The sequence below is a fragment of the Butyrivibrio sp. XBB1001 genome (assembly GCF_000424505.1).
In the GTDB taxonomy this organism is placed as follows: domain Bacteria; phylum Bacillota; class Clostridia; order Lachnospirales; family Lachnospiraceae; genus Butyrivibrio.
Window position 1 is genome coordinate 57,672 of the sequence record NZ_AUKA01000013.1, and the last position, 47,490, is coordinate 105,161.

At 42.1% G+C, this 47,490-nt stretch carries 40 protein-coding genes (1 of these 40 cut by a window edge); 5 read left to right on the forward strand and 35 right to left on the reverse strand.

Annotated features, from left to right (window positions below):
• The 7 genes from G631_RS0111650 to G631_RS0111680 all read right to left on the reverse strand — a co-directional run.
• Positions 1-971, reverse strand: partial view of an EAL domain-containing protein gene (locus G631_RS0111650; protein ID WP_026489599.1) — the start only. 982 nt of this gene lie to the left of the window's left edge; 971 of the gene's 1,953 nt are visible here — the first part of the coding sequence; its start codon is at positions 969-971; its stop codon lies beyond the left edge, outside the window.
• A 23-nt stretch (positions 972-994) separates the two neighbouring features.
• Positions 995-1,252 carry a hypothetical protein gene (locus tag G631_RS0111655; protein WP_051197182.1) on the reverse strand — a complete coding sequence of 86 codons (258 nt, stop codon included), beginning with the start codon at positions 1,250-1,252 and terminating at the stop codon, positions 995-997.
• Between the two features lie 60 nt (positions 1,253-1,312).
• Entirely contained in the window at positions 1,313-3,550 is a 2,238-nt protein-coding gene (locus G631_RS0111660; RefSeq protein WP_035789755.1) for a beta-galactosidase, read from the reverse strand.
• A 66-nt stretch (positions 3,551-3,616) separates the two neighbouring features.
• Entirely contained in the window at positions 3,617-4,615 is a 999-nt protein-coding gene (locus tag G631_RS0111665; protein ID WP_026489602.1) for a LacI family DNA-binding transcriptional regulator, read from the reverse strand.
• 20 nt (positions 4,616-4,635) lie between these two features.
• On the reverse strand, positions 4,636-5,517 hold the full coding sequence (locus tag G631_RS0111670; RefSeq protein ID WP_026489603.1) for a sugar ABC transporter permease: 882 nt from the start codon (positions 5,515-5,517) through the stop codon (positions 4,636-4,638).
• Positions 5,517-6,917, reverse strand: coding sequence for a carbohydrate ABC transporter permease (locus G631_RS19010; protein WP_035789756.1), 1,401 nt, complete (start codon positions 6,915-6,917; stop codon positions 5,517-5,519). The genes G631_RS0111670 and G631_RS19010 overlap by 1 nt, the downstream gene beginning before the upstream one ends.
• 103 nt (positions 6,918-7,020) lie before the next feature.
• On the reverse strand, positions 7,021-8,355 hold the full coding sequence (locus tag G631_RS0111680) for an extracellular solute-binding protein (protein WP_026489604.1): 1,335 nt from the start codon (positions 8,353-8,355) through the stop codon (positions 7,021-7,023).
• A gap of 454 nt (positions 8,356-8,809) precedes the next feature.
• Here G631_RS0111680 and G631_RS0111685 point away from each other — a divergent pair, with 454 nt between their 5' ends.
• Positions 8,810-10,378: a YifB family Mg chelatase-like AAA ATPase gene (locus G631_RS0111685; protein ID WP_026489605.1), complete on the forward strand. Its 1,569-nt coding sequence runs from the start codon at positions 8,810-8,812 to the stop codon at positions 10,376-10,378.
• A gap of 21 nt (positions 10,379-10,399) precedes the next feature.
• Entirely contained in the window at positions 10,400-11,554 is a 1,155-nt protein-coding gene (dprA, locus tag G631_RS19015) for a DNA-processing protein DprA (protein ID WP_051197186.1), read from the forward strand.
• Between the two features lie 57 nt (positions 11,555-11,611).
• Here dprA and G631_RS0111695 read toward each other — a convergent pair whose 3' ends face one another.
• From G631_RS0111695 to lepA, 4 genes are all read right to left on the reverse strand, one after another.
• Positions 11,612-12,673, reverse strand: a complete 1,062-nt coding sequence (locus G631_RS0111695; protein ID WP_026489606.1) for a type IV pilus twitching motility protein PilT — start codon at positions 12,671-12,673, stop codon at positions 11,612-11,614.
• A gap of 150 nt (positions 12,674-12,823) precedes the next feature.
• Positions 12,824-13,417 (reverse strand): 5'-deoxynucleotidase, encoded by a 594-nt coding sequence (yfbR, locus tag G631_RS0111700; protein WP_026489607.1) that lies wholly within the window; start codon positions 13,415-13,417, stop codon positions 12,824-12,826.
• A 29-nt stretch (positions 13,418-13,446) separates the two neighbouring features.
• Positions 13,447-14,697 carry a radical SAM family heme chaperone HemW gene (hemW, locus tag G631_RS0111705; protein ID WP_035789758.1) on the reverse strand — a complete coding sequence of 417 codons (1,251 nt, stop codon included), beginning with the start codon at positions 14,695-14,697 and terminating at the stop codon, positions 13,447-13,449.
• A gap of 26 nt (positions 14,698-14,723) precedes the next feature.
• Complete coding sequence (gene lepA / locus G631_RS0111710) at positions 14,724-16,559, reverse strand: translation elongation factor 4 (RefSeq protein ID WP_035789768.1); 1,836 nt, start codon at positions 16,557-16,559, stop codon at positions 14,724-14,726.
• A gap of 193 nt (positions 16,560-16,752) precedes the next feature.
• On the opposite strand from lepA, the gene rpsT reads away from it, so the two are divergent.
• Complete coding sequence (gene rpsT / locus G631_RS0111715) at positions 16,753-17,016, forward strand: 30S ribosomal protein S20 (RefSeq protein ID WP_026489610.1); 264 nt, start codon at positions 16,753-16,755, stop codon at positions 17,014-17,016.
• A 76-nt stretch (positions 17,017-17,092) separates the two neighbouring features.
• On the opposite strand, the gene G631_RS0111720 is transcribed toward rpsT, so the two are convergent.
• From G631_RS0111720 to rsxC, 12 genes are all read right to left on the reverse strand, one after another.
• On the reverse strand, positions 17,093-18,097 hold the full coding sequence (locus G631_RS0111720; protein WP_242829098.1) for a putative ABC transporter permease: 1,005 nt from the start codon (positions 18,095-18,097) through the stop codon (positions 17,093-17,095).
• A 98-nt stretch (positions 18,098-18,195) separates the two neighbouring features.
• Positions 18,196-19,155 carry a TIGR03943 family putative permease subunit gene (locus tag G631_RS0111725; RefSeq protein WP_026489612.1) on the reverse strand — a complete coding sequence of 320 codons (960 nt, stop codon included), beginning with the start codon at positions 19,153-19,155 and terminating at the stop codon, positions 18,196-18,198.
• Positions 19,152-20,486 (reverse strand): CobW family GTP-binding protein, encoded by a 1,335-nt coding sequence (locus G631_RS0111730; RefSeq protein ID WP_026489613.1) that lies wholly within the window; start codon positions 20,484-20,486, stop codon positions 19,152-19,154. The genes G631_RS0111725 and G631_RS0111730 overlap by 4 nt, the downstream gene beginning before the upstream one ends.
• Positions 20,487-20,614: 128 nt before the next feature.
• A complete protein-coding gene (locus tag G631_RS0111735) occupies positions 20,615-22,651 on the reverse strand; it encodes a hypothetical protein (protein ID WP_026489614.1) in 2,037 nt (678 codons plus the stop codon).
• Between the two features lie 234 nt (positions 22,652-22,885).
• Positions 22,886-23,386: a Gx transporter family protein gene (locus G631_RS0111740; protein ID WP_026489615.1), complete on the reverse strand. Its 501-nt coding sequence runs from the start codon at positions 23,384-23,386 to the stop codon at positions 22,886-22,888.
• A 94-nt stretch (positions 23,387-23,480) separates the two neighbouring features.
• Positions 23,481-23,864, reverse strand: a complete 384-nt coding sequence (locus G631_RS0111745; protein ID WP_196803859.1) for a NusG domain II-containing protein — start codon at positions 23,862-23,864, stop codon at positions 23,481-23,483.
• Between the two features lie 126 nt (positions 23,865-23,990).
• Positions 23,991-24,788, reverse strand: coding sequence for an RnfABCDGE type electron transport complex subunit B (locus G631_RS0111750; protein ID WP_026489617.1), 798 nt, complete (start codon positions 24,786-24,788; stop codon positions 23,991-23,993).
• A 196-nt stretch (positions 24,789-24,984) separates the two neighbouring features.
• A complete protein-coding gene (gene rsxA, locus G631_RS0111755; RefSeq protein ID WP_026489618.1) occupies positions 24,985-25,569 on the reverse strand; it encodes an electron transport complex subunit RsxA in 585 nt (194 codons plus the stop codon).
• Positions 25,570-25,571: 2 nt separating this feature from the next.
• Positions 25,572-26,348, reverse strand: coding sequence for an electron transport complex subunit RsxE (gene rsxE / locus G631_RS0111760; protein ID WP_035789759.1), 777 nt, complete (start codon positions 26,346-26,348; stop codon positions 25,572-25,574).
• Positions 26,348-26,956, reverse strand: a complete 609-nt coding sequence (locus G631_RS0111765) for an RnfABCDGE type electron transport complex subunit G (RefSeq protein WP_026489620.1) — start codon at positions 26,954-26,956, stop codon at positions 26,348-26,350. The genes rsxE and G631_RS0111765 overlap by 1 nt, the downstream gene beginning before the upstream one ends.
• The gene (locus tag G631_RS0111770; RefSeq protein WP_026489621.1) at positions 26,953-27,903 is read right to left on the reverse strand and encodes an RnfABCDGE type electron transport complex subunit D; all 951 of its coding nucleotides are present in this window, start codon (positions 27,901-27,903) and stop codon (positions 26,953-26,955) included. The genes G631_RS0111765 and G631_RS0111770 overlap by 4 nt, the downstream gene beginning before the upstream one ends.
• Before the next feature lie 17 nt (positions 27,904-27,920).
• Positions 27,921-29,237: an electron transport complex subunit RsxC gene (rsxC, locus tag G631_RS0111775; protein ID WP_026489622.1), complete on the reverse strand. Its 1,317-nt coding sequence runs from the start codon at positions 29,235-29,237 to the stop codon at positions 27,921-27,923.
• Positions 29,238-29,470: 233 nt separating this feature from the next.
• Here rsxC and G631_RS0111780 point away from each other — a divergent pair, with 233 nt between their 5' ends.
• Positions 29,471-30,658 carry a ribonuclease H-like domain-containing protein gene (locus G631_RS0111780; protein ID WP_026489623.1) on the forward strand — a complete coding sequence of 396 codons (1,188 nt, stop codon included), beginning with the start codon at positions 29,471-29,473 and terminating at the stop codon, positions 30,656-30,658.
• A 42-nt stretch (positions 30,659-30,700) separates the two neighbouring features.
• Here G631_RS0111780 and G631_RS0111785 read toward each other — a convergent pair whose 3' ends face one another.
• From G631_RS0111785 to G631_RS0111840, 11 genes are all read right to left on the reverse strand, one after another.
• Positions 30,701-31,843 (reverse strand): ATP-binding protein, encoded by a 1,143-nt coding sequence (locus G631_RS0111785; protein WP_026489624.1) that lies wholly within the window; start codon positions 31,841-31,843, stop codon positions 30,701-30,703.
• A gap of 749 nt (positions 31,844-32,592) precedes the next feature.
• Entirely contained in the window at positions 32,593-32,982 is a 390-nt protein-coding gene (locus G631_RS19020) for a DUF4342 domain-containing protein (RefSeq protein WP_051197187.1), read from the reverse strand.
• A 28-nt stretch (positions 32,983-33,010) separates the two neighbouring features.
• On the reverse strand, positions 33,011-33,223 hold the full coding sequence (locus G631_RS0111800) for a hypothetical protein (RefSeq protein WP_026489626.1): 213 nt from the start codon (positions 33,221-33,223) through the stop codon (positions 33,011-33,013).
• Positions 33,224-33,418: 195 nt separating this feature from the next.
• The gene (locus tag G631_RS0111805) at positions 33,419-34,204 is read right to left on the reverse strand and encodes a CheR family methyltransferase (RefSeq protein WP_026489627.1); all 786 of its coding nucleotides are present in this window, start codon (positions 34,202-34,204) and stop codon (positions 33,419-33,421) included.
• A gap of 183 nt (positions 34,205-34,387) precedes the next feature.
• A complete protein-coding gene (gene rpsA / locus G631_RS0111810) occupies positions 34,388-35,530 on the reverse strand; it encodes a 30S ribosomal protein S1 (protein ID WP_026489628.1) in 1,143 nt (380 codons plus the stop codon).
• Positions 35,511-36,428 carry a 4-hydroxy-3-methylbut-2-enyl diphosphate reductase gene (ispH, locus tag G631_RS0111815; protein WP_026489629.1) on the reverse strand — a complete coding sequence of 306 codons (918 nt, stop codon included), beginning with the start codon at positions 36,426-36,428 and terminating at the stop codon, positions 35,511-35,513. Before ispH ends, rpsA begins: the two co-directional genes overlap by 20 nt.
• Positions 36,429-36,457: 29 nt before the next feature.
• Positions 36,458-37,120 (reverse strand): (d)CMP kinase, encoded by a 663-nt coding sequence (gene cmk / locus G631_RS0111820; protein WP_035789760.1) that lies wholly within the window; start codon positions 37,118-37,120, stop codon positions 36,458-36,460.
• 107 nt (positions 37,121-37,227) lie between these two features.
• The gene (locus G631_RS0111825; RefSeq protein ID WP_026489631.1) at positions 37,228-38,472 is read right to left on the reverse strand and encodes an NAD(P)/FAD-dependent oxidoreductase; all 1,245 of its coding nucleotides are present in this window, start codon (positions 38,470-38,472) and stop codon (positions 37,228-37,230) included.
• On the reverse strand, positions 38,472-39,407 hold the full coding sequence (locus G631_RS0111830; protein ID WP_026489632.1) for a MurR/RpiR family transcriptional regulator: 936 nt from the start codon (positions 39,405-39,407) through the stop codon (positions 38,472-38,474). The genes G631_RS0111825 and G631_RS0111830 overlap by 1 nt, the downstream gene beginning before the upstream one ends.
• Before the next feature lie 14 nt (positions 39,408-39,421).
• Entirely contained in the window at positions 39,422-39,976 is a 555-nt protein-coding gene (locus G631_RS0111835) for a TetR/AcrR family transcriptional regulator (protein ID WP_026489633.1), read from the reverse strand.
• Between the two features lie 152 nt (positions 39,977-40,128).
• Positions 40,129-43,185, reverse strand: a complete 3,057-nt coding sequence (locus G631_RS0111840) for a glycosyl hydrolase 53 family protein (protein WP_026489634.1) — start codon at positions 43,183-43,185, stop codon at positions 40,129-40,131.
• A gap of 253 nt (positions 43,186-43,438) precedes the next feature.
• Between G631_RS0111840 and G631_RS19025 the strand changes: the two genes are divergently transcribed.
• Positions 43,439-46,564: a DEAD/DEAH box helicase gene (locus G631_RS19025; RefSeq protein ID WP_051197189.1), complete on the forward strand. Its 3,126-nt coding sequence runs from the start codon at positions 43,439-43,441 to the stop codon at positions 46,562-46,564.
• A gap of 119 nt (positions 46,565-46,683) precedes the next feature.
• Here the strand turns inward: G631_RS19025 and G631_RS0111850 are convergent.
• A partial coding sequence (locus G631_RS0111850) for an MgtC/SapB family protein (protein ID WP_330365704.1) occupies positions 46,684-47,490 on the reverse strand: 807 nt, incomplete at its 5' end.

Below are 47,490 nucleotides of genomic sequence, written 5' to 3' on the forward strand. Positions count from 1 at the left end.
ATGACTGCTAATAGATGCCTTGCTTTTTCTTCAGAATTTGCCTGAACAGTTATAGCAAAAGTGTTTTCATCATACCTGTAGGCATAACTCTGAAGCTTCATTGCCTTGTAGCCAATAGACTTAAGGTACTTGGCGATCATCTTGATGACCATGTGTGACTGGTTATATCCAATTTCCGAACTCAGCGCCCTGATATTATCAATAGTCACGAATATAATGGCGTGGCGGCTTTTTCTCCTTATCTTTAGCTCAAGACCCTCTAAAAAAGCCTTTCTATTAAGCATATTAAGGTTGTCATCAACCATTTCACTTGGATTCTGGAGAGTAATATAAACTAAAGTTGCACTGATCGTATTGCAGAAATTCTCAATAAGAAGCGTTGGGTAGAAATACTGAAGGGCAATTCCAATAAAGACAAAAACTACGTAGGAAGCAATAACAACCCTTGTCTTTAGCCTCATGAGGTTGTTATACCTGAGCATCAGAAATACACCGCCTAAGACATAGTAAAATGCCAGCAGATAGCAAACCCAGATAAACTTCCCTCTGTGATAGATACCATCCTCTGAATAATAGAAAAGGATCGGGTAAAAGAAATTTATTAAAACCAGCAGTGCACCTGTTGTAATGCCCAGGCCGCATATAGCAAAGCTCTTTAGATCCCTGAAATTTATGTATATATCAAGGACTGCCAGAATATAGTAAAAATATGTAGTTGCAGAAAACAGGTGAAATAAAAAGTAGACAGAACCTGCAGCCATTTCAGCGTAAGGGTACCACCACGCAGCTACAGGGTGCATCTGAAGAATCGTTTCAAGTCTCTCAGCTACAGCAGCTATAAAAACCGCACTAATAAGAAGGCCATAAGCTCTTTGTCTGTACGCAGGAACAGACCTTCTGGACAAAGAAGTCACGGCTATAGTCACAATTATACAAATAGCGCAAATATCAAAGTAGTAGTTATACTGCATGCGCTAGCCTCCAGCTAGAAAGGTTAAAGCCATTTTAGCGGGTTACTGATCACCTTGGCTTTACTCATAATTTCATCAAGATTCCCCCGCAAATACTCCTCCAATCCTGCAAGCTCCTGTGCAGAATAGCCATTGTGGCTGACAATCCTGCAATCTGGCAAAAGCCCTTCCGCTACCTCAGGCCCCTGCGTCCCATTTCTCTCAAATTTGACACGGACAATTTTTCTGTTGTCCTTATCCCGAACTATCGCAGAATAAGTCATAGTCATATCGTCAGCCATTTTCATACCTCAAAAGTGGTATCGGAAAACATAATTCCGATACCACTATTATAAGTCAATTTATGAAATTTTGATAGTATATTGTGTAGTTAATCGTATCTGATTTAATCTTAATGCCTTGCCATCTTCCATAGTAGGCCAGTTCTGAAGATACATTTTTTCTTTGTCACTCTCATACAGTGGAGTCATGACTATCTCGCCTCTAAACTCTGTATCTGCATACCTTTTAAGGCCTATCTCCCACTCCTGTCCAGTATAGAAGCTGTCTGTAGCAATTTCTCCACCTACAAACAAAGCAGCAGTGTCGCCTTCGTAAGCAATATGCATGTAGACTTCGTTTGAAGCCTCTGGAATATTCTTTACATCAACTTCAAAGAAGGCTCTGTCATTTTTGCCATATCTGTCAGGTGCTTCAAGGTAGGATGCAGGCTCTTTTATCTGAGTTACTTCTACACTTGCATCATTTGTATACTCATTTTTGCTCTCATATATAGCAAAAACCTCTGACGAAGTGTAGCCTTCAGCTATATCTGATTTCTTTTTGCAGTCAAAAGATATATCTGCATTTGAAAGATCAGGGAAAGCCCTGAATTCCAACTTGGAAGTTTCAGAAGCCTCGTACAAAAGATTTACACTACCATCAGGACATGTTATTGCATCAGCCTTTGAAATAATAAGGTGTTCTCTAGAGCCGATAACAACCTTGCTGCCATGGAGAGCTTCCTCTCTGCTTAATACAATTATCTGATCACCACCAAGATCACCTGATACGTCCATGGTCACTTCCCTGTCAGTATCAGTGTAGAATACGTAAGCATTGTGGTGGTCAGCGTCTATATCATGGATCACGCACATAGGAGTTGCATCTATAGTAAGAAGGGCTTTTTTTCCAACTTCCATGTTAAATGGGTAAAAGAAAAAGTTTCCATCTTCTACATCACGGCCAGCAAAGCTTGCAAGTACTGTCTTGCCATCCTCAGCATAGGCCTTTAATTCTTTTTCCTTGTGAAGCGCCATCTCGTACCTTCTCTGGTAGTTATTGACAAACAGATAACCAGAATTGTACTCCCTGCCATCTTCGTTTTTCTTTTTCTTGTATCTCACAGAAGTCCTGAGGTCTGTAAGATTATCTGGCTTAAGAGGGTTTCCAGGCTGCTCGCAAAGAGGCATGTCGCAAAGATCATTTCCAAAATCGTGAACAAAAGTAGCAAGAAGTCTTACCTCTCTGTAGGTATCCTCCATCTGTCCATACTCGCGAAGAGGAGCATTAAAATCATAGGAATACTCAGGAAGATCATTAGGATAGCCTGTTTCTCTGCATTCCTGAAGAGTTGTAATTTTTCCCTTAGGATTAGTTCCGCCATGGTACATGTAATATCCCAAAAGATTTGCTCCGCTTGCCATTTTTACCATGGACATAGCAGCTGTATCAAGGCCCGAAGCAATTGGTCTTCTGTGGTGAGTTACCTGAAGGCCTCCACCAAGCTCAGCTGTAAGGAATGGGAATTTATCCATATCAAAAGTGATGCCGGCTCCCAAGCCATGGTCAGAGCCGATGTTGTGGTCATTTCTCTCTCTTGTGAAGATATAATTGCCACTAGGCTCGATCTCGCCAAGTCTCTGGTCCCATGGCGCCTCGCAGTAGCCGCCCATTACAGGAAGCATGCCGCCAGTCACAGCTCCGCCCCAGCCTGTTGCTGTATAAATTGGTGTATCAAAACCAATTTCCTGGGCCATCTTCTTGAGGGTGCGCATGTGTTCTTCGCCTTTTTCTCCTGAGAAGCCTCCGCAATGGCCATACTCGTTCTCAATCTGGATTCCGATAATAGGACCATCGTCTTTGATGAAAAAGCCCTTAGCCTGCTCATAGGTCTTTTCGTAGAATTTCTTTACATGTGAAAGATATAAAGGATCATTGGATCTTACTTCGTAGTTCTTGTCCTTGGCATCCTCAAGTACCCAGTCTGGGAAGCCTCCGTTTCTGGCCTCGCCGTGAGCCCAGGGACCAATTCTAAGAATGCTGTACATGCCAACTCTTTTTACTGTTTCAAGGAAATCCCTAAGGCATCTGTCGCCTGTAAAATCGAACTGGCCCTGTATCTCCTCATGATGGATCCAAATGACATAGAGTGAAACTATATCTATTCCTCCAGCCTTCATCTTGCATAGTTCCTCTTCCCAGTTCTTTTTGGGATATCTGCTAAAGTGCATCTCTCCCATCATAGGGAACCATCTTTTGCCATCCACAAGAAGACTTACATTGTCGTATCCGAGCTGAGTTTTGCTACTTATTTTCATAATATTGTCCTCATTACATGAATTCAGGGCGGTGATAAATTCTATTACTATCATCGCCCTGTTTGATTACTTGGTGCTTTCTTTTAATATAACCTCATAATTTCTAAGCATCTTGTTCTGTACATTTTCACCGTCAATTATTGCAAGTAGAGTTCTGGCCGCCTCGGCTCCAAGATTCTTGTCATTAAAATTAAGTGATGTTACAGAAGGAATTGTACTGTCAAGAAGCGAACTGTTGTAAAAAGATGCAACCCGAAGATCCTCAGGGATCTTTATATGTTCATCCCTGCATCTTGCTATAACTTCTCCTGCAATGCTGTCATCCATACAGATAACACCATCAATGTTCTTCTTAAGAAGGCTCTTGATTATTCCAGCAACTCTTAAGTTGTTATCAACATCAAGATAGATAAGATTCTGATCTATATCCAGCTTGGCATCCTCAAATGCCGCTGCAAAGCCTTCATATCTGGTTCTTGTAATATAGTGGTTAGTAGAACCGCCTATAAGCGCAAGTTTGCGAAGCCCCTTTGCAAGAAGAATCGACGTAAGTTCCTTACAGGCATCATAATTGTCATTGTCAACAGAGATAATATCCGGGTCTGTAGTCTTGCCTATGGCTACAAACGGAATTCCTGCCTCCTTCAGATATTCAGCCGGCGCATCGTTTACCATTGTCCTTGTAAGGATAACACCGTCAACCTTATGGTTTTCTATGATTCTCCTAAGTCCGGAAATATCGCCGCCTGCTATCAGGGAAACAACTATATCGTAGCCAAAACTCGATGTTATCTCGCTCATGCCTATCATGCATCTCTGAAAAAAAGGAAGATCCACAGCATTGTAGTCATCTGGCCACACCACTCCAATATTGAAAGTTCTCTGCTGAGCAAGTGCTCTTGCCATGACATTTGGCCTGTAATTATGTTTTTCTATATACTCCATGACCTTGGCCTTGGTATCAACTCCAACCCTGCCCTTACCAGAAATTGCCCTGGATACGGTAGTCTTGGATATGCCAAGCGCCCTGGCCACATCGTCTATTGTAATTTTATCGTCTGGCATAAATATTATACCTTTCGTTCTCAGCCCTTTACTGCACCACCAGTTACGCCCTCAACGTAGTATTTCTGAAGGAACATGAAGAGGATAGTTACAGGAACAGCTACCACAATACCGCCTGCGCAGAATCTTGTGAAGTATCCCTGATAGTCGCCAACAACCATCCATCTCTGCATGGCAACAGCAACGTTGTAGCTCTTATCATGACCAAAAGCGATATATGAAGCAAATACATAATCGCACCATGGGCCCATAAATGCCACAAGAGCTGTGTAGATAATGATAGGCTTAGCCATAGGAATTATCATTGTAAAGAAAATCCTTGCGCGGGAAGCACCATCAATTCTGGCAGCCTCATCAAGAGCCTTAGGAATTGTATCAAAATAGCCCTTACATACATAGTAGCCCATACCTGAGCTTGCTATAGATACGAGGATAAGACCTGGCACAGCGCCTGCCTGAGTAAGTCCCATCTGCTTTAACAGGAAGTACAGACAGATCATTGTAAGGAATCCAGGGAACATTCCAAGGATGAGCCAAAATCTCATAAGGAAAGTCCTGCCCTTAAAACGCATACGTGAAAGTGCATAGCTTACGCACAAAACAATAATTGTATTAAAGAGTGAAACGAATATAGAAATAACCAGTGTATTCATATACCATCTCACATAGTTTGTTTCCCCATTAAAGAGGAATCTGTAGTTGTCCAAAGAGAATGTGTGAGGAATAATATAATCTACCATTCCGCCATACTCTACTTCTGGAACATATGACCTGAAGCTGGCCATAAGCAAGCCAAAATATGGAAAGAGCCATATAAGGCTTATGAGTATAAGTAAAATGTAACCAAAGAAGTTACCTAAAGCTCTTTTTCTTTTCATAGAACCTGTTGTATTCTTAGCCATTATTGGAATCCCTCCTCATCTTTAACTGATGGTAATAAGTTATAAACAACAAGGCTTATACCCGCTGTAACAACAAATACCATGATACCGATAACAGCAGCCATACGATAGTTGGTGTCGTTGATGGTCATCTTATAAAGCCAGGTGATAAGAAGGTCTGTACGGCCTGCTCCGCCAACAAGGTTTCCAGTCTTGGGCTGGCCCTGTGTCAGAAGGAATATAACGTTAAAGTTATTAAGGTTTCCTGTGTACTGTGTAAGAAGGAAAGGTCCTGTTACAAACAGCATGTAAGGCATTGTAATATTAACGAACATCTGCCATGGAGTTGCACCGTCTATCCTTGCACTCTCATAGAGATCTTCAGGAATATTCATAAGAAGTCCAGTTGCAATAAGCATCATGTAAGGAATACCGATCCAGATGTTTACCACAATGATTGTGATCTTTGCAAGTGTTGGGTTTACCCAGAACTGAATTGCCTGATCTATTACACCCCACTTCAGGAGATATCCATTGATAAGTCCGTCGTTTGCAAAGAGCTTTGAAACATAAAGAAGTGAAACAAACTGAGGAACAGCAATTGTCATAACAAGAATTGTTCTCCAGAGTTTCTTAAAACGGATACCTTTCTTGTTGATCAGCATCGCTACTGCTATTCCAAGGAAATAATCAATAAATGTAGCAAAGAATGCCCAAACCAAAGTCCAGACAAGTACTACTATGAAAGTTCCACCAAATCCTGCTGTTCCGAAAGAGAACAGATTTTTAAAGTTCTCAAGTCCAACCCAGGAAAAGAGATTTGAAGGTGGCTGATGGTTAGCATCGTAATTAGTAAATGCTATACAGATCATGAAAATAATAGGTAAAACGGTAAATACAAAAATTCCTGTTACAGGAAGAGCAAGAAGTGTCTTGTCGAAGTTTGAATCAAAAAGTGACTTGAAATCATCTCCATTTGTAGGAAGCGTTCTGCCGTTCTTTAAAATAAGCTGTTCATTGCGATTTACCCTGACATTGATTCTCCAGATCGCAATAAAGGCAATAACCGCAAATATAGTCAGAAGACCAAACAACAAGATCAAAAAGCTGTTGTCTCCATAAACAGTTTTTCTACCCTGCTTGGTTGTAGCAACTGTTCCAAGAGTTGTGATCTTGGACATATATTGCCATCCAAATGTAATAATGAAATATAAAAGACCTGCCTCTGCAGCCAGAAGAGCAAGGCCGCGCAGCCATAATCCCCTAAGAAGAGATCCAAATCCAAAGATCAGAAATGATAATCTTGTCTTAAAATCCCCCTCCTTAAATGTTACGCCAATATCCTTAATATCGTTTCCAAGAACCCCAAGGAAATTAGCTACTGCATTTTTCTTTTTCTGGCCATCTTTTGTTTTAGCCATACCAGCTTCCTCCAAATGTTTTTATATACAGTAATTCTTCCGGCGAAAAAGTTTTTCCGCCGGAAGAACATTGATCAGTCAAACAATCGCTTTTTAAAGCAAATTATTTAGCATAAGACTCAAGGTCAGCCTGATATGCTTCAAGAGCCTTTGTAAGGTCTTCGTCAGAAGCCTTCTGGAATGAATCCTTAACATCGCCTGCAAGGGACTCAGCACGTGTCCAGTAATCTCCAGGATAGTTGCCCTGAGGAATTGTGTATGCGAACTGCTCTGCAAGAGCTGAAAGAGCTTCGTTAGCCTTAACTGCGTCTGAAGCCTGTGCATTTAAGTTTGAAGGGCCCCAGCCAACTGCGTTGAATCTTGCAAGCTGAACTTCCTCACTTGTAAGGTAGTAAGCAAGGTCATCACAGATCTGAAGCTTATCTTCGTCTTCCTGTGGCTTAACACCAAGAAGCTTGCATCCGTTGAATCCGCTGAGCTGGTATGTGTTTCCATCAGAACCTGTGAATGTAGGAAGCTTAGCACAAGCATAGTTGTCGCCAAGAACGCTCTTTACTGTATCTGCATCCCATGTTCCATCGATGATTGCTGCATAGTTAACAGCATCGCCTGCTGAAGAACCAGCCTGGTAAGCTGATGAAGAAGCAACCTCGATCATCTTCTTAAGAGCTACAAGACCCTTATCTGAAGCATAGTCAACATTGCATCCTGTGAAGTTACCCTGATCGTCTGTATCATATGTAAGCTGGCATCCTGTACCAAAGAAGAATGCTACCTGATACCATCCTGTCATATCCATGTAGAAGTTCTTGCCTGCAGCTTCGCACTGCTCGATGATTCCCTCAAGAGTTGAAGGATCTGTTACAACGCTCTTATCGTAGTAAAGGAAATATCCGTTATCTGCTGTCATAGGATAAGCATAAAGTGTTCCGCCTACCTTACCAGCCTCAACAACACCTGCTGAGTTAGCTGACTCTACAGCTGAAAGGTAATCTGGGTTAACCTCTTCAAGAGCATTAGCTGTTACAAGTCTTGTAAGCTGATCCTGTGCGAATCCGAATACATCTGCACCAGCTGTAACGTCTGTGATCATGTTACCAGCTGCATCACCTTCACCAACTGCCTCAACTGTGAAGTTAACACCTGCATACTGAGGATAAGCTGTCTTGAAAGCTTCGATCTGCTCGTTTGTGAAGTCTACTACGTTCTCAGCAACCCAAACCTTAACTTCCTTGCCATCATAAGCTGCTGGATCAACTTCTGCAGAAGCTTCTGGAGCTGCCTCAGTTGTCTCAGTAGCAGGAGCTGTCTCAGTTGTTTCAGTTGTCTGAGCTGGCTCACTTGTCTGTGTTGTGTCTGCTGCCTGCTGGCCACATCCTGCTAAAAGAGAAGCGCCCATAGCAGCTGTTAATAAAACAGATACCAATTTCTTTTTCATTTTATTCCCTCCATAAATTATAAATATGCCAATCAACGGTATGTTGATAGCATTTTGCCGGTTGCGCAAAGCGCAATCGGTTGCTCTATAAAAAAGTGTATTCTTTGTGCACTTTTTTGTCAATAAAGCATTTTGTATGATAAACTGTTTACCTTTTTATACAATGTGCACATTGACTTTTGAGTCGGAAACGTTTTCGGTTACGTTACCGGTAACGTTTGGCGCAATCGGGTGCGCACGCAAAACCGCACCAATAGCGGGCTTTTATCCCTTTGTGCACATTGTCAATTAGTGATGCCACTGAGGCATTTCTTTTGTTGCGTACATATTTTTACGTTATACAGACATACATAAAATCTTAAGAAAACATTAAGAAAATCCCAAAGATTTATCTGGAGGGATTATATATAATTACCCAGTCGATTTTGTCTATGCCAAATAGAAAGAGGTAATAATGTTCAGTTCTATTTTTTCTGGTGCTGTCCATGGCATTTCCTCATACCTTTTGCAGGTTGAAGTGGATGTTTCAGATGGTTTACCAGGCTTTAGCATGGTTGGTTTTATGAGTGGCGAAGTCAAGGAAGCAGGCGACAGAGTCCGGGTTGCTTTGAAAAACATGGGATTTAAGATTCCCGCTTCTAAGGTCACCATTAACCTATCTCCTGCAGACATCAAAAAGGAAGGAATCATAGTTGATCTTCCTGTAGCAATAGGAATATTGTCTGCTCTTGGGGAAATCCCCGAAGATAATCTAAAAGATATATTGGTTTTGGGCGAACTTGGACTTGATGGGGAAGTCAAGCATATAAGCGGAACACTTCCAATCGTTATCAAAGCCAAGGAAGCCGGCTTTAAGACAGTTCTTTTGCCAAAGGTTAATGCAAGGGAAGGTGCCGTCATTGAAGGCATCAAGGTCATTGGCATCTCTTCTCTTCCGGAAGCTGTGGCCTATCTAAACGCTTCAGAAAGGGAAAGAGACTCTCTTATCGCCCCAACCAGAGTTGATATTGGAGAACTTTTTAGAAAAAGTGAATATGAGGATGTGAACGTAGACTTCTCAGATATCAATGGTCAGGCCGCTGTAAAAAGAGCTGTAGAAGTAGCCGCGGCAGGTTTTCATCATATTCTGATCGTAGGTCCGCCAGGTTCCGGAAAGAGCATGGTAGCCAAGAGGATCCCAACTATCCTGCCTCCTCTCTCGCTGTCAGAGAGTCTTGAAGTTTCAACAATCTATTCCGTAGCAGGAATGCTGGGAGAAAATGAAGCACTTATCACTAAGAGGCCTTTCATGAGTCCTCATCACCTTATCACCGAGACAGCTCTGACTGGCGGTGGCAACATACCTCGTCCCGGTGTCATATCTCTGGCACACAGAGGAGTTCTTTTCCTTGATGAGATGCCAGAATTCCCCAGATCCAAGTTAGATCTTTTGCGTCAGCCAATTGAGGACAGACGCGTCAACATAGTAAGAGCCAAGGGCAATTTCACCTATCCATCGGATTTCCAGTTAGTAGGGGCCCTCAATCCTTGTCCCTGCGGCTATTATCCCGACAGAAACAGATGCAAATGCACTCCCAATGAGATCAGAAGGTATCTGGGCCATATTTCCGGCCCCATACTTGATAGGATTGATATCTGCGTGGAAGCTCCAAGAGTTGATATTTCAGACCTTACGGAAAAGACAAAAAGAGTAAATGAAAGTAGTAAGACAATCCGTGAAAGAGTCTTAAAAGCAAGGCAGGTGCAAAAGGAACGCTTTAAAGGCACCAGTATCCGCTTTAACAGCGAGATGACTCCTGCCGACATCAAGAAATACTGCCAGCTTGGATTTAGAGAGCAGGCATTTTTGGAACATGCCTTTTGCTCTATGGAGCTAAGCGCCAGAGCCTATCACAAGATACTGCGTGTAGCAAGGACAATTGCTGACATTGACGAATCCCCCGAGATCAGGGAAATACACCTGATGGAAGCTGTAGGCTACCGCATGACAGATGGCAAATACTGGCATCAAAATGAAGAATAATACAAGAAAGAGGATTACAATTTGATAACAGAAAATGAATACGCCCACTGGCTTTTTAACGTGCCTGGGCTTGGAAACAAAAGCATTGATAAACTCCTGTGCAGCGGAATGAACTGTAAGGAAATATATGAGGCAGATAGCAAAGAGTTTAAGGGCATCCTGACACCAGCAAGGATAAAGTCCCTGGAAAACTCAAAAAGAAGCTGGGATTTTGAGCTTGAGGCAAAAAAGCTCAAGGACAAAGGAATATCTTTTATTCCAAGAATTGATAAAAGATTTCCAGAAAAGCTTAAAAATATCCCGGATCCCCCCTTTGCGATTTATGTAAAGGGAAATCTCCCAGACCCTAAAAAGCCCTCAGTTGCCATTATCGGAGCAAGGCTCTGCTCTGACTACGGAAGGCAGATGGCAAGGACCTTTGGAAGAGGCCTGGCCCTTGCAGGAGTCCAGGTTATCAGCGGTATGGCCCGGGGCATCGATGGAATCAGCCAGAAAGCTGCACTTGAAGCAGGTGGAACTTCCTACGGCATAGTTGGATGCGGAGTTGATTATATCTACCCTCCTGAAAACAAGCCAATCTATGATCAGCTCTGCATAAATGGAGGAGTCATTTCAGAATATCCGCCAGGAACTGAGCCCAAGGCAAATTTCTTTCCTATGAGAAACCGCATCATCAGCGGTCTTGCAGATATTGTTCTTGTCATAGAGGCCAGGGAAAAGTCCGGGACGCAGATCACTGTGGATACAGCCCTTGAGCAAGGGCGGGAAGTTTTGGCGGTTCCTGGAAGAGTTACCGATAGATTAAGCGATGGCTGTAATCTTCTAATCAGCCAGGGTGCGGGGGTTGCCATAAGCGTAAGTGATGTGCTAGAGCGGCTGTCCCATTTTGCTTCTGTCCAAAAAGGGGAAATTGAGGCAAAGGATTGTAGCAATACTTCATCTGGAAATGACGAATTTTCTTACGAGAATTTGTTTGAAAAAGAGCCAGAGAAAACCATAGATGAGGAAATCCTTGATCTTATCGATATCATTCCAGTATCTGCCTCTAACATAATCGAAGGCCTAAGTTCCAGAGACATAGATATCTCAATTCCTCAGCTTATGACAAAGCTCATGGACCTTACTTATAAGGGACTCATCCTTCAGGAAGGAGTCTACTTCAGGAAAAAAGTTTAAAAAAAGCACCGTAGTCTTTTTTGGCTACGGTGCTTTATTTATTACCTGCCGGTCATATCATCTTAGCATCTTCATCTGCATTGTATCGGGATCCTGGGCAAATTGAACTGCCATTTCCCGAGATATCTTTTGACTTCTGTATAGCTCTATAATAGCATCATCCATCGAAATCATTCCCTGTTTGCGATTAGTCTGCATTACAGTAAGCAGCTGATGGGACTTACCCTCTCTTATAAGGTTTCTCACCGCAGAATTGACATGTAAGACTTCAAAGGCAGCAACTCTTGAAGAGCCGTCATTAGCTGGAATAAGCTGTTGTGATACAATAGCCTCTAATACGCTTGCCAGCTGAATTCTTATCTGTTGCTGCTGATGGGAAGGAAAAACATCTATAAGTCTGTCCACTGTATTGCTGGCTCCAATCGTATGCACAGTTGATAGCACCAAATGGCCTGTCTCAGCTGCAGTGATGGCTGTACTGATGGTTTCCAGATCTCTCATTTCTCCAACTAAAATGACATCAGGATCCTCACGAAGAGCTGCCCTTAAGGCATTGGCATAGGAATTAGAATCGGTGCCGATTTCTCTTTGGTTAACAATAGACATCCTATGCTGATAGGTGAACTCAATAGGATCCTCAAGGGTTATAACATGAGCTTCTCTATTGTTGTTGATCTTATCTATGATCGAAGCAAGGGTTGTAGACTTACCACTACCTGTAGGGCCTGTGACCAAAACAAGGCCACGCTTTTTAAGGTAGAGCTCACTTACCCCATCTGGTATTCCAAGGCTCTCCGCAGATGGAATCTCTGTAGCAACAACTCTAAAGGCCAGAGCCACAGACCCTCTTTGCTTGAATACATTTAGTCTGTATCTTCCTACTCCGCGAATAGAAAAAGACATATCGTGCTGTCCATTTTCTTCCAGCTTCTCAAGCTGTTTCTCTGTCATTATTTCTTCTGCGATGGCCAGAGTATCCGGAGGAAGAAGTTTGGGGAAATTTTCCATAGCAATTAGCTTACCATTTAACCTCATCTTGGGTGGAAGGCCAACAGTAACATGTACGTCAGATGCACCTTTTTCTTTTGCCTCTTTAAGGATATCTTCTATCATTGACATGTGCAGATCATTCCCTTCATCTCGAGCATAATTGATTATAGATCCTGCGTTATCTCGTATCAGTCTATCGTATTAATTATGATGCTTATACGTAAAAAAATCAAATGCTGCAAACCGTCATTTTCCGGCAAAAGAAAGAGCTGACTTTCATCAAGTCAGCTCATCAAGCGTATTTCCATAGGATGATAAGAATTCATTAACAAAATCTAAAACTTCAGGGAGCTCCTGATAAAGCTTTCTTATAGATTTACCAGTGCTATCTTTTGCAGTCCTAAACTCAGCATTGCCCACATTGACCTCGCTGATGCACTTAATAAGAGCAGAGAGCTTATCTGCTGCCTTAACAAGCTTTCTGATATATTTGTCTTCCTCAGTATCGCTAGGAATAAAAATATCCTCATAAATTGGCCTCATATCGTCAGGAAGCTTATCAAGGAGCTTGCTGTCTGCAAGAGCCTCAACCTCCTTGTAGGCGTGCTTTAGCTCTGAATTGAAGTACTTAACTGGAGTAGGCATATCTCCAGTGATGATCTCGGACGCATCATGGTAAAGACCTATAAGTGCCGCTTTATTGGCATCAAGATGCTTGCCATATCTCACATTTCCTATAGTACAAAGAGCATGCGCGATCATAGCAACTTCCATTGAGTGCTCGCACAGATTCTCCTGCCTTGTATTTCTCATAAGTGCCCATCTGTCTATATATTTCATTCTTGATATTAGGGCAAAAAAATTGTAGTTCATAAAATTCCCTTTCTAGATACCAAATATTTTCAAAGCAAAAAATCAGCCATAACAGTATTGCTGACATCAAGTCCCTTATCAGATAATCTCAGATTGTCTCCTGATTCTTCTAAAAGGCCCATCTTAATGTATTTATCAATTATACTTCCGTAAACTTCTCTTATGTTCCTTCCAAAATTTTTCTGAAACTCTATAGTATTTACCCCAGACACAAGGCGAAGCCCCAGGAACATAAACTCTTCCATGCATTCATTAGTTGAAAGCTCCTGAACTTCCTGGCGTAGCTTTTTAAATACCTCGTTCGCATAATGAGAAGTGTACTCTTCGCAGAAAGAACTCTCTCCTGTCATAACTTCAATATATTCCCTTATGTCTTCTAGGTTCTTCCATCTGACATTGTTTACCATGCTGGATGCGCCAAGACCAAGCCCTAAGTAATTGCCTCTTTTCCAGTATACCTTATTGTGGTAGCACTCGTATTTATCATATTCCCACGTGCATCTACTATCTCTATGTATGGCATCTTCCTCTTCGATTCCATCAAGAGCATAATTTGATATCTCATATCTATGATATCCATGCTCCGCTAGAAATTTCTTGGTCTCATGATACATCTGCCTATCTTCCTCTTCAGAAGGAAGATTAAGGTCCATATCATAAAAAGGTGTCCCTTCCTCCACAATAAGACTATAGGCAGAAATATGCTCAGGTCTAAGCTCTACAACCTTTTTCAAAGTCTCCATGTAGGACCTTAGGTTCTGATCTGGAAGTGCACTCATCACATCAATGTTGATATTATCAAAGCCAGCCCTTCTGGCATTTTCAAAGGTTTCAAAAAACATTTTGGAATCATGAACTCTCCCAATACCCTTAAGTTCCTCATCATTAAGAGACTGAGCGCCAATACTGATCCTGTTAAATCCGGCATTTCTGTAGTCCACAAGCTTATCATACATAGCAGATGCCGGATTAACCTCAAGTGTAATCTCGGCATCAGGGCTTACATTAAAATTTTTCTTTATATGTCCAAGTGTATCACATATATACCTGGAATCCGGGAAAGACGGCGTTCCACCACCAAAGAAGATGGATCTGACAAAGTACCCATCTTCCACAGCCTGATAAGAGCCATGCTCAAGTGATGCTAATTCTATCTCCCGCCACAGTGCCTTGAAGTATTCTCTGATCTTTTCTTCTCCCGCACCAAAGGACAGGAAGTCACAATACAGACACTTCCTCACACAAAACGGAATATGAACATAAATTGATAAATTCTTCATTCTTCCCTTTCGCAAATAATTAGATATCAGTCCGTATTATCAAGCTTTAGAACGCTGAGGAAGGCTGCCTGTGGCACCTCAACATTACCAATCTGGCGCATCTTCTTCTTTCCCTCTTTCTGCTTCTCAAGAAGTTTCTTCTTACGGGAAATATCGCCGCCATAGCACTTGGCAAGTACATCTTTCCTATAGGCCTTGACTGTTTCTCTTGCGATAACCTTGCCGCCTACAGCTGCCTGGATAGGAATCTCAAACATGTGCCTTGGTATCTCGTCCTTGAGTTTCTCGCACATCTTACGTCCTCTCTCATATGCACCCTCTTTATGAACGATGAAAGAAAGAGCATCAACCTCTTCTCTGTTGATGAGAATATCAAGCTTAACAAGCTCAGATCTCTCATAGCCCTTAAGTTCATAGTCAAAAGAAGCATATCCGCGAGATCTTGACTTAAGTGCATCAAAGAAGTCATAAATGATCTCATTAAGCGGAAGCTCGTACTTGAGGATTGCTCTTGTCTGCTCAATATAATCAGTACTAAGATATTTTCCTCTTCTCTCCTGGCATAGCTGCATGATAGCTCCTACATAATCAGTAGTTACCATGATCTCACCATTTACTATAGGCTCTTCCATGTATTCAATCTCTGAAGGATCAGGAAGATTTGTAGGATTTGTGAGGTCAAAGCAGGTGCCGTCAGTCTTATGAACCTTATAGACAACAGAAGGAGCTGTTGTTACAAGGTTAAGGTCATATTCTCTCTCAAGTCTCTCCTGAATAACTTCCAGATGAAGAAGTCCCAGGAAGCCTGCTCTAAATCCAAAGCCCAGAGCCTGTGAGGTTTCTGGCTCATAAAATAAAGAGGCATCGTTAAGCTGCAATTTTTCAAGGGCATCTCTAAGATCTGAATAATGAGCTGAGTCTGCAGGGTAAAGGCCGCAGTAAACCATAGGCATAACCTTTTTATATCCTGGAAGCGCCTCAGCACATGGATTTTCTATATCTGTTACAGTATCGCCCACACGAGTATCCTGGATATTCTTGATAGAAGCTGTAAAATATCCAACATCTCCAGCAGCAAGTTCATCACTTGCAATAAATCTACCTGGTCCAAAATAGCCAACTTCTACCACATCAGCCTCTGCACCGGTTGCCATGAATTTAACCTTCATGCCCTTTTTGATAACGCCGTCTCTTACGCGGACAAATACGATAACGCCTCTATAAGAATCATAAATGCTATCAAAGATAAGCGCCTTGAGCTGTCCATTTACATCTCCCTGTGGTGCTGGGATCTTGTGAACAACCGCCTCTAAAACGTCCTCTATTCCAATACCATTCTTGGCAGAAATAAGAGGTGCATCCTGAGCCTCTATTCCGATTACATCCTCTATCTCATCCTTGACCTCCTGAGGCTGTGCACTTGGAAGATCTATCTTGTTGATAACAGGAAATACATCTAGATCATGGTCAAGAGCCATATATACGTTTGCAAGGGTCTGTGCCTCCACGCCCTGAGTTGCATCAACAACAAGGATTGCTCCGTCGCAGGCTGCAAGAGATCTTGAAACCTCATAACCAAAGTCTACATGACCTGGTGTGTCGATCATATTGAAAGTATATTCCTGACCATCGCTTGCCTTATAGATCATTCGAACTGCCTGGGATTTGATGGTGATTCCTCTCTCCCTTTCGATATCCATATTATCAAGTACCTGATTCTGCATCTCTCTGCTGGTCAGAACGCCTGTCTTCTCGATCATTCTGTCTGCCAGAGTAGACTTACCATGGTCAATATGTGCTACAATACAAAAATTTCTGATTTTGCTCTGATCTGCCAAAATTAATTCCTCTATTCTATACATAATTATTGTCAAAATTAGCTCACATCATCATATCATGTAAGCGTCTAAAAATCCATAAAAAATAAGCAACTCTCTTGACATCATCTTGAATATAGTCTAATATATAATCCGTATGTGGCATTAACTGTCCGTGTCCGGCTTAATGCGCACACGAACATGATTTCATAAATTTTTGCGTATATCGGAGGTAATTATGGCTAATATTAAATCCGCCAAGAAGAGAATTTTAGTTAACGAGAAGAAGGCTGCTAGAAACCAGATGATCAAGTCTGCTGTTAAGACTGAGGTTAAGAAGGTTCGCGCTGCTGTTGAGGCTGGTAACAAGGAAGAGGCTGCTAAGGCACTTCTTGCTGCTACATCTGCTATCGACAAGGCTGAGTCAAAGGGCGTATTCAAGAAGAACACAGCTTCTAGAAAAGTTTCTCGTCTTGCTCAGGCTGTTAACAAGATGGCTTAACTTCTTTCAGATAATCATAAAAAATTTTTATACAACAATTAAAACCTCGTGTCTTCTCACCGACACGAGGTTTTCTTTATTTCTTTTTTATTATTTTTTCTTTTATCTCCTCAAGACTAAACTTAAACTTCTCAGAAGACATGGTTGGGTTGCCCATAATTGTGCGCTCCTTGTACCATTCAAAGAAATCCTTAACAGGGGCAGGAGTCATCCTATCCTTGATAATCCTATATTTGGCATATAATTCAGATACTTCTTCTCTTACTCCCAGCACATAATCAGAGGGACTCGACATTATCTTTTCCCTGACTGTGCTGAAAGATTTCTCAAGAGACGATCCCAAAACATCGAGCCTATTGCCTATGCCATTTCCAATCTCGCCAACCTTACTGCTAAGGCCAAAGCCAAGCTCATAGGCCTTATTGCCAAGATTTTCCATCCTAGAACCAATTCCGTCCTTAACTTCCTTGACATCTTCGCCTCTAAAGGCAATGATGACATCAAGACGCCTCTGCATCCTGCGCATCTCTTCCCTTGCCTTATCCATGTACATAAGGACATCTCTAAGTTCAATTGCAGTCTTAAAAGCAAGCATAAAGTCGCAACTATTTATCACGGTAAGGATAATAGTTACGATGGATAAAATATTCATCGGAATAGCTAAAAGAAGCTTTTCTATGGGGAGCTGAAGAAAATGCGAAAATACAACTGTACATACGCCCCAGAACAAAGATGATTCCAGACAGATATAACCCTTATAGTTAAACTTTTTGTGATCATAGGTCCAATATCTGACTTTAAAAAGAGTCTCCATAAGGACGCCTGTCAGGTACTCCAGTATCGTAGCACCAATGCAGCCTGCGATGTAAACAAGAAAAATATTGTCATAATAAGGCTTGGACACGATCAGCATCATAGCGCCTCCGCATCCATACAAAGGCAAAAATGGCCCTCTCATAAAGCCCCTGTTGACAAATCTCTTTTCCAAAATGGAAACATATGCGGATTCCCAGCACCAGCCGCAGAAACTATAAAAGAAAAAAAGAAACAACCACTGAATAATATTATAATTAAACACCATTACCCCCACACATTTATGGTTTTCGTTATAGTAAATAATCTGGCATCCTGCCAAAAAGCAAAATGCCAGATGTAGATTACTTCTGATAATATTAGCTATTACTGCTCTGGATTAGAAAAATCGATTACAGTATTAGCAGGCTCAGTTGTCTTCTCGACAGAAATAGCCTTAAGTACAGGGCCCTCTCCCTGATACTCAGCTACATACTCTTTGACAACCTTGGCTGTGACAAGAACCCATTCCTTCTCATTAAGAGATTTGGTATCCTCATATTCACAGGCAAAGCCCAAAAACTGCATATCCTGAGCGCAACAAGTCATTGCCATTCTACCAGGAACAAATCTGTTCTCGGGGAACTCTTCTGGCTTAAGAACCATTCCTTTAAATCTAACAGTCTTGCCTTCGTATCTATCAACGTGATCAAGAGCATCAAGATAGAACATTCCATATCCATAATTGTTAAGGTCAATAGGATCAGCATTAAGATCAAATGGAAGATCCTCATCAAGAGTCACATCCACTTCTCCATTCTTGTCCTCGAAGATGATGTCAGCCTTCTGATTTATAGCCTTAACATTTCTCTTATAAGATGCAAGATCCTCAAGACCATCACATCTGTTAAAGAGAATAAGATCAGAATTACGGATCTGCTCAGCAAGAAGTGACTTCATATTGTTGAAATACAGTTCAAAGCTTGATCCATCAATCACTGTGATCTGCTGCTCAAGATTCCACATAACAGGAAGTCTCATGTTCTTGAAATTCCACATACCATTGTACTCAACAAGAATACGCTCTGGGTTGTGCTTGGCATCAAGAGCCACAAGTGCATCAGGATTAAAATCCTCTTCCTCTTCAATGCGCTCCACTACTGTATTAGTAGCCTTAAGAAGCTTCTCCTCATAGTCATTCTCACCATCTTCACAGACAATCAAAAGAGTCTTACCCTTAGTCCTAAAGTATGGCTGAGCTATTGTATAGCGGAAGAAATCTGTCTTCCCACTGTCTAAAAATCCATTGATAATATATACTGGTTTCAATTTGGCTCTCCTAATCATAATCTTCTAAACAACTTCTCGAGATTATCTTCCTTGAGCTGTGAACCGATAACGCAGAATTTACCTGTTACATCAGCTGCACCGTCTCTGACGTCTGCTTCTCCAGGAACATAGTCGAATTCAATCCACTGTCCATCTGCTGTAGGAACAACACCCTTAGTACGAAGAACGATACCAAATCTCTCTTCATCCTCGAGCTGTCCAAGCATCTTCTCAATTTCATCCTTAGTATATTTAAGAGGTGTTTCCATACCCCAGCTTACGAATACATCATGAGCTGCGTGATCATGGTCGTCATGATCATGGTGGTGATGATGCTCATGTTCGTGCTCATCCTCGTCATGATCGTGGTGATGATGATGCTCATGCTCATGCTCGTGCTCATCCTCGTCATGATCGTGGTGATGATGATGCTCATGCTCATGCTCGTGCTCATCCTCGTCATGATCGTGGTGGTGGTGATGCTCATGCTCGTGCTCATCTTCGTCGTGATCGTCATGATCGTGGTGATGATGATGCTCATGTTCATGCTCATCCTCGTCATGATCATGGTGGTGATGGTGGCAGCTGCACTCCTCATCATCGCACTCCTCACCATCTTCGTGATGATGCGCCTTATAAACTACTGAACCATCCTCGTTGACAACCTTGTGACTGCCATGCTCGTGATGATGATGGTGGTGATGCTCTTCTTCCTCCATAACCTGTCTGAGAAGTTCTGCCTCAAGGTCGTTGTTACCCTCGAAGGTATCAAGGATCTCTTTACCTGTAATCTGATCAAGAGGAGTAGTAATGATAGTTGCCTTGTCATTGTGCTGACGGATAAGCTCTACTGCATCCTCGATCTTCTTCTGATCAGCCTTGTCTGTTCTTGTAAGAATGATTGTTCCTGCATTCTCAATCTGGTTGATAAAGAACTCACCGAAGTTCTTGATATAAACCTTGGCCTTAGAAACGTCTACAACAGTAACAGCACTGTTAAGCTCCATATCTGAGCTGCCCTCTGCAATATTCTGAATAGCTCTCATAACATCAGAAAGTTTGCCTACTCCTGAGGGCTCGATAAGGATTCTCTCTGGTGCATACTGCTCCATTACCTGCTTGAGTGATGTCTCAAAGTCTCCAACAAGTGAACAGCAGATACATCCTGAATTCATCTCTGTGATCTCAATTCCAGCTTCCTTGAGGAAACCGCCATCGATACCGATCTCACCAAACTCGTTCTCGATAAGAACAACCTTAGTTCCATTTAATGCTTCCTTTAAAAGCTTCTTGATGAGAGTTGTCTTACCAGCTCCCAAAAAGCCTGAAATAATATCTATTTTTGTCATTTTATCGCTCCATTCTTCACAATATCTGTGCTATAAACACTACAACAAAGTACATTGTAAGCACAGGCAGAAAGAATGTCAAGAAGGCACTAAATACGGGCTTTTGTATGTTAAACATGGATAACACATTACTGAGCTAAATTGTCCTGCAGAGTATTATCAGCGTTCGTATTACCTTCAGTACTAATATTGGAATTCTGTTTCTTTTGTTCTTCATTCTCTGAATTCTCAGCAAAAGAGCTACCTCCTTCATTCAATACTGCATTATTGCTTTGTTCTGGGTTATTATCTTTACCTATATTTCCAGGCATATCTTTGTTACTCTGTTTTGAGGAATCACTTTCATTCATATTCCCTGATTCTTTATTTGTAGATTCTGTATTATCTGCATCTATATCACCTGCGGCTTTGTCGCCTTGAGCTTTATCGCCTGCAACTTTGCCGTCTGCACTTCCCTCCACTGAGGCTAAATTCCCTGCCTGATCAGAATTCTCTTTTCCCTCAGGCTCAGCTACGCTTACATTTTCAGACCCAGATAATTCTTTTTCCAATGTAATATCTTTTTCCCCTACACTCATGTCCACATCTGTAAGAAGCATAAGCGCATCCAAAGCCTTGCCAGCACCAGGTGCCTGCACAGCCATGTGAGACTGTTCCAAGTCAGGAAGAGACTTAAGATTCTTGTTCATACTATAATCAATGTGCGCCGCAAGTATTTGTCCGTGGAGATAGCCGCAGGAGCAGCTGTAACCTTCAAGAGTACTGCCATTCTTGCCACATACAAGAACCTGATTTACATGTTCCTTGATTCCGGTACCATCTCTTCTGCGAGCCTGATCATAAGTGCTTGCATACTCCAGATGCTCACCATCCGTACTTTCAAAGGAAGAATGGCAGTTTCGACATTCATATCTAAAAATAGCATGGCCGTTCTCATCTCTTGCCCAGTGCTGTACATATGTTTCCTGTTTGGTGTAGTAGCTGTAGCTGATGCTTGTTCTGTAACAGCTGGAATCATGGACATGATAGTAAGGTTTATTATAGCAGCCGCCCATTCTATCAATAGAGACGTGATGTTCGTTGCACTCAGTGCCCTTTCCATCCGTATGAAAGTGCTTGTCATAGACAACTGTTCCTGTCATCTCCTGAACAGTGATCGTTGTTGGAATGTCCATGATAGCCTTGCTGATCTCCTGAAATGTGGCATCCTCAGCGATTACGATACCCTTAGTGAGCAATGTGGATGCCAATAGCTTTTTGCCATCACTCACAGATTGAAAAACCTGGTCAAGCCTTCCGTTAATGCCGCCTGCCACGTTTCCAACATATTCCTTTAATTCGCCTAAACCCGAATTCATAGAGCTGTTCATAGTATTTACAGAAGTATTTATAACTTCAAGCTGTTTATCCATGCTCTCACTAAGCTTTGCAATGTCCCCCTGGAAAGTCTCTATGGTCTTAGTGTTCTTTTCCTCCATGCTCTTATCCATGGTCTCAAGCTCCTTTAAAAGAGCTTTATGATTCTCAGTTGAACTATCGCCAAGCTTTTTATCGCCATCAGTCATATCCTTTTGAAGTTTCTCGATAAGTTCCTTGTTCTGCTTTTTGGCCTCCTCATACTGTGTATGAACCTTGGCAAGATCCTGGTTGACCTGGGCAAAATCCTTTTCAAGTTGCTGCTTATTGGCTGTATCATTCTTTTCCAGAGCCTTATTCAGCTCCTCAATCTTACTTGTTGTACTCTCAATTGTTGTGTGGACTTCCTTGAGAGACCCGCCAAGTGTGGTAACCTTCTCGCTTATTGTATTGGTTGTCTTACCTGTAGCATCGATGGTTTCCTTGGAACTTGTATAGCCTGAATTTTGTGTGATGGTATTAAGACTCTTTTGATTATTAGTAACCACCTTATCAAGCTCAGTCAGATATTTATTGATCTCATTGAGCTTTTCTGTTGTTTCCTTGTTTGATTGTCTTCCGCTTTCTGCAATTTCCTCTGTCGCAGTTGTCGCAACTATCGGAGTACTGATATAGATAAGTCCTCCGCTTAGAAACAGCGCAATGATGACTGCTACAGCCACCACCTTGGTGTCATGTCTTTTGAGCTTCTTTAGAAGCACCTTGATCGAGTTACTTGACTCTTTTTTCCTAAACAATTTGAATTTCATTTTACACATTCTCCCTTTCTTCTTGCGCAGCATCAGCTGCAAAAGAGAAAAAGAGTCCTCTTATAGCAAGCTCTCTGCGCGCGTACTATAAAATTGTTGTGTGGAAAATCATCGAGAGAATTCTCGTGATTTAATGTCAGCTGAATGCCGACGAAAAATCATTATACAGAAATAAAAAGAAAACACAAGAGAATATTTTCTATTCCCTTGTGAACATTTTGTGAAGAGCCGTATTTATCTATCCTGACTTATCTTGCCAAGTCTTGCTGTTACAAGGCCGCCGATAATTCCTATGACCACGCCGCTAAAGATACCTGAAATCCACAGGACAGGCAGATACCAGGCAATTGCCTTAGTTCCAAGAAGGACCATTGCAGTTAAGATCTGGCCTACGTTATGGGTGATACCGCCAGCAGCGCTGACTCCAATTATCTTCATCCTGCCGCTTTTCTTAAGAAGGATCATGACTATTGTGCTCAGCATTCCACCTACAAATGAAAAAGCAAAGCTCATGGCACTTCCAAAGAGGATTGCTACGATGATGATCCTTATGATATTTATAAGCATTGCGCTTTTAACATCAAGTATATAAAGAGTAGTGAGAACAACTATATTGGTAAGGCCAAGTTTCATGCCAGGTATAGCCACAAAAGCCGGGATCTGAGATTCCACGTAGCTTAAGATAAGCGCAAGAGAAGTCAATATTCCAATTGTCGTAATCTTCTTTGTTCTCATTTATCTCCAGCCTCATAATCTCCTATGCAAGGTATTATCAGGCATTAACCCTTTCTTTTCATATATTATTCCGGTACCTTTTGTTCTATCACCATCAGCCTACCACGTCATATTCGGGAGCCTTACCTCCTGCGTCCCTGATTTCCACCACAACGCGGTTTGGAAGGCAGATGATTGACTGGCCATTTTTAGATATCTTACCCATCCCCATACAGAGATGATCCGGACAACTTGCATCTGACATGTAAGCAACGCCATCTTTTATTATAAGAGTGTTGTGTCCACCCTCATACCCATCTATTTCATATGTAATATCTTTATCCAGGGGAAAAGATGCAATCTCTTTGCCATCAACGCTCACAACAGCCTGACTGCCTTCATGCCTTGTAAGTAGTAGTGCCAGAGCAATTACGGCTCCGCACAAAACAAGTACGCCGATCATGATAATATCATTTTTCCCAACAAGTTTTTCTTTCAAAAGATATGCCTCCATCAATGGTCACTTCATAGAATTATACACTAATCTTTCTCTCTTCAACAAGAAAAGAAAAGCTTCCACCACCAATTGTCTGGCAGCGGAAGCTCTTTTTACATTTTACATAAGTTATGAGATTGCCTTAATTGCTTTCTTTGGACATTTCTCTACGCAGGTGCCACACTTTGTGCACTTGTCCTGATCAATGCTTGCTACATTGTTCTCAACTGTGATCGCGCCGGATGGGCAGTTCTTTTCACAGATGTGACAAGCTATACAGCCAACTGAGCAGTATCCGTTAACAGCCTTACCCATATCCTGTGATTTGCAGGCAACAGCTTCGCCAGCGTCATAAGGAATAAGGTCGATAAGATGTCGTGGGCAGATATCTATACACTTTCCGCAGGCCTTACAGGAATCTTTATCCACAACTGCAATTCCATTAACCACATGGATCGCATCAAACTGGCAAACAGATACGCAGCTTCCACCGCCAAGGCATCCATAGGAGCAAGTCTTAGAGCCGCCGCCTGGAGCCTGCATCTGGAGTCTACAATCTGCTGTACCGCTATATTCGTACTGCTGCTTGGCTTTCTCGCAGTCACCGCCGCAGTGAACGAAAGCTACCATCTTTTTGGATTCAATAGTTGCCATTCCCATGATCTCAGAAATCTGAGCTGCAACTGGAGCACCGCCAACAGGGCACTGATTGACAGCAGCTTCTCCCTTGGCAATAGCTGCTGCACAGCCAGAACAGCCAGGGAATCCACAACCGCCACAGTTGTTTCCAGGAAGAACCTCTAAAATGGCTGCTTCCTTTTCATCTACATCTACATGCAACTTCATGTCAGCTATGCCAAGGATTATACCTATTACAATTCCGACACCAGCCACAACGCAGGTTGCAATTAGTATTCCACTAATCATGTCTAATCTCCTTGTTAATTTACTCCGCGATATACGTATTGCTCCGTACTTCGTACTCTCGCAATACTACATACATTCGTAAATCGATATACTCATTTCATTCGTATATCTTTTTTACTCATGTACGTTCGGTCCTCGAGGTTACATTCATATATCTGCAAGCAGACATAAATGTAACTTCTCGTCCCTATATCGCTCATTTCAACGCGCTAAATCCAGTGAAGGCAATTGCCATAAGTCCTGATGTCAAAAGAACCAGTGGCATCCCCTTAAATGGAGCAGGAATATCGTTGTATTCCATCTTTTCACGAAGTCCGGCCAGGATAACAATGGCGATCGTGAAACCAACTGCAGTAGCGAATCCGGTTACTACGCTCTGGAGAATTGTATAACCGTCATTGACATTGTTGATAGCTACGCCAAGAACTGCACAGTTTGTTGTGATAAGAGGAAGGTAAACTCCCAGTGCCTGATAAAGAGATACGATGTATTTCTTTAGGATCATCTCAACGAACTGAACCAGCATGGCAATTACAAGGATAAATACGATAGTCCTAAGATAGGACAGATCCAGTGGATCAAGGATAAACTTATAAATAATACTACAAACTAGTGAAGCCAGTGTGATAACGAAGATACATGCGCCGCCCATTCCCAGTGCTGTATCTGTTTTCTTGGAAACTCCAAGGAAAGGGCAAAGTCCAAGGAACTGGCTAAGTACTACGTTATTAACAAGTGAAGCTGTAATCATAAGCCCTACAAGACTAAGAATTGTTTCCATGATCATTCAGCCTCCTTTCCAGCTTTTTCTGCGATAACTTTATCTGCAACAGCAGCTTCTTCTGAGCCGCAGCATCCCTGGCCTATCTTGGTCTCTTTACCCTTCTTGGCAGCGTTTATCTTGATCTTGTTCATGATGGCAATAAGGAATGCCAGAACAAAGAAAGCACCTGCCTGCTGGATAAAGATACTGATTGGCTGATAGCCTGAAAGGAATGCGCCTACAGGGCCGGGAACTACAGTTCCTTCGCCAAGTATCTGAACATCGAAAGCTGTTCCGCCGCCGATAAATTCTCTTATAAGTCCGATAACTGTAATTGCACAGGTAAATCCAATTCCCATGCCTATTCCATCAAAGAATGAAGGAATAATACCATGCTTACTGGCATAAGCTTCCGCTCTACCAAAGATGATACAGTTAACAACGATAAGTGGGATATAAACTCCCAGTGCCTTGTTGAGAGAAGGAACATAAGCCTTCATAAGGAGCTCAACAAGTGTAACGAATGAAGCAATTACAACGATGAAAGACGGAATTCTTACTGTTGAAGGAATCGTCTTACGAAGTGCTGCAATAACTGCATTACTAAGTGCTAAAACGAATGTGGTAGCAAGTCCCATTCCAAGGCCGTTTATGGCAGAGGAAGTAACCGCAAGGGTTGGACACATACCAATCATAAGAACTAAAGTAGGGTTTTCAGCAATGAGGCCGTTAAAAAATCTTTCAGCGGGTGAATCCTGCCTAAAGCCCAAAGCGCCTTTTTTTGAACCTGTGCTCATCACTGTCCTCCTTTCAATGCATCATTAAAATAATCTACAGCAGCATTAACGCCGTTTGTTACGGCTCTTGAAGTGATGGTAGCTCCTGAAATAGCCTCAATCTGTGTGCTTGCATCTGAGAGCTGACCATTTTTAACTACTGTAAACTGAGTCGCAGCTTTGTCCACAAACTGTGGAGTTAAAACCTTATCTGCATTCATTCCAAGTCCAGGAGTCTCAGCAATTGAAATAATGGATATTCCATTAACATTACCCTCGTTTGTAATACCAACGGTGTACTCGATCATATCGCCATAGCCCTTTGACTGAACCTGGATAACATAGCCAAGGACAGCTCCGTTTCCATCAACAGCCTCTTTTACACTCTCAATAGTAACTCCGCCGTGCTTGGTCTCAGCATCAAGAAGTGCAGCCTCGTTGATCTCTTTGTCATTAAAGGTTGAAGCCGCAGCAAAAACTGACTGATTAGCCTTGTCCTGAGCCAGTTTGTCCTGATAAGCTATAGGGTCTTTGGTCACCTGATATACGAGTCCCAAAAGGACACCAGCTACCAGTGTGATTGCAAAAAGAATAAGGGCGTTTTTAATCATGCTTTTTGTATCATTCATGCTCTTTTCGCCTCCTTCTTTGCAGATTTCTTGATACCGAAGGCTCTTGGGATGGTAAATTTCTCAATAAGAGGAACCAGAAGGTTTGAGATTATGATCGCATAGGAAACGCCTTCTGCATTGGCTCCGAAGATTCGGAAAATACCAGTTAAAATACCAAGTATCAAGCCATAGATAAATCTTCCCTTTGGAGTTATAGGGCATGTAACATAGTCAGTTGCCATAAAGAAGGCACCCAGCATAAGTCCGCCGCCAGCAAGGTGTGCTGAAATGTAGGACCAGTTAAATCCATATCCTCCAAAAAGAGCTACAAACAGTGCAAATGAGATGATATAGGTAAATGGGATAACGTAGTCAATGATTCCAACTGCAAACAGGATCATAGCGCCAATTGCGATGCAAAGCATTGATGTCTCACCAATAGTACCACCTGTTCTACCAATGAGCATATCCATTACGTTTACCTCTACACCATTTTTAAGATTTGCAAGAGGTGTAGCACCTGTATAGGTATCAGTGATAAAGTTTGTCATGATGGCCGGGAAGGAAATAACAAGGAAACATCTTCCGCCAAGGGCCGGGTTCATAAAGTTCTGTCCAAGGCCGCCAAAGAGCTGCTTGACCAGGATAATTGCAAACACACCGCCCAGAACCGGTATCCACCACGGCACAGTAGATGGAAGGTTAAGTCCCAGCAAAAGACCTGTCACAACCGCAGACAGATCCCCAATAGTAACAGGCTTGTGCAATGCCTTCTCATAGATGAACTCTGAGAACACGCAGGTAGCCACTGATAATAACAAAATAATTAGTGCATCCACACCAAAGTTATAGATACCAAAGCCAGCTGCAGGAAGCAGGGCAATAACCACCCACATCATGATATTAGATGTTGTAGTCTTGGATCTTACATGTGGATTGGAAGACACTTTTCTAAGTTCACTCATTTAAGCTATTCCTCCCCTCACTTTTTCCTCTTGCCAAGCTGAATCTTTCTCATACCCTTGATCAGCTGTGTAAGCTGACGTCTTGCAGGGCAGATATAGCTACAGCATCCGCACTCACAGCATTCCATTCCGTACATATCAAGGAATGCCTGTTCATTGTTGTGTTCTACAGCATCTGCAAGATTCTTTGGAACAAGTCTTTCAGGGCAGACCTCTACGCAGCGTGCACAGTTAATGCAGGCTGAAGGCTCCATTTCTGAAACAGCATCCTTGGAAAATGCAGTAATTGCTGATGCAGTCTTTGTAGTAGGAACATCAAGATCAAAAATAGCAAAGCCCATCATAGGACCGCCAGATATGATCTTGGCAGGCTCAGTAACAAAACCGCCAGCATCTTCAATAAGTTCCTGGTAGTTAGTACCAATCCTGACTTTATAGTTTCTAGGATCTGCAATGCAGTCGCCAGTAATAGTTACAATTCTCTCCATTAGAGGACGTCCCTCTTTTACCGCTCTTGCAACTGCGCAGAGTGTATCAACGTTATCAACGATGCAACCTGCATCTGCAGGAAGCATTGAAGAATTGATCTCTCTACCGGTGCAGGCATAGATAAGCATTCTCTCAGCGCCCTCAGGATACTTGGTCTTAACAGCCTTAACACTTATCTTGTCCTCATCCTTAGTCAGCTCTTTGTACTTGGCAATACAATCAGGCTTGTTGTCCTCAATTGCAAGAATTCCCCTTGCATTAGGGAAAATGCTGACTGCAATCTTAAGGCCCTCAAGAAGAAGCTCTGGCTCTTCTACCATACGTCTATAATCAGAGGTCAGATATGGCTCACACTCAGAGCAATTCGCGATAACATAATCAATTTTGTCAGGCTCTTTTGGCGCAAATTTAACAGCAGTCGGGAAGCCTGCTCCGCCCATACCAACAACTCCCGCCTCGCGGACAGCCGCGATCTTGTCTTCCGGAGTCATCTCTTCATAAGGTTTGAGAGGCTTAAACTCAACTTCTTCATATTTGCCGTCATTCTCGACGATGATACTGTCGCACATAGCGCCAGTAGTAAGGCGACGTTTTTCTATTGCCTTAACAGTTCCAGATACCGTTGAGAAAATATTTGCAGAAACAAATCCTCCAGCCTCCGCTATTTTCTGACCGGTAAGAACGTGATCACCAACTGCAACAATCGCTTTAGCCGGTGCTCCGATGTGCTGAGACAAAGGATAAACTAAATCCCCTTTTGGTAGCACTGATTTGATGGGCTTATCCTTAGACAATTCCTTGCCTTCATATGGATGGATACCGCCCGCGAACGTACCTCTAGCCATTTCCTACCCTTCTTTCAATTTATTATTTGAAAACTTATCTCAAAAGACCTTTTGAGAAAATGTTCCCCAACACTATAAGTATAGCCATTTTTATGCAAAAATTCTACATTTTATCGTATATTTGTAAATAAACATATATAAAAATGTAGATTTTTTCAGATTATTATTTGATATAATAAGTCTATTCAATGCAATATAGGCAAAAAGAGCATTGGGGAGGATGGCAAAACCATATGATAAGGACCAGCGAAGAATTTTCACTTTCAGAAAATGATATAGCAAACTCATTGGATAAGCTCTTTGGCTGCAATCTTTCTGAGATTCTTTTTTTCGACATAGAGACATGCGGCTTATCTCCCAAGACAGCGGAGGTCTATCTTATCGGAGTTTCCTACTATCAGGGTCATACCTGGCATATAGCCCAGTTCATGGCCGAGAACAAAGATCACGAAAAAGAAATCCTTGAAAGTTTTTCTGATCTTATTAAGGATTTTAAGTATCTTATACACTTTAACGGTAATCGTTTTGATATTCCCTTTATTCAGGCAAGATGTACTCTCCATGGCCTTAATGATCCCTTTGAAGGCATAGAATCTTTTGACCTGTATAAAAAGATATCTCCATTTAAGCTCCAATTAGGGCTTCCTGACTGTAAACAAAAAACCATAGAGCTATACCTTGGGATTGACAGAGAGGACAAATATGACGGAGGCAAGCTGATCCCGGTGTACAAGGACTTTACCGAGAGCAAGGACCCCGAGAAGCTTAAGCTTCTATTGCTTCATAATTTCGAGGATGTAAAGGGAATGTTCGGGCTTTTGCCGATGCTGCGATATTTAGAGTTCTTTCACCTGTTTGAAAATATGCCTGAGGTTTCTATCAGAACCGATGAGGAAATAGATGACAACGCCTATAATTATGAGCTTCCAGTCAGGGCCAAGAAGGTTCAGGCCAATTACTACAAGGATCTGGACGGTTCTAGCAAGCAGGAAGTCTTTATGAAGCTGGCACTTCCCTTTGAGCTTCCTTCATCTCTTTCAGGAAATCTTGACGGATGCTTTTTTAAGATTGTAGGAAAAGAAGCTACTCTTCGGGTTCCTCTCTACGAAACCGAGCTTAAGTACTACTATTCAAATTACAGGGATTACTATTATCTGCCAAAAGAGGATATGGCTATACACAAGTCTATTGCTGAATTTGTGGATAAGTCTTTCCGTGAAAAGGCAACTCCCGAGAACTGCTATACCAAAAAGGAAGGCCAGTATCTGCTGGAGTGGGACCTTGTATTTGCTCCATTTTTCAAGGAAGACTATAAAGACAGTCGCTTTTTCTTTGATCTTAATGACAATATGAAAAAGAGCCGGTTTGCCATGAGTTTGTATGCATCTCACGTAATAGCCCATATACTAGGAGAGTCCTGACCAAAAGAAAAGGCCAGGACTCTTTTTTCATCAGTATAATAATCAATACTCATCAAGGAAATGGTGCTTAACTCCATCTTTTTTATAAGCAATAACTGTATTGAGGCTTACGTTCTCAACGCTCTTAAAGATGTTAGCCTCTACAAAAGGATTATCCTTCTTCATAGCAGCTATAAGGTGCTTGGTCTCAAGACGCTTGGATGCTGTAGTTCCATCAGTATGACAGGTTGAGCAGGTCTCTGTAAAGTGACATGCACACTGAAGGAAATGCAGTTCGTTATAGTCTCTCCAGGCGCATATATCAGCTTCCCTTATAAAGTACATAGGTCTGATAAGCTCCATGCCCTCAAAGTTAGTGCTATGGAGCTTGGGCATCATAGTCTGAACCTGGCCGCCATAGAGCATTCCCATAAGGATAGTCTCGATAACATCGTCGTAGTGGTGACCAAGAGCAATCTTGTTACATCCCAGCTCTTTAGCCTTGCTATACAGATATCCGCGTCTCATTCTGGCACAGAGATAGCATGGACTCTTTTCGATAGTATCAACTGTATCAAAAATGGTGCTCTCAAAAATTGTAACCGGGATTCCAAGAGCCTTGGCATTGCTCTCAATGAGGGCTCTGTTCTCCTTATTGTAGCCAGGATCCATTACAAGAAAAGTCACGTCAAACTTGACCTGTCTGTGCTTCTGGATTTCCTGAAAGAGCTTGGCCATCAGCATAGAGTCCTTGCCGCCTGAGATGCACACAGCTATATGATCACCTTCATTTATCAGCTTGTAAGTCTTACATGCCTTGGCAAATGGGGAAAAGAGCTGCTTGTGGAATTTCTTGCGTATGCTCTCCTCTGCTTTTTCCTGCTTAGCTCCAGCTTCGCTCCTTGAAAGCTCATCCTGGAGGTATTCCATATATCCGCCCTTAAGGCTATAGCAGTCCCTGCCCTCAAAGCATGGAAGGCCACATATCTCCTGAGACTTCTGGCCTATCTGGCAGTAGAATATTATCTTCTTATCAGCAGGGATATTCTCAATCTTTTCTATATTGCCCTTTTCAATATCCTCTGCACTAACCCATATAGCACCTGGCATCATACCATAATCCGCAAGACTCTCACTGCGAACATCTACAAGCACATAAGATTCTCTTGGCATCTTATTTAATTTCGTAACTGATATCTCATTCATATCACATTCCTATCACAAAATCCAACTCATTACATTAACTCCAATAATTTATACTGATTTGTAAATTGTGTCAAATGTAGTTTATGTTCCTCCGAGTAAGCGGGAAACGATATTCATAAAAGTTTTTTTCGTCTGTGTAAGGAGGGGGAATTCATGAGGCTCCTGGAAGGTCATAAGAATTCTGCTTCGGTTCAACATGTTCGAGCGCCAGGAGGCAGCTTTTCACTCACGCCAGTTCCCGTAGTGCTCGTCACTGACAAATGCAGATTTTCTCAGATGTTTCCGCAGTTTTTCTTTTAATGCGCATGCTGCAGCGTAAACTTGCAGGACGGTGAGCAATATTGCAATAGAAAATGCCATAGCCCGCAATGCGGGCGTATACAAGAAATGCGAAATCAACTTCTTCAAGCAAGCTTGAAAGATTGATTTCGCATTTCTTTATGGCGCAAGCGCCAAATGGCATTTTCTTATGAGATTAAGTATATTCCGTCCTGCTTCAGACAACGCTTCGCATGCGCTGGAAAAACTGCTGTGGAAACATTAGAAAATCGCATTTGCCATCTAAGACTCGCATAGGAAACTGGCCGCCTCGCAAGCGCTGCCCTGGCGCGAGTTTTGAACCGTAGAATTCTTATGCCTCTTCCAGAAGTCCATGAATACCCGAACTGAAGCCGACGAAAAAAACTTTTAGAATGAGTGCACCCGCTTACAAGGAGGAACGGGTGCACTGTTTTGGTGGGGGTAGGGGGTTATTTTACTTCGTCGGTGGTTCCGTCTTTTTTGACTACTTCGAGTTTGCAGCCAAGACCAAATGCTGCTACGGAGCCAGCGATGAGAGCCCAAGGTGCGGTAGCAAGTCCCAGGATTCCTCCAAGGATTCCTACGTTGACAGGAACACTAAAAACTACTTCCTCGCCTTTTTTGATCTGAACTCTGTCTACGTTGCCCTCTTCAACTTTGTTTTTAAGCTTATCAATAAGAGCCTTGATATCATCACTTATGTCATTAGTGTTTGGCTGAATGCTCTTTATTGCAGCTTCAACGTCTCCATCCGTTTTAAGAAGAGCCTCTTTTGCAACCTTGTAATCAACACCTGTTTCTTCCATTACCTTTTCAACAGCTTCCAATGTAATATTCATACCTTTGTTCTCCTTTCAATTTACATAGTCAAGCATTTGCAAATAAGCTTGCAATTCCAATTATGATAAGTACCGGAATTGCTATATATATAAATCCGCCGATCACAAATCCAATAATGATCATTGGAAGGAACACCAGATACATAACAATCTTAAAGATGCTCCAGGTAGCTTTAAATGCAAAACTTACCATTTTTCCGAAAACAGCAAAGAATAAAATAATAAATAGCAGCGACAACATAACACTCACCTTCCTTTCAAGAAAAAACACTATGTCATCAGTTGCCTGACAGTGATAACTACGTGATTTGTTATCACTTTGTTTATGTTGAAATAATTGTATAAAATTAAAGCTGCGAAATATACGTTATTTAACGCATTTTCGCAGCTTATATTTTTCTACTTTTGCAAAATAGATTTTTTGCTCTAAACTTATTTATCCCTTAGGCTTCTCATAGTAGAAGGAATTCTTACGAACAAAGCCGATATCCTTGTAATTGACGATCTGTTCTGTACTTCCGATAAAGAGGATACCGCCGGGAACAAGGTTTGCATAATACTTTCTGAAAATGTCATCCTTAGCTTCCTCAGTGAAGTAGATAAGAACGTTACGACATACAATAAGGTGGCAATCCTTTGGATAGGGATCTCTTAAAAGATCAGCCTGCTTAAAAGTAACGCGGGATGTGATCTCGCTGGATACCTTCATCTTGCCATCAGGGGTCTCTGTAAAGTATTTCTTTTTAAACTCCTCAGGAGTATTGGCAATCTCTTTTTTATCATAAATAGCAGCCTTAGCCTTGGCCAGAACCACAGCGTCAAGGTCAGTAGCATAGACATTGATCTGATTAAGTGGCATGTGTTTGGAGAGCATCATAACAATTGTATAAGGCTCGTCACCTGTTGAGCAGGCCGCACTCCAGATCTTAAGGTTCTTGCCAAACTTATTCATAAGCTCAGGAACCATCTCTTTATCCATAAGGTTCCACTGATCCATGTTTCGGAAGAACTCAGATACATTGATGGTAAGGTATGTTACAAAAGAATCCAAGGCTTCTCTGTCTTTTTTGATAAGAGCAAGGAATCCGTCATAGCCCTTAACTTCATACTTACCGATAAGGGTATCGATTCTTCTTTTCATCTGTTTTTCTTTATAAGCATTAAGATCAATCTTGGTAAGGTCATAGACGCCCTTTTTAAACCACTCGTAATCGTATTCCATGAATGCACTTCCCTCCTAGTTATGAAATGATAAGGAAAACCCAATACCTCTTCATTAATTCTAATGCATGGGGAAGTGTGTGTAAAATTAAATAAATATAAATACTATTTCGTTTTAATTAAAAAGAGCTGATGGCTATTCATTATAACCATCAGCTCTATTATTCTTCTAAGTTAAAAGAGATTAGTTCTCTTCGTTCTGCTCAGCGATAACCTTGTCGATATCAACTGATACTACATCGCCTTCCTCAGCAGGAGCTTCCTCTTCCTTCTCAGGAGCGAACATAGCCTTGATTGAAAGAGAGATCTTCTTCTCATCCTCGTTGAAATCAACGATCTTAGCTTCTACTTCCTGACCTACCTTAAGTACGTCAGCTGGCTTCTCAACGTGCTCCTTGGCAATCTGAGAAACATGAAGGAGTGCATCGATACCTGGCTCAAGCTCTACGAAAGCGCCGAAGTCAGTCATTCTAGCTACCTTACCCTTTACAACGTTGCCTACAGCATACTTCTCTGTAGCGTCCTTCCAAGGGTTCTCATCATCAAACTTTCTAGAAAGAGCAATCTTGCTGCCGTCGATAGACTTAACAAGAACCTTAACTGTATCGCCAATCTTGAATACTTTCTTAGGGCTCTCAACTCTTCCCCAGCTCATCTCTGAGATGTGAAGGAGTCCATCAGCTCCACCAAGATCAATGAATGCACCGAAGTCTGTAACGTTCTTAACAACACCGTCAACTACGTCGCCAGCCTTGATGTTCTCAAAGAGCTTCTTAGCAGCTTCAGCCTTCTCAGCTGAAACAAGCATCTTTCTGTTACCGATATATCTTCTTCTCTTAGGATTGTACTCAGTTACAACAAACTGGATCTCCTGATCCTGATACTTGGAAAGATCCTTCTCATAGCTATCAGAAACAAGGCTTGCTGGGATGAAGATTCTAACTTCATCAACTACTACTGTAAGGCCACCCTCAAGTACCTGTACAACCTTAGCTGTAAGGACTTCCTTGTTGTTGAAGGCCTCTTCGATTCTCTTGTTGCCTCTGTCGATGGCAAGTCTCTTGTATGAAAGAATAACCTGTCCGTCAGCGTCGTTGGTCTTAAGAACCTTAACGTCCATTGTGTCGCCAACCTTAACGGCGGTTGTAAGATCAATACTGTTGTCGTTGCTGTACTCGTTCTTAGTAAGAACACCATCGGACTTGTAGCCGATGTTGAGGATTATCTCATCAGGCTTAACGTCAATAACAGTTCCCTCAACAACCTCCCCTGTGTGAATTGTTTTGAACGATTCGTTAAGCATCTGTTCAAAAGTTTGTTCTGACATAATTCTGAACCTCCTCGATAATGTTCTTTGGGGTCGATGCCCCGGCGGTAATCCCAATGAGCTTAACATTTCCTGTCAAATTTAAATGCAAGTCCTCAAGGGTCTGAATAAAATATGTGTCTGCACACTTCTCCTTGCAGATTTCATAGAGTTTCCTGGAATTCGAACTGTGCGCACCACCAATCACTATCATGGCATCAGCTCTGGATGCAATTTCCTCGGCTTCTGTCTGACGTTCATCAGTTGCATTGCATATAGTATTCACAATATTAATATTGTAACCGTTATTTTTGAAGATTTCAACGGTTTCTTGAAATTTCTTCTTGTTGAATGTAGTCTGGGCCACAACCGTGTAATTCGTTTCCTTATTTTCGCTGAATTTTTCGGCACTTTCTGGACCGTCTATCACGAAAACTTTTCCATTTACATAGCTTACGATTCCCTCCACTTCTGGATGGTTCGCACTTCCAACAACTATAATGCTGGCGCCCTTATTACTCTCTTCAAGAACAACCTTGTGGATTCTCTTAACAAAAGGGCAGGTGGCATCAATAACTTCAAGACCAGTTTTCTCAATAAGTTCCTGGACTTCTCTTGTCACGCCATGAGAACGGATAACTATTGTGCCCTTAGCCTTGTCTTCATCTGATGAGCCGATTTTTCTTTTCTCTTCAAGCTCCCCAGCAAGGCTCTTAAGGTCTTCAATGCTCTCAATAACACTAACACCTTTTTTCTCAAGGTCAGAAACTACAGTCTCATTGTGGATAATTGGTCCATAGGTATAGATATTACCCACATTTTCTCCATCAGACTTTTTAGCTATCTGCTCGTAAACTGTATCAACTGCCTTGGTAACACCAAAGCAAAATCCAGCATGTTCAGCTACTATTACTTCCATAAATACTCCAAATCAAATTCAAAAAATAATCAAGCGCGTTCCTTGTAGAGGCTAATGATCTTCTCTGCAACTTCAGAAATTGTCATATCAGAAGAATCAACTAAAACGGCATCTTCTGCCTGCATAAGAGGAGAATTCTCCCTGTGCATGTCTCTATAGTCTCTGTCGATGATATCTTTTTCGATAACATCTATATCGCACTCAGTTCCCTTGGCTACAAGCTCTTTGTAACGTCTCTCGGCTCTAACTCTTGAGCTGGCTGTAAGATATACCTTTAAAAGTGCATCTGGAAGAACCACTGTTCCAATGTCTCTTCCATCCATTACTACGTCTATTTCGCTGGCAAGCTTCTGCTGTAGCTCCACAAGTTTTTTTCTGACATCGCCATTGGCACTGCTGACAGAAGCCATTTTGCCAACTTCCTCGGTTCTGATCTTGCCATTTACGTTTTCGCCGTTCAAATATACAACCTGCTCACCGTTTTCGTACTTGATAGTGATGTCTGCGCTCTGGCAGGTAGAGCTGATCTTAGAGGCATCATCTGTCTGTACTCCGTTATTTATCATGTGAAGAGCCATTGCTCTGTACATTGCTCCTGTATCCACATATACAAAGCCAAGCTCCTTGGCTACCATCTTGGCGATTGTGCTCTTTCCTGCGCCTGCAGGTCCATCAATTGCAATATTACCCATTATTTTTCTCCTGTATTTTTTTCATTATCAAGGAACTTCCGCTCTCGCTTCGCTCGCCGGAAGACGTTCGGATTAAGCTCGAAAAAACCTCGCTAAATCCTCTCAGCTCAGCAAGTGCTCTGCTCGCCAGCGAGGTGGCCTGTAGACCAGGCGACCTGCAGATTAAATCCACCAGTTTCTGTATCAACATCGATGACTTCTCCGGCAAAGAAAAGTCCCTTTACAAGCTTGGATTCCATGGTGGATGGATTGATCTCTTTTACACTGACTCCGCCTCGTGTGATGATGGCTTCGTTAAAGCTTCTGGTTCCTGTAACTGTGAGTGGAAGGTTCTTGATCAGTTTAACAAAGGCTGTCCTTTCCTCTTTGGTGATCGCATTAACCTTTTTCTCCGGATCAATACCTGATAGTTTTATCATAACAGGAATCAATTTGGAAGGGAAAAGACCTCCCAAAATATTCTTAAAGGACTTATTGAGCCCCTCTTCAAAATCTCTTAAAACTCTCTTATCAAGCTGTTCCTCAGAAAGAGCAGGCTTAAGGTCTAAAAAGATCTTGGCAGACTTATCTTTTTCATAATGACAGCTGGCTGTGAGAACAAGAGGGCCGCTTATACCAAAATGGGTAAAAAGCATTTCTCCAAAGCCTTCGTATACAGGTTTTGATTTTTTAGATTCAAGGAACATCTTAAGGCCAACATTTCTAAGGGATAGGCCCTGAAGGTCCTTGCACCATTCCTCTTGTGTTTCAAATGGAACCAGTGATGGCTGCGGTGTCACAATGGTGTGACCCAGGTCTCTTGCAAATTTGTAGCCATCACCTGTTGAGCCTGTTGACGGATAAGACATGCCGCCAGTGCAGACGATCACGCTGTCAAACTCTTCTCTTGTAATAGGATCATCGCCTTTTGAATAGGTTATGGCGCTGACAGCCCCCTGCATGCTCTCAACAGAATTAACTGTTGTTCCAAACTGCACATCTACTCCAGCCTTAACCACTGCTCTATACAAGGTGTTGATAATATCTGATGAGTGGTCGGAAACAGGGAATACTCTGTCGCCGCGCTCCACCTTAAGTTTACAACCATGGCTTTCAAAAAAGTCCATAACTGCGCTGTTGTCAAAACCATAGACCGCACTATACAAAAACCTTGGGTTTCTCTTTACAAATCCAAAGTAATCCTCTACCTGGCAGGCATTAGTCACATTACATCTGCCTTTTCCGGTAATATAGATCTTTTTACCGGGTTTTTCATTCTTTTCAAAAATAGTGACGCTACCGCCGCTCTCCGCAGCAGCAAGCGCCGCCATCATTCCGGCCGCACCGCAGCCGATAACTGCAATTTTCTTCATTAACTCTTTTCCTTATCTTGCCTAAAAGGGTAGCCTATCATAGGTGCATCTGAAGCGAAGTCGATTTCATCGCCGATATATACCTGATAGTTATTCCAGGCCTCCTCAAGCATCTTGAGGTCTGCCTGTACCTCCTGGGGCTTTCTCATACATAAAGCCACAACCAGTGCATTTATCACACTAAGCGGTGCCACCAGAGAATCCACAATTGATGCCATCTCGCTCTTAGCAAGAAGGTTACAGGATGAATACAGATTCATAGGTGAATGCACTGAGTCCGTAATGGTGATAACCTTGGCATTTCTGTCATTGGCAAATTCCATGCACTTAAGGGTTCTCATGGAATATCTTGGAAAACTGATACCAATGATGCAATCCCTGTCGCTTATCCTGATCATCTGCTCGAACATCTCGCTGACGCTTGTGGTTCTGATCAGTACGTTATTGCCCCTTATGATATTTAAATAGAAATGCAAAAAATCTGCAAGTGGTTCGCAGGATCTTATGCCTACAATGTAAACTGTTCTGGCTTTTAAAATTATATCTACAGCTGTTCTAAAGGCCGCCACATCAATATTGTTAATGGTATGTTCAATGTTGGAGATATCTGATCTGAGGATAGCTGATAGTATCTCTCCCTCACTACTCTTGCCAAATTTCCTGCCAACCTTCTCCACAGAGCCAAATTTGTCGCTGACCCATACTGAAAGTGCCTTTTGAAATGCAGGATAACCATCATACCCAAGGCTCATGGCAAAACGAACCACAGTGGATTCGCTCATTCCCACAATCTTGCCCAGTTCTGCTGCAGTCATGAAAACTGCCTGCTCGTAGTGGTCACAGATATAGGTGGCAATTGACTTCTTGCCCTTACTCATCCGTGAATAGCACTCATTTATCCTGGTAATTACGTCAACTCCCTCGTCAAACTTCATACCCTGTCCTCACATCAGCCAATGCTAAATGCCTTATAAGCAGATTCAAGTAAAGCAACTGATGAAGCCTCGTCAAGGTCATAATCACCTGTAACAGCCATACATCCAGCACCGTGAATAAATATCCACATCTGCATAAAGAGCTGCTGAGCATCGCCAGCTCCCTTAGCCTTGGCTTTACTGATCTCTTTTACCACATTCTCATTGGAGCCGTTAACCAGATCATACATGCTCCTGCTGTCAGCTCCCTGTCCTGATACAAAAAGAAGTTTGAAAAGATGAGGATACTTCTGGGCAAAACCAATATAAGCAAGTCCCAGATCTACAAACGGAACCTCATGAGTTTTCTCAAAATCGTTGTAATAATCCTCATAATATGCAGCTGCCTTGTCATAAACGTCCTTTTTAAGGCCATCCATATTTTCATAGATACGGAAAATAGGCTGAGTTGAACATCCTGCTGCTGCCGCAAGCTTTCTTGATGTGATCTGCTCAAAGCCTTCCTTCTTGGTTATCTTAAATGCTGCATTTACTATTTCTTTTTGTGTGATTGTGGCTTTTCTAGACATATTTCCTCCCGCTGCGTAAGATAAATAGAATACAAAATCATGCGTTATTATTTTACAAAATAGAGCATTCCATGTCAATGAAATATAGGATAAAAAAATGGCTCTAAACGTAGTTTTCCCTAGTTTAGAGCCGTAAGTGTAATCATAAATAATTATTTGATCAAAACACCATTTTCATCAAAAGTATACTTCTTGAGCCACTTGGTGATGGTCTCGTTTTTGGCAAGAGCGCCTCCCTTTTTGGCGTAATATCTTTTGCCGTCCTGGTCAATCCAATTACTTTCTACCATTTTGCCCTTTTGGTCAAAGAAATAAGTATTGCCATCAATATCTGTAAAGCCTGTCTGCATCTGGCCTTCACTGTTAAAGTAGTACTTGTGTCCCCACTTTGTCATAAAGCCTGTGACGAGTTTGCCGTCAGAGCCAAGATAATAGGTGTTATCGCCCTCTGTTACAAAAGAGCTTCTGACCATATGATTCTTGGAGTTGAAATAGTAAATTGCGCCTTCAATCTCAGTAAAGCCCTGAGCCTTTGTACCATCGCTGTAAACGTAGTAATATGAGCCCCACTTTGTCTGCCACTGGCCTGTGATTTCCGGCTCCTGTGGCTCATCTGGCTCCTGAGGATCTGTAGGTTCTTCTGAAGATCCCGCATCACCTGTTCTGTACAGATAGAAATCATCAAAGGCTCCCCAAGCGCCTGCAGGTGCTTTTACACTGACACCAACTGTTATTTCTGTACCATCTTCTGTTACCTTGATATCTGTAACCTCTGGATTTGCCCAGTTCTGCCAGCCTGTAACACCTGTATTTGTTGTGAGCTTGTCATCACCTGAAACTGCATAGAGCAGAAACTCTGCATTTTCTCCGGCATCGCCGCCTTCAAGATAGCATCCAAGCTTGTATACGCCCTTATTAAGCGTTACTTTCTGCTCTACTGTGTAGGATATTTCCTTATTGTCCCAGAAATGCAGGCAGTAAGCACCTGAGCGAACGTTGCTGGAATCGTTCTTTCTTGAAACACATGAATTTTTATCTGTGATAACCCAGGCTGACATGTCAGCATCCTCAAAGCCAGGATTTACAAGGTTATTAACAGGTTTAATAACAAGCTCAACGCTAGCAGCGTAGTTCTCGCCGTCAACTGTAACTGTTCCGGTTATGGTATAAGTTCCAACGCCTGCAGTCACTGCCTTTTTAAGTTCATCTTCATTCCAGGTAACATCTGCTTCTTTTTCTGAGCCGTCTGAATATTTAACTATAGCTTTCTCTGGAAGAGCGACATTTTCTCCAACTTGAACTTCTACACTGCCTGCAGATACTGAAGTAACTGTAATCTTGGCTGTCGTGCCTGTTCTGATATAGCTATAAAGTCTTGCTGTAGCAAGAGGGTGGCCTGTAAAGTCAAACCAGGACTCGTTATCTACAGCACTTCCGCCGTACCACTGCACAGCGTCCTTGTCATAGCTTCCTGAAAAAGAGGTAGCCCAGCCGCTTCCGTAGGTTTCCCAGATTTCTTTATTCTGAGCCAGGATTTCTGCTGCATTATCTGCACTTTCATCATAGACCTGAACTGGAATCCAAGCTGGTTCCCAGTAAAATACGCCGATACCACCGTCTATTCCTGCAACTGTATTTACTACAGCACGAACAGAGTTAGCCTGTCCCTGGACAGAAATGTCATAGTTAAAGACATCACCTGCCTTGCCCTCATGCTCTGTATTACCAGATCCGTCTCCATCCTTAAAGGTTGTAAGGTATGAAGTCTCAGCAACCATTACCTTCTTGCCATAGGTGCTTGCTATATTTGAAAGAACTGTCTTTAAATTATCCAAAGTGCCATGCCAGTATGGATAATAGGATGAAGCAAAAACATCGTAGTCAACGCCGTAGGAATCAAGCTTCTGAGCATAGCCTGCATATCTTCCGCTGGTCTCTGGGTTTGTAAAGTGGACAGCCACCAGGATTTCTTTGTTATAATCCTGTGCTATTTTTCTTACAGCACTGCTTCCTGCTGAAAAGATCTTACTCATGCCGTCCCAGCTCTTTTCCCCGCAAACGCCGTTATTGGTCTCATTGCCGATCTGCACCATGCCAACATTTACGCCTGCATCAAGAAGCTCTTTTAAGCTATCCTCTGTAAAGGTCTTAATTGCAACAGCCTTCTCATCTGCACTCATTGCAGCCATAGATTTGGGCGCTGTCTGCTTGCCAGGATCTGCCCAAAAATCAGAGTAGTGGAAATCAATAAGGACCTTCATTCCTGCATCTGTGGCCCATTTGCCTATCTTTTTAGCTACTTCTATATCGCAGTTTCCACCGCCGTAAAAATTGCCGTTTTCATCCTTAGGGTCATTCCAGACACGGATCCTAACGTAGTTTGTTCCGCCCTGATACAGGAAATCAAAAAATCCCTGATCATCAAGCTCATTGCCTTCATAGTCGTAGAACTTTACACCGCTATTTTTCTCAGCAAGATATGAACTAAGATCCGCGCCTGTAATGAAGTTGTCATCAACTCCTGCTACTTTTTCCACATAAATATCTGCATCCACTGCTGTATCCTCTGAAGGGGTCTCTGTTGGATCTGGATCTTCGCCAGTTCCTGGCTCGTCGCCGCTTTCAGAGCTTCCTGTATTCTTGTACTTGGCAACTACGTTATTAAGATATCCCCAGCCGTCCTTAGAAACATCAAAGGAAACCGCAAGTGTCACTTTGTCAAGGTCCTCTTCTGCTGTAAATTCCAGGTTTCCAGTAAGCCAGTTATTATAGCCTGTAAGGGAAACTTCATCACTTTTTTCATCACCAACAGAAAGGGTAAAAGAGCTCTTTTCTCCCATTGCTTCTGTGGAAAAGATATAAGTTCCCGCAGGAATATCTACCTGTTGTGAAAATGTAAGTACGCCATCACCTTCGCCAAACCAGTAATTAACGCCTGTGTCTGACCCATCTGATGGCAAATCCATCCACTGATCTGATGAGTAAGAAAAGCTCTTGATGCTGGCACCTGTTGCATCCCAGTCATCAACGCTTACAGTCCATCCGCTATCGCTTCCCCAGATGTCAGCGGACATGTCAGAATTTAAGATTGTAACAGAAGGCTCTTTATCCGTTTCACTTTCTTCTGCCTCTGCTGTTATGGCCAGTGGCTGTCCAAAAGACAGTGCTAAAGCCAGCGCCACAGAAAGCGCTTTTCCCCATTTTTTCATTCTTTTTCCCTCCATAAAGACCAATCGGAAACCGCTAATTTACTAGGTAAATTGCTTATTCCTCATATTTATTCCGCCTATGTCTTACATTATACTTGCGCAATGGTGCGCAACTCCATATGTAATAATCACGAAGAAATGCAGCAAAAATGAAGTGATGATCAGGCCGGTCTGTTAATTATGATAAAAATTTTATATTGCAAAAGCAGTGAAATCATAGAAATATAGGCCGATTTTGTATATAATAAATTAAATGAGCACAAATTTTTCTGACAACTCAAAAAAAGAATACGTAACCGCCTCTGGAAGGCGGTTTATTTCTGATGTTCAAAAGCAGTTCCACTATACATCCTTTGAAACTAAAAAGCTTTTAAAAGAGTACTCTCCGGAAAGCGAGACTCCATCCATATACAAGAAGGGTGATCTTGTTGTTCTACAGCCGCATGTTACTCTAAATCATGACAAATTATATATTTCTTTTAACATATGCTCTGGTATTAGCGGACATAGTTATGTATTAAAAGATATAGCCGAGCTTTTAAAAGCTATAGATGAAAGAGAAATCGTAAGTTATGGTAAACACCTTGAATTTACCCATGATCTGACAGCATTTTCAGAGGAAAGCCAGAAGATCATAAGCTTTTTAAAGAACTATTTCAGAGGTAAACAGCTTGGAGAGGCTTTTGCTTCCTACTCATCTCCATATTCCTATGGAAAAGGCCACGCAAAAGAAATTGAGCTCTCAGGTTATGAAATAGACGAATTTTTTGCCTCTGTCTCCAGTATATATTTCCTTAATTCCGATTTCAGAGCAAGATACAATGATAAACGTCCCGTGGACATAGTTCCCGTTTTTCCTAATATTGACCTTAGAATCGAGAAGGTTGAAACAGGTATTACCTTTGAATCTGGCTCTTTTACCATGTTTGAGGGATATTCTAATATCTATTTCGAGAGAAGGCGCAAGATCAACGTAATCCCCAGAAAGGACTGCGAGGAAGTTATTCCTTTCCTTAAGTTCTTATCTTCCAGAAGAACTGAAAATGAGCTGTTTATATCAGATAAGGATCTTTCACTATTTTCTACAGGCCTTTATCCTGTTTTAGAGCAGTTTTTTAATATAAGCAGCGATGGTTTTAACCCGGCCAGATATTCACCAGATATTCCGAAATTTAAGATATACCTTGATATGCCTGATTCCGTTACTATAACTTGTGATATACAGGTAATTTATCACGAAGGATTTCCTGATGAAGAGGTGCTTCACCTTTTTGATACCCAAAACAGAAATGGCAAAGACTCCATTAGTTCTGGATTCTCAGGCAACAGTTCTTCAGATGATGGCAGCGCTACGCTAATTAAGAGAAACTTTCATCAGGAAAGCGCTATTATCAAGGCTATCAGCAATCACTTTGACAGCCTTGACAGTCAAAAGGGGCTTCTTGTCCTAAAAGCTGAGGGCGACGATGAAGATAAACTTTTTTCTTTCATAGCAAATGATATTCCTGATATTTCTACCTTTGGAGAAGTTTATTTATCAGATGCCATAAGATCTGTAAACATAACAACTGCTCCAGGCGTAAATATGGGTGTTTCTGTAGTTGCAGACCTGTTGGAGCTTTCTATCGTTCCAACAGATATAAGCCCCAAGGAACTTACAGAAATCTTGTCCAGATATCGCAGGAAAAAGCGCTACTACAGGCTTAAATCCGGGGATATCCTTGACCTTAAGACAAAAGAGATGGATCTTTTGTTTAGTTTGAATGAAGGTCTGGGACTAAGTTCCAAGGACATTTATGAGGGACACGTCTCTCTTCCAAGATACAGAGCTCTTTTCCTTAATGAGCTGGATTCTCTGGGCGATGATGGAGGTTTCCATCTTAGCCGGTCCAGACAGTTCAAGGACCTGGTAAGTTCTTTTGCCACAACTGGCGATAACCTGTACCAGGTGCCCGATTCGCTAAATGGCGTTCTCCGGGATTACCAAAAGGATGGCTTTTTATGGCTTAGAACTCTTCGCCACAATGGGTTTGGCGGAATTCTGGCTGATGACATGGGTCTTGGCAAAACCCTGCAGATACTGTCACTTCTTGTAAGCATCAAGGAGGAGAATATAAAGAAAGGGCTCAAAAACCGCTGTAGTCTTGTGGTATGCCCTGCTTCTCTGGTTTACAACTGGCAGCATGAGATAAAGCGCTTTACACCGGAATTAAAGTGCGAACTGGCAGTTGGCATAAAGGCTGACAGAGTAAGGGTTACTTCTGAAATTGAGGAGGAAGGCACTGATGTGCTGATCACTTCCTATGACCTGTTAAGGCGTGATATTGAGCTTTATAAATATATTTCTTTTGACTGTCAGATAATAGACGAGGCGCAGTTTATCAAAAATGCCACAACTCAGATTGCCAAGGCTGTTAAATCAATAAAGTCCACCTTTAAGGTTGCGCTCACAGGAACTCCTATAGAGAACAGACTAAGCGAGCTGTGGAGCATCTTTGATTACTGCATGCCGGGATATCTTTTTACCTACAAGCACTTCAAGGAGTCTATCGAATCACCTGCTATTCTTGATGGGGATGAAGATGCCAAGATAAGGCTTAAGCGCATGATAAATCCATTTATTCTAAGGCGTCTTAAGAAGGATGTGTTAAAAGAGCTGCCTGATAAGCTTGAGGAAAATATCTACGCGCCTATGCTGGATGAGCAGGAAAAGCTCTACAGGGCTCATCTGCAGCAGATAAAGCTTATGGTAGACTCAAAGAGTGATGAAGACTTTAGAAAAGACCGCATTATGATCCTGGCTGAGCTCACAAGGCTAAGGCAGTTGTGCTGTGATCCAGGGCTTATTTATGATAATTATAGTGGCGGAAGTGCCAAGGCTGATCTGTGCCTTGAAATGATCAAGAGCGCTGCAGAAGGTGGTCATAAGATTCTTCTCTTTTCACAGTTTACATCTATGCTAGACAGACTTACTGATCTTTTGAAAAAAGAGGGAATAAAGCACTATCTCCTAACTGGCTCCACCAAAAAAGAGGACCGAATCAGGATGGTTGATGCTTTCCAGGAAGATGACACTCCTGTATTTTGCATTTCTCTTAAGGCTGGCGGAACAGGACTTAATCTTACTGCTGCTGATATTGTCATTCACTATGATCACTGGTGGAATGTGGCCGTGGAGAATCAGGCTACTGACAGGGCCCACAGGATTGGACAAAAGAATGTGGTGACAGTATACAGGCTGATCATGCAGAATACTATCGAGGAGAGGATAATTCTTTTGCAGAATAAAAAGAAAGAGCTGGCAGATGAACTGCTCAACTCCGGATCTCTTAGTAGTCCTACCCTTACCAAGGAAGAACTTCTGGAACTATTGGGGTGATTTTGTTATTGGTATTTGCTCAGCTAAATAATAAGAGAAAATAAATGGCAGCCGAAAGGGCTGCCATTTTTCATAATAAAACGAGGCTATATCTCGTCTTGTATTTACTATTGTTTTGTTTAAACTTCCTCAACGTAACTTACATATTCCAGCTCATTTATCTCATCAAGGAATTCTCTGTGTGATCTCTTTTTGTCAAAATCAATATCAAAGATGATTGCAGTATCGGAGGACTGGATTGTCTTTTCCTTACTCTTGGTCATGCTGCTGACCTTGTAGCCTTGCTCAGAAAGCCACTTGGTAAGTTTCTTGGCTCCGCCTCCCTTGTTGACTTCAACATAGACACTGATGTATTTGCTATGCGATTCAACAACCTTGCTGAGATTCACAAGAACGATGTTAGCCAGCATAACAAGGGCAAAGCAGATGATTCCAACAATCAGGTATCCTCCACCGATTGCCATTCCCATGCAGGATGCAACCCAGAGGGATGCGGCTGTTGTAAGGCCTTTTATCTGCTGCCTTCCTGTAACCAGGATAGTTCCAGCGCCCAGGAATCCGATTCCGCTTACAACTCCGGCTGGAATACGGCTTACATCTGCATTTAGGCCAGGCAGTTCTGCCAGATATATGTTTAGAGCTGTGGCTACAGCACTTCCAAGGCTCACAAGGGCAAAGGTCTTGATGCCTGCGCTATGTCTTTTGACAACTCTCTCCCATCCTATGAGACTTCCAAACAATGTGGCAAGGATAAGTCTGATAGCAACCGCAATATCAGATGTCCCTTCCAAAAATTCCAATACATTCTGCGCTCCCATCAGCACCTCCGTGTTTTCCTCATATTTGTTCGGGTCATGAATCGAACAAATATACTTGTATATGATATACGAATTGCTCCAAACTTCGTTTTCTCGCAATTCTACAAA

Bases quoted from the DNA above. Each gene is read 5' to 3' on its own strand.
- cmk (WP_035789760.1), bottom strand. From the start codon at position 37,120: ATGGGTAATATTGCAATTGATGGACCTGCAGGCGCAGGAAAGAGCACA.
- G631_RS0111655 (WP_051197182.1), bottom strand. From the start codon at position 1,252: ATGGCTGACGATATGACTATGACTTATTCTGCGATAGTTCGGGATAAG.
- G631_RS0111740 (WP_026489615.1), bottom strand. From the start codon at position 23,386: ATGAGAACAAAGAAGATTACGACAATTGGAATATTGACTTCTCTTGCG.
- G631_RS0111830 (WP_026489632.1), bottom strand. From the start codon at position 39,407: ATGAAGTTTGACGAGGGAGTTGACGTAATTACCAGGATAAATGAGTGC.
- G631_RS0111800 (WP_026489626.1), bottom strand. From the start codon at position 33,223: ATGTTGTCGCTGCTATTTATTATTTTATTCTTTGCTGTTTTCGGAAAA.
- hemW (WP_035789758.1), bottom strand. From the start codon at position 14,697: ATGAAGAATTTATCAATTTATGTTCATATTCCGTTTTGTGTGAGGAAG.
- rpsT (WP_026489610.1), top strand. From the start codon at position 16,753: ATGGCTAATATTAAATCCGCCAAGAAGAGAATTTTAGTTAACGAGAAG.
- lepA (WP_035789768.1), bottom strand. From the start codon at position 16,559: ATGTATAGAATAGAGGAATTAATTTTGGCAGATCAGAGCAAAATCAGA.
- G631_RS19025 (WP_051197189.1), top strand. From the start codon at position 43,439: ATGAGCACAAATTTTTCTGACAACTCAAAAAAAGAATACGTAACCGCC.
- G631_RS0111725 (WP_026489612.1), bottom strand. From the start codon at position 19,155: ATGATTAGGAGAGCCAAATTGAAACCAGTATATATTATCAATGGATTT.
- G631_RS0111805 (WP_026489627.1), bottom strand. From the start codon at position 34,204: ATGGAATACGATTACGAGTGGTTTAAAAAGGGCGTCTATGACCTTACC.
- G631_RS0111750 (WP_026489617.1), bottom strand. From the start codon at position 24,788: ATGATTAGTGGAATACTAATTGCAACCTGCGTTGTGGCTGGTGTCGGA.
- G631_RS0111685 (WP_026489605.1), top strand. From the start codon at position 8,810: ATGTTCAGTTCTATTTTTTCTGGTGCTGTCCATGGCATTTCCTCATAC.
- G631_RS0111720 (WP_242829098.1), bottom strand. From the start codon at position 18,097: ATGGTGTTTAATTATAATATTATTCAGTGGTTGTTTCTTTTTTTCTTT.
- rpsA (WP_026489628.1), bottom strand. From the start codon at position 35,530: ATGTCAGAACAAACTTTTGAACAGATGCTTAACGAATCGTTCAAAACA.
- G631_RS0111730 (WP_026489613.1), bottom strand. From the start codon at position 20,486: ATGACAAAAATAGATATTATTTCAGGCTTTTTGGGAGCTGGTAAGACA.
- G631_RS19010 (WP_035789756.1), bottom strand. From the start codon at position 6,917: ATGGCTAAAACAAAAGATGGCCAGAAAAAGAAAAATGCAGTAGCTAAT.
- ispH (WP_026489629.1), bottom strand. From the start codon at position 36,428: ATGGAAGTAATAGTAGCTGAACATGCTGGATTTTGCTTTGGTGTTACC.
- G631_RS0111765 (WP_026489620.1), bottom strand. From the start codon at position 26,956: ATGAATGATACAAAAAGCATGATTAAAAACGCCCTTATTCTTTTTGCA.
- G631_RS0111770 (WP_026489621.1), bottom strand. From the start codon at position 27,903: ATGAGTGAACTTAGAAAAGTGTCTTCCAATCCACATGTAAGATCCAAG.
- G631_RS0111780 (WP_026489623.1), top strand. From the start codon at position 29,471: ATGATAAGGACCAGCGAAGAATTTTCACTTTCAGAAAATGATATAGCA.
- G631_RS0111660 (WP_035789755.1), bottom strand. From the start codon at position 3,550: ATGAAAATAAGTAGCAAAACTCAGCTCGGATACGACAATGTAAGTCTT.
- G631_RS0111695 (WP_026489606.1), bottom strand. From the start codon at position 12,673: ATGTCAATGATAGAAGATATCCTTAAAGAGGCAAAAGAAAAAGGTGCA.
- yfbR (WP_026489607.1), bottom strand. From the start codon at position 13,417: ATGAACTACAATTTTTTTGCCCTAATATCAAGAATGAAATATATAGAC.
- G631_RS0111785 (WP_026489624.1), bottom strand. From the start codon at position 31,843: ATGAATGAGATATCAGTTACGAAATTAAATAAGATGCCAAGAGAATCT.
- rsxA (WP_026489618.1), bottom strand. From the start codon at position 25,569: ATGGAAACAATTCTTAGTCTTGTAGGGCTTATGATTACAGCTTCACTT.
- G631_RS19020 (WP_051197187.1), bottom strand. From the start codon at position 32,982: ATGAATATTACATTGGAAGCTGTTGAAAAGGTAATGGAAGAAACAGGT.
- G631_RS0111680 (WP_026489604.1), bottom strand. From the start codon at position 8,355: ATGAAAAAGAAATTGGTATCTGTTTTATTAACAGCTGCTATGGGCGCT.
- rsxC (WP_026489622.1), bottom strand. From the start codon at position 29,237: ATGGCTAGAGGTACGTTCGCGGGCGGTATCCATCCATATGAAGGCAAG.
- G631_RS0111835 (WP_026489633.1), bottom strand. From the start codon at position 39,976: ATGTCTAGAAAAGCCACAATCACACAAAAAGAAATAGTAAATGCAGCA.
- G631_RS0111670 (WP_026489603.1), bottom strand. From the start codon at position 5,517: ATGGCTAAGAATACAACAGGTTCTATGAAAAGAAAAAGAGCTTTAGGT.
- rsxE (WP_035789759.1), bottom strand. From the start codon at position 26,348: ATGAGCACAGGTTCAAAAAAAGGCGCTTTGGGCTTTAGGCAGGATTCA.
- G631_RS0111665 (WP_026489602.1), bottom strand. From the start codon at position 4,615: ATGCCAGACGATAAAATTACAATAGACGATGTGGCCAGGGCGCTTGGC.
- G631_RS0111840 (WP_026489634.1), bottom strand. From the start codon at position 43,185: ATGAAAAAATGGGGAAAAGCGCTTTCTGTGGCGCTGGCTTTAGCACTG.
- G631_RS0111735 (WP_026489614.1), bottom strand. From the start codon at position 22,651: ATGAAATTCAAATTGTTTAGGAAAAAAGAGTCAAGTAACTCGATCAAG.
- G631_RS0111825 (WP_026489631.1), bottom strand. From the start codon at position 38,472: ATGAAGAAAATTGCAGTTATCGGCTGCGGTGCGGCCGGAATGATGGCG.